Origin of the sequence: Gottfriedia acidiceleris (assembly GCF_023115465.1) — a bacterium.
GTDB lineage: Bacteria > Bacillota > Bacilli > Bacillales > Bacillaceae_G > Gottfriedia > Gottfriedia acidiceleris_B.
On record NZ_CP096034.1, the window covers coordinates 3,978,427 to 4,036,097 of the forward strand.

At 32.5% G+C, this 57,671-nt stretch carries 54 protein-coding genes (2 of these 54 only partly in view); 18 read left to right on the plus strand and 36 right to left on the minus strand.

Annotation, left to right across the window (positions count from 1 at the left end; all coding sequences use genetic code 11):
- The 8 genes from MY490_RS18795 to MY490_RS18830 all read right to left on the minus strand — a co-directional run.
- Positions 1-360: the start of a glycoside hydrolase family 65 protein gene (locus MY490_RS18795; RefSeq protein ID WP_248267040.1), read on the minus strand. Its footprint begins 1,863 nt before the window's first position; the window shows 360 of its 2,223 coding nt (coding positions 1-360); the start codon lies at positions 358-360; its stop codon lies off the left edge, out of view.
- A complete protein-coding gene (locus MY490_RS18800) occupies positions 357-1,391 on the minus strand; it encodes a Gfo/Idh/MocA family protein (RefSeq protein WP_248269425.1) in 1,035 nt (344 codons plus the stop codon). The genes MY490_RS18795 and MY490_RS18800 overlap by 4 nt, the downstream gene beginning before the upstream one ends.
- Positions 1,392-1,407: 16 nt before the next feature.
- The gene (locus tag MY490_RS18805; RefSeq protein ID WP_248267041.1) at positions 1,408-2,202 is read right to left on the minus strand and encodes a sugar phosphate isomerase/epimerase family protein; all 795 of its coding nucleotides are present in this window, start codon (positions 2,200-2,202) and stop codon (positions 1,408-1,410) included.
- Between the two features lie 81 nt (positions 2,203-2,283).
- Positions 2,284-3,345: a zinc-dependent alcohol dehydrogenase gene (locus MY490_RS18810; RefSeq protein WP_248267042.1), complete on the minus strand. Its 1,062-nt coding sequence runs from the start codon at positions 3,343-3,345 to the stop codon at positions 2,284-2,286.
- 33 nt (positions 3,346-3,378) lie between these two features.
- Positions 3,379-4,233 carry a carbohydrate ABC transporter permease gene (locus tag MY490_RS18815; RefSeq protein WP_248267043.1) on the minus strand — a complete coding sequence of 285 codons (855 nt, stop codon included), beginning with the start codon at positions 4,231-4,233 and terminating at the stop codon, positions 3,379-3,381.
- Positions 4,217-5,101 (minus strand): carbohydrate ABC transporter permease, encoded by an 885-nt coding sequence (locus MY490_RS18820; protein WP_248267044.1) that lies wholly within the window; start codon positions 5,099-5,101, stop codon positions 4,217-4,219. Before MY490_RS18820 ends, MY490_RS18815 begins: the two co-directional genes overlap by 17 nt.
- Before the next feature lie 147 nt (positions 5,102-5,248).
- Complete coding sequence (locus tag MY490_RS18825; protein ID WP_248267045.1) at positions 5,249-6,538, minus strand: ABC transporter substrate-binding protein; 1,290 nt, start codon at positions 6,536-6,538, stop codon at positions 5,249-5,251.
- Positions 6,539-6,549: 11 nt separating this feature from the next.
- Complete coding sequence (locus MY490_RS18830) at positions 6,550-8,232, minus strand: alpha-amylase family glycosyl hydrolase (protein ID WP_248267046.1); 1,683 nt, start codon at positions 8,230-8,232, stop codon at positions 6,550-6,552.
- A 397-nt stretch (positions 8,233-8,629) separates the two neighbouring features.
- On the opposite strand from MY490_RS18830, the gene MY490_RS18835 reads away from it, so the two are divergent.
- Both MY490_RS18835 and pgmB read left to right on the plus strand, forming a co-directional pair.
- The gene (locus MY490_RS18835) at positions 8,630-9,652 is read left to right on the plus strand and encodes a LacI family DNA-binding transcriptional regulator (protein ID WP_248267047.1); all 1,023 of its coding nucleotides are present in this window, start codon (positions 8,630-8,632) and stop codon (positions 9,650-9,652) included.
- Positions 9,653-9,671: 19 nt separating this feature from the next.
- The gene (gene pgmB, locus MY490_RS18840) at positions 9,672-10,343 is read left to right on the plus strand and encodes a beta-phosphoglucomutase (RefSeq protein ID WP_248267048.1); all 672 of its coding nucleotides are present in this window, start codon (positions 9,672-9,674) and stop codon (positions 10,341-10,343) included.
- A 77-nt stretch (positions 10,344-10,420) separates the two neighbouring features.
- Here the strand turns inward: pgmB and bioB are convergent, their stop codons facing one another.
- From bioB to MY490_RS18855, 3 genes are read right to left on the minus strand one after another with little or no spacing between them, the layout of a single operon-like run.
- Positions 10,421-11,416 carry a biotin synthase BioB gene (gene bioB, locus MY490_RS18845; RefSeq protein WP_248267049.1) on the minus strand — a complete coding sequence of 332 codons (996 nt, stop codon included), beginning with the start codon at positions 11,414-11,416 and terminating at the stop codon, positions 10,421-10,423.
- A gap of 16 nt (positions 11,417-11,432) precedes the next feature.
- A complete protein-coding gene (gene bioD / locus MY490_RS18850) occupies positions 11,433-12,119 on the minus strand; it encodes a dethiobiotin synthase (RefSeq protein WP_248267050.1) in 687 nt (228 codons plus the stop codon).
- Between the two features lies 1 nt (position 12,120).
- A complete protein-coding gene (locus MY490_RS18855) occupies positions 12,121-12,693 on the minus strand; it encodes a biotin transporter BioY (protein ID WP_248267051.1) in 573 nt (190 codons plus the stop codon).
- Positions 12,694-12,832: 139 nt separating this feature from the next.
- Here MY490_RS18855 and bioA point away from each other — a divergent pair, with 139 nt between their 5' ends.
- Positions 12,833-14,191 carry an adenosylmethionine--8-amino-7-oxononanoate transaminase gene (gene bioA / locus MY490_RS18860; protein WP_248267052.1) on the plus strand — a complete coding sequence of 453 codons (1,359 nt, stop codon included), beginning with the start codon at positions 12,833-12,835 and terminating at the stop codon, positions 14,189-14,191.
- A gap of 87 nt (positions 14,192-14,278) precedes the next feature.
- Here the strand turns inward: bioA and MY490_RS18865 are convergent, their stop codons facing one another.
- Entirely contained in the window at positions 14,279-15,514 is a 1,236-nt protein-coding gene (locus MY490_RS18865; RefSeq protein ID WP_248267053.1) for a helix-turn-helix domain-containing protein, read from the minus strand.
- Between the two features lie 258 nt (positions 15,515-15,772).
- On the opposite strand from MY490_RS18865, the gene MY490_RS18870 reads away from it, so the two are divergent.
- Entirely contained in the window at positions 15,773-16,684 is a 912-nt protein-coding gene (locus MY490_RS18870; protein ID WP_248267054.1) for a LysR family transcriptional regulator, read from the plus strand.
- A gap of 74 nt (positions 16,685-16,758) precedes the next feature.
- Here the strand turns inward: MY490_RS18870 and MY490_RS18875 are convergent, their stop codons facing one another.
- From MY490_RS18875 to MY490_RS18885, 3 genes are read right to left on the minus strand one after another with little or no spacing between them, the layout of a single operon-like run.
- A complete protein-coding gene (locus MY490_RS18875; RefSeq protein WP_248267055.1) occupies positions 16,759-18,063 on the minus strand; it encodes a VTT domain-containing protein in 1,305 nt (434 codons plus the stop codon).
- Positions 18,064-18,096: 33 nt separating this feature from the next.
- The gene (locus MY490_RS18880; RefSeq protein ID WP_248267056.1) at positions 18,097-19,461 is read right to left on the minus strand and encodes a sensor histidine kinase; all 1,365 of its coding nucleotides are present in this window, start codon (positions 19,459-19,461) and stop codon (positions 18,097-18,099) included.
- Between the two features lies 1 nt (position 19,462).
- Positions 19,463-20,161 (minus strand): response regulator transcription factor, encoded by a 699-nt coding sequence (locus MY490_RS18885; protein ID WP_248267057.1) that lies wholly within the window; start codon positions 20,159-20,161, stop codon positions 19,463-19,465.
- A gap of 245 nt (positions 20,162-20,406) precedes the next feature.
- Between MY490_RS18885 and MY490_RS18890 the strand changes: the two genes are divergently transcribed.
- A complete protein-coding gene (locus tag MY490_RS18890; RefSeq protein ID WP_248267058.1) occupies positions 20,407-23,523 on the plus strand; it encodes an efflux RND transporter permease subunit in 3,117 nt (1,038 codons plus the stop codon).
- A 654-nt stretch (positions 23,524-24,177) separates the two neighbouring features.
- Here MY490_RS18890 and MY490_RS18895 read toward each other — a convergent pair.
- A complete protein-coding gene (locus MY490_RS18895) occupies positions 24,178-24,507 on the minus strand; it encodes a hypothetical protein (protein ID WP_248267059.1) in 330 nt (109 codons plus the stop codon).
- A 236-nt stretch (positions 24,508-24,743) separates the two neighbouring features.
- Between MY490_RS18895 and MY490_RS18900 the strand changes: the two genes are divergently transcribed.
- Positions 24,744-25,511, plus strand: coding sequence for a TSUP family transporter (locus tag MY490_RS18900; RefSeq protein ID WP_248267060.1), 768 nt, complete (start codon positions 24,744-24,746; stop codon positions 25,509-25,511).
- A gap of 99 nt (positions 25,512-25,610) precedes the next feature.
- Here MY490_RS18900 and MY490_RS18905 read toward each other — a convergent pair whose 3' ends face one another.
- The 4 genes from MY490_RS18905 to MY490_RS18920 all read right to left on the minus strand — a co-directional run bounded on the left by MY490_RS18905 (position 25,611) and on the right by MY490_RS18920 (position 29,281).
- Complete coding sequence (locus MY490_RS18905; protein WP_248267061.1) at positions 25,611-26,786, minus strand: thiolase family protein; 1,176 nt, start codon at positions 26,784-26,786, stop codon at positions 25,611-25,613.
- 44 nt (positions 26,787-26,830) lie between these two features.
- A complete protein-coding gene (locus MY490_RS18910; RefSeq protein ID WP_248267062.1) occupies positions 26,831-27,613 on the minus strand; it encodes an SDR family NAD(P)-dependent oxidoreductase in 783 nt (260 codons plus the stop codon).
- Positions 27,614-27,824: 211 nt separating this feature from the next.
- Entirely contained in the window at positions 27,825-28,301 is a 477-nt protein-coding gene (locus tag MY490_RS18915) for a 2,4'-dihydroxyacetophenone dioxygenase family protein (RefSeq protein WP_248267063.1), read from the minus strand.
- Positions 28,302-28,492: 191 nt separating this feature from the next.
- The gene (locus tag MY490_RS18920; protein WP_248267064.1) at positions 28,493-29,281 is read right to left on the minus strand and encodes an SDR family NAD(P)-dependent oxidoreductase; all 789 of its coding nucleotides are present in this window, start codon (positions 29,279-29,281) and stop codon (positions 28,493-28,495) included.
- 143 nt (positions 29,282-29,424) lie between these two features.
- Here MY490_RS18920 and MY490_RS18925 point away from each other — a divergent pair, with 143 nt between their 5' ends.
- Positions 29,425-30,330: a LysR family transcriptional regulator gene (locus MY490_RS18925; protein WP_248267065.1), complete on the plus strand. Its 906-nt coding sequence runs from the start codon at positions 29,425-29,427 to the stop codon at positions 30,328-30,330.
- 74 nt (positions 30,331-30,404) lie between these two features.
- On the opposite strand, the gene MY490_RS18930 is transcribed toward MY490_RS18925, so the two are convergent.
- Together MY490_RS18930 and MY490_RS18935 are read right to left on the minus strand one after the other, a co-directional pair.
- The gene (locus MY490_RS18930) at positions 30,405-30,581 is read right to left on the minus strand and encodes a hypothetical protein (protein WP_248267066.1); all 177 of its coding nucleotides are present in this window, start codon (positions 30,579-30,581) and stop codon (positions 30,405-30,407) included.
- A gap of 29 nt (positions 30,582-30,610) precedes the next feature.
- Positions 30,611-31,909 (minus strand): MFS transporter, encoded by a 1,299-nt coding sequence (locus MY490_RS18935; RefSeq protein ID WP_248267067.1) that lies wholly within the window; start codon positions 31,907-31,909, stop codon positions 30,611-30,613.
- 444 nt (positions 31,910-32,353) lie between these two features.
- On the opposite strand from MY490_RS18935, the gene MY490_RS18940 reads away from it, so the two are divergent.
- Positions 32,354-33,127 (plus strand): SDR family NAD(P)-dependent oxidoreductase, encoded by a 774-nt coding sequence (locus MY490_RS18940; RefSeq protein ID WP_248267068.1) that lies wholly within the window; start codon positions 32,354-32,356, stop codon positions 33,125-33,127.
- A 140-nt stretch (positions 33,128-33,267) separates the two neighbouring features.
- Here the strand turns inward: MY490_RS18940 and MY490_RS18945 are convergent, their stop codons facing one another.
- The 5 genes from MY490_RS18945 to MY490_RS18965 form a co-directional block, all read right to left on the minus strand.
- Positions 33,268-34,197: an alpha/beta hydrolase gene (locus MY490_RS18945; protein ID WP_248267069.1), complete on the minus strand. Its 930-nt coding sequence runs from the start codon at positions 34,195-34,197 to the stop codon at positions 33,268-33,270.
- 165 nt (positions 34,198-34,362) lie between these two features.
- Positions 34,363-35,361, minus strand: a complete 999-nt coding sequence (locus MY490_RS18950) for a TauD/TfdA family dioxygenase (protein WP_248267070.1) — start codon at positions 35,359-35,361, stop codon at positions 34,363-34,365.
- 98 nt (positions 35,362-35,459) lie between these two features.
- A complete protein-coding gene (locus tag MY490_RS18955; protein ID WP_248267071.1) occupies positions 35,460-36,749 on the minus strand; it encodes an MFS transporter in 1,290 nt (429 codons plus the stop codon).
- Positions 36,750-36,835: 86 nt separating this feature from the next.
- A complete protein-coding gene (locus MY490_RS18960) occupies positions 36,836-37,891 on the minus strand; it encodes a TauD/TfdA family dioxygenase (protein WP_248267072.1) in 1,056 nt (351 codons plus the stop codon).
- Between the two features lie 37 nt (positions 37,892-37,928).
- A complete protein-coding gene (locus tag MY490_RS18965) occupies positions 37,929-39,443 on the minus strand; it encodes a long-chain-fatty-acid--CoA ligase (RefSeq protein ID WP_248267073.1) in 1,515 nt (504 codons plus the stop codon).
- A 435-nt stretch (positions 39,444-39,878) separates the two neighbouring features.
- On the opposite strand from MY490_RS18965, the gene MY490_RS18970 reads away from it, so the two are divergent.
- The gene (locus MY490_RS18970) at positions 39,879-40,847 is read left to right on the plus strand and encodes a YeiH family protein (RefSeq protein WP_248269426.1); all 969 of its coding nucleotides are present in this window, start codon (positions 39,879-39,881) and stop codon (positions 40,845-40,847) included.
- 87 nt (positions 40,848-40,934) lie between these two features.
- Here MY490_RS18970 and MY490_RS18975 read toward each other — a convergent pair whose 3' ends face one another.
- Together MY490_RS18975 and MY490_RS18980 are read right to left on the minus strand one after the other, a co-directional pair.
- Complete coding sequence (locus MY490_RS18975; protein WP_248267074.1) at positions 40,935-41,474, minus strand: DUF2179 domain-containing protein; 540 nt, start codon at positions 41,472-41,474, stop codon at positions 40,935-40,937.
- Between the two features lie 435 nt (positions 41,475-41,909).
- Positions 41,910-42,533, minus strand: a complete 624-nt coding sequence (locus tag MY490_RS18980; RefSeq protein ID WP_248267075.1) for a TetR/AcrR family transcriptional regulator — start codon at positions 42,531-42,533, stop codon at positions 41,910-41,912.
- Positions 42,534-42,651: 118 nt separating this feature from the next.
- Here MY490_RS18980 and MY490_RS18985 point away from each other — a divergent pair, with 118 nt between their 5' ends.
- Positions 42,652-44,892, plus strand: a complete 2,241-nt coding sequence (locus MY490_RS18985) for an MMPL family transporter (protein WP_248267076.1) — start codon at positions 42,652-42,654, stop codon at positions 44,890-44,892.
- Positions 44,893-44,969: 77 nt separating this feature from the next.
- Here the strand turns inward: MY490_RS18985 and MY490_RS18990 are convergent, their stop codons facing one another.
- From MY490_RS18990 to MY490_RS19000, 3 genes are all read right to left on the minus strand, one after another.
- Entirely contained in the window at positions 44,970-45,272 is a 303-nt protein-coding gene (locus MY490_RS18990; protein WP_248267077.1) for a transposase, read from the minus strand.
- Positions 45,273-45,411: 139 nt separating this feature from the next.
- A complete protein-coding gene (locus tag MY490_RS18995) occupies positions 45,412-45,945 on the minus strand; it encodes a spermidine/spermine N(1)-acetyltransferase (protein WP_248267078.1) in 534 nt (177 codons plus the stop codon).
- 26 nt (positions 45,946-45,971) lie between these two features.
- The gene (locus MY490_RS19000; protein WP_248267079.1) at positions 45,972-46,424 is read right to left on the minus strand and encodes a MarR family winged helix-turn-helix transcriptional regulator; all 453 of its coding nucleotides are present in this window, start codon (positions 46,422-46,424) and stop codon (positions 45,972-45,974) included.
- Between the two features lie 123 nt (positions 46,425-46,547).
- Here MY490_RS19000 and MY490_RS19005 point away from each other — a divergent pair, with 123 nt between their 5' ends.
- The 3 genes from MY490_RS19005 (at position 46,548) to MY490_RS19015 (ending at position 47,849) form a co-directional block, all read left to right on the plus strand.
- The gene (locus tag MY490_RS19005) at positions 46,548-46,985 is read left to right on the plus strand and encodes a GNAT family N-acetyltransferase (protein WP_248267080.1); all 438 of its coding nucleotides are present in this window, start codon (positions 46,548-46,550) and stop codon (positions 46,983-46,985) included.
- Positions 46,986-47,002: 17 nt separating this feature from the next.
- On the plus strand, positions 47,003-47,647 hold the full coding sequence (locus tag MY490_RS19010; RefSeq protein WP_248269427.1) for a YczE/YyaS/YitT family protein: 645 nt from the start codon (positions 47,003-47,005) through the stop codon (positions 47,645-47,647).
- Between the two features lie 67 nt (positions 47,648-47,714).
- Positions 47,715-47,849, plus strand: coding sequence for a hypothetical protein (locus tag MY490_RS19015; protein WP_056467807.1), 135 nt, complete (start codon positions 47,715-47,717; stop codon positions 47,847-47,849).
- Between the two features lie 71 nt (positions 47,850-47,920).
- On the opposite strand, the gene MY490_RS19020 is transcribed toward MY490_RS19015, so the two are convergent.
- Positions 47,921-48,733, minus strand: a complete 813-nt coding sequence (locus tag MY490_RS19020; protein ID WP_432707021.1) for a putative protein N(5)-glutamine methyltransferase — start codon at positions 48,731-48,733, stop codon at positions 47,921-47,923.
- Positions 48,734-49,126: 393 nt separating this feature from the next.
- Positions 49,127-50,368: a cation:proton antiporter gene (locus tag MY490_RS19025; protein ID WP_248267081.1), complete on the minus strand. Its 1,242-nt coding sequence runs from the start codon at positions 50,366-50,368 to the stop codon at positions 49,127-49,129.
- A 389-nt stretch (positions 50,369-50,757) separates the two neighbouring features.
- Here MY490_RS19025 and MY490_RS19030 point away from each other — a divergent pair, with 389 nt between their 5' ends.
- From MY490_RS19030 to MY490_RS19045, 4 genes are all read left to right on the plus strand, one after another.
- The gene (locus tag MY490_RS19030; protein ID WP_248267082.1) at positions 50,758-51,471 is read left to right on the plus strand and encodes a DUF421 domain-containing protein; all 714 of its coding nucleotides are present in this window, start codon (positions 50,758-50,760) and stop codon (positions 51,469-51,471) included.
- Between the two features lie 704 nt (positions 51,472-52,175).
- On the plus strand, positions 52,176-53,642 hold the full coding sequence (locus tag MY490_RS19035; protein ID WP_248267083.1) for a spore germination protein: 1,467 nt from the start codon (positions 52,176-52,178) through the stop codon (positions 53,640-53,642).
- On the plus strand, positions 53,632-54,744 hold the full coding sequence (locus MY490_RS19040; protein WP_248267084.1) for a GerAB/ArcD/ProY family transporter: 1,113 nt from the start codon (positions 53,632-53,634) through the stop codon (positions 54,742-54,744). Before MY490_RS19035 ends, MY490_RS19040 begins: the two co-directional genes overlap by 11 nt.
- Positions 54,741-55,835, plus strand: a complete 1,095-nt coding sequence (locus tag MY490_RS19045; RefSeq protein ID WP_248267085.1) for a Ger(x)C family spore germination protein — start codon at positions 54,741-54,743, stop codon at positions 55,833-55,835. The genes MY490_RS19040 and MY490_RS19045 overlap by 4 nt, the downstream gene beginning before the upstream one ends.
- Positions 55,836-56,537: 702 nt before the next feature.
- Here the strand turns inward: MY490_RS19045 and MY490_RS19050 are convergent.
- Positions 56,538-56,711, minus strand: a complete 174-nt coding sequence (locus tag MY490_RS19050; protein WP_248267086.1) for a hypothetical protein — start codon at positions 56,709-56,711, stop codon at positions 56,538-56,540.
- Between the two features lie 114 nt (positions 56,712-56,825).
- Positions 56,826-57,293 carry a GNAT family N-acetyltransferase gene (locus MY490_RS19055; RefSeq protein ID WP_248267087.1) on the minus strand — a complete coding sequence of 156 codons (468 nt, stop codon included), beginning with the start codon at positions 57,291-57,293 and terminating at the stop codon, positions 56,826-56,828.
- A 348-nt stretch (positions 57,294-57,641) separates the two neighbouring features.
- On the opposite strand from MY490_RS19055, the gene MY490_RS19060 reads away from it, so the two are divergent.
- A protein-coding gene (locus MY490_RS19060) for a hypothetical protein (protein WP_248267088.1) crosses the window boundary here: on the plus strand, positions 57,642-57,671 show its start. It continues 183 nt past the right edge of the window; only the first 30 of its 213 coding nucleotides appear in the window; its start codon is at positions 57,642-57,644; the stop codon falls past the right edge of the window.

Genomic DNA, 57,671 nt, shown 5'->3' on the forward strand with positions numbered 1-57,671 from the left:
TAAACAAAAGCGATTACCTTCTTTGTTTTTCCAGATAACTTCTTTCGTTAGTTCTCCATTTTGCATATTTAAAGTACGGTTATAAGATCGTACTTCTCCTGTTAAAACTGAAAATATTTCATTATTTATTTCGATTTTTATGCCAACTAAATCTGGCAAATTGACTAACTCTGTAATATCATTTGATGTAAATTTATTATAAATACCTGCCACATACATACCACGAGTTTGTTCAGAATAATATTCATCATGGCTAGCACGTAAACCTAAATACCCATTTCCAAGAGCCATGATCGTTGCATATTTATTTATATATTGTAAATCAAATTGTTTTTCATTAATTACATTTACTTCATTCATAAAGATATACTCTCACCTTTTTCAGCTGATTGATAGATTGCTTCAACAAGTCGTTGAATAGCATAACCTTGTTCTCCATCTGCTACCATAACGTTGTGTCCTAAGCAACGATTAACAAAGGCTGCCATACTTTTAGTATGACGGTCAGGGTCAGCTTCATCTCTCTTTAATAAGGTTACAAGTTCTCCTTTTTCATCAGTGTAGATTTCTGCTGGAAACATTGTTGCACCAGCTTGATCTCCACATATTTCTACATTCATCTCTGATTTTTCTTTTATATTTAGTGCAAAGGACGTTTCTAGTTGAATTAAACATCCATTCTCTAACTCAATGTATGCAAATAACGAATCCTCTACTTCAAATTTTGTAGGATCCCATGTACCAAAAGCGCCTTCACTTTTCTTGTTGCCGATCTTTTGATACATTTTTGCCGTTACTTTTTTAACTTTTGGGTAATTCAAAACGTACAAGGCTGTATCAAGCATATGGATTCCTAAATCGATTAAAGGTCCCCCGCCTTGAATTTTTTTATTTGTAAAACTTCCCCAACCAGGGATACCATTTCTTCTTAGCGCTTTCACTTTTGCAAAATAAATATCACCAAGCAAACCTTGATCGATTTTTTCTTTTAATATAGTGACATCATCTGCAAAACGATGATGAAAATCGTAAGCAAGTATACGATTCTTTGTAGCTGCTGTTTCGTACATTTTTCTTGCATCTTCTGCTAAAATCGCAGGTGGTTTTTCACAAAAGACATCACAATTATTTTCTAATGCCTGCATAACATTTTCATAATGATATAAGTTTGGTGTGCAAACGCTAACAATATCTGGTTTTTCAATTTCATACATTGTTGCTGCATCAGTATAATATCTAGGGATATTATTACGAATCGCGAACTTTTTTAGCTCTATTTCGTCTATACCGACTACAGCAACAACTTCTATTTCTTCTCTTGTCTTATAGTAAGCAACATGAACTTTTTCAGCTATTTGCCCTCCGCCTATAATAGCTACTTTCTTCTTAATCACAATGCTACTCCTTTCAGCTTAGGGCTTCTTTTATGTGCTTTAAAGCATTAATGTATTCTTCTTCTAAATTATTTCCACGAACACGACATTCAAATGTTACATAGCCATCATATCCATCACTTTTTAATTGATCAAAATGCTTTTTAAAATCTAATGCTCCACTCCCTGGTTGAAAGCGGTGATTATCAGCAATATGTATATGTTCAACTAAATCACGATTTTTGTGAAGAGCTTCAGAAATACCGTCTTCTTCAATATTCATGTGATAAAAATCTGCAATAATTTTTACATTTTGCAATTGATTATCTTCAATATATTTACGAGCATCCGATAATGTATTAATCATATGATCTTGATATCGATTTAAAGGTTCTAAAAAGATGGTAGTACCTGTTTCTCCAGCAACTTTATCTAGAAAAATAAGTGAGTCAGTAATTGCTTTTCGATCACCTTCTAAACTTCTTGGTGATGACATAGGTGGCAATCTGAACGTAAACATTCCCCATGCTGCTGGGACAACGATCCCTTTTCCTCCAACCTCTTTTAATGCCTTTAATATCGCTTCAATTTCTGATAAGCCTTTTAGTCGACGCTCTTCAATGAAATCTCCAATCCAACCATTATATCCACCACAAGCAGTTGTTACAGGTAAGCCAGATTCAGCAATCGCTTCTTTAACTTCTTCTAAATGATCAACTAAGAATTTTCCATCAATTTCAAAGCCTTCAAATCCAATTTCTTTTAAATATTTAAATTTGTCCTTAATATTTTCAGGGAAAAAAGCTTGATTTTGTGTTCCAACTTTCATTGATATTCACTCCTGTATAGGTGGGAGTGTAAAACACTCCCACCGATTTTTTAATATTTTTTTACAAAAATAAAAATGAAATTATTTATTAAATTCTACACCCATTTTTATACTTAATTCTGGTTTCTGATCGACAAACTCCATATAAGATTCAGCAACCTCTTTAAATGAAACAACTGGGTCAATTAAATCATCACAATTTAAATATCCATTCATTAATAATTCCCAACAAGTATCTTCAATTCGTTTACGTGACCAGCGTGGATAATCTGGATTTGGTTCACTGCTCGCACGCGAAAAGACAATTTTTGCATTATTAAAATGAGCCTCTCGGCCTAGATTAAATCCTTCTGGGAAAGGTTTTGCAAATGCCACATAAGAAATTGTTCCTCCGTATGCAATCCCTCTTAAAGCTGCTTGCAGAGCACTAGAAACTCCACTAGTCTCTATGATTGAATCAGCACCTAGTTTATTTGTTAATTTTTTAATTTCGTGACCTAAATCAGTTGTATTTATTGGATCAAAGCAATAATCTGCTCCATTTTTTATAGCAATATCACGTCGATGACTGATTGGATCTACCCCAATTACGATGCTTGCTCCAGCTTTTTTCGCTAATTGGATCGCAATTTGTCCAATTGCACCTAAACCAACAACTACTACATAATCTCCAGCCCTTACATTTGCATCACGAACTCCACTCATTGCAAATTGTGCTGGGTCATAGCAAACTGCATTTTTCCACGAAGACCCTTCAGGCATTTTGCGTAATTTATAGTTATTTACCCCATTAGCGATAAATGTTTCCATAATTGGACCGTAAGTACAAACTTGGTCTCCTATTTTATACTCAGAAACTTCATCACCAATTTCAATAATGCTACCAACAACCATATTACCTAATTGGAATTCTCCAAATACGATTCCACGTGTAGCACCTTCCTGACGTGGCATAAACATTTTCCATTCTTCATTGAACTCTTCATCAATAAAGGGACTAATACCTCTAAAATCTACCACTTCAGTACCATGCTTTGGCGATGCAAATTCTACTTTTATTTTTACTTCATTCGGTTTTACGGGACGATCTTCATACTCTACTAATGCTGCAACTCTTGGTTCAACTGCTACTAATTTTTTCATACCATTTCATCCTTTCAGTAAAAAATTCTTTCGTTAACCTTTTACTCCACCTTCAGTTAAGTTCCCTTTGATAAAATGTTCAGATAATGCATACATAACAACAACTGGTATAGCAGTTACTAATGATGCTGCCATCATACGACCCCATACATAATCTGGCGTACTAAATAACGTATTTAATCCAATTGGTAACGTAAAGTTTTCTGAACTTGATAAGAAAATCGATGCAAATAAATAATCATTCCACGCAATCATAAATGCATATACGAAAACTGATACAATTCCCGAAATTGACAATGGGATGATAATATAGAGAATAATTTTTATTCGACTAAGACCATCAATCATTGCCGCTTCCTCTAGATCCTCTGGAATCGTATCGAAATAACTCTTTAACATAAAGATTGCTGTTGGTAAAGTTTGAACAATCATCGTTATGATTAGTGCCATTCTTGTATCATATAAACCGAAGCCAGAAATAATTTTAAATAAAGGAACAACTAGTAATATCCCTGAAAACATGTAAACTGTGTAAAAACTAGCATTTATTGTTACTCTTCCTTTAAACTTTAGTTTTGATAAAGCGTATGCTCCTAAAATTCCAAGTACAACAGATAGAGCTGCAGCAATTAAAGCTACGATTAAACTATTTTTAAAATAGTTTAAGTAAGGAAAAATTACAGGATTAAAAATATCGATATAATGCTGGAATGTCCATTCATGTGGCAATAATGTTGGATTAGTGGAAATTGCTTCTTTTGAACTTTTTAAGGATGTCATTAGCATGATAAAAAAAGGAAATAACATGATCCCTAATAAAAGAATTAATACAACGTAGAAACCAGTTTTTTTAATCATTTTGTTACTTTTACTACTTGCTGCTGCCATTTAAGTTCACCTTCTTTCTTGATACGATAATAACAATGAATAATATGATGAATAAGATTACTGAAATTGACGAAGCTTTACCTAAATTATTGAAAGCAAACGCTGTTTCATATAAATAAATACCTAAAATATTTACTTTGTTTGTTAATAAGAAAACATCTGTAAACATGTAGAACATCCAAATAAATCGTAAAGTTACAACTGTTAGTAAAACAGGCATAATCGCTGGTAAAGTTACGACTTGAAACTTTTGCCAAAGTGAAGCCCCATCGATATCAGCTGCTTCGTATAGTGATTTATCAATCGTTTGCAAGATTGCTAAAAACGAAATAAACGCATAAGGAAAATACTTCCAAATTGCAAAAACAACTACAACGATGAAGCTACTAACTGGATTGTCAAACCATAGTGGCGCACTTTTAAATAAATGAAAAACATCCGTTCCTAAGTAATTAATAATCCCATATGAGTTATTGAACATATACTTCCAAGCAAAAACTAATGAAATTGAAGGTGTTACATAAGATAGGATAATTAATGAACGAGCTGTTTTTCTAAACTTAAATGGTCGATTAAAAAATAACGCAACCGCAAGTCCAACTACTGTACTACCTATTACAGTTAGTATTGTATATAAAATAGTAATTCCTAAAGATTTATAAAACTCAATGTCTTTGATAACATCAATATAATGAGATAAACCAACAAACTTAGCTGGTAACCTAGGGTTAATCGGCTGATCAAAGAAGCTTATTTTAATATTAGATAACATCGGATATGCAACTAATAATAATAATAAGAAAATACTTGGTAAAAGTAGTATTAACGCTAGTTTTATATCGGATTTTTTTCGGGCAATCGTTTTCATGCTACCTCCTAAAAAATAATCTATACCTTCTCCTGGTAGATTGGTATTAAAAGAAAAGTTGTTCAAAAAGCAACAAAGCTCGCTTTTTCAAGCATTCGTTCTTCTTAAACAACTTTCAAAAATTAAGAAATCAAATAATTAAAGTAATTATTTTAAAACACCTTTTAGTTTTTCTTCTGCATCTTTAATTGCAGAATCTACACTTTTTCCGCCAACAGTCACTTCATTAATTAACTTAGCAACTGCTCCTGAACTTGTAACATCACCCATTTTTAAGAAGTTCTTGTTATTAACAAGACCAAAAACTTGAATGTTATCAAACGCATTTGCGATTTCAGTCGAAAGCTCACCAAATGAATTGACAACTTTATTATCTTTATATTCTTTACTTTCTGTTACATCTTTATTTACTGGTTGAGATCCACCTGGAGACATTAATACTAACTTCGTATTATTTTCAGGTTTTGCCATAAACTCTACTAATTTTTCTGCTGCAGCTTTTTGGTCATCATCTAAACCAGAAGAAATCGTGTAAGCAGATACTGTTCCATAAACTGCTTTTGTTTTTTCAGTTGGAATTACAAATCCAATATTGTTAGTTGTACCTTCTTCATATACTGAAGGAAGTATATAAGTTGAATAAACCGCCATTGGAGCAGATCCATTCATGAAAGCATCTTTTACTTCAGTTACATCATTTGAACCTGGCATTGTATATTTTGATAATTCTTTATAGTAATTTAGTGCTTGTTTCATTTCTGGTGTATTTAAAGTTAAATCACCTTTGCTATCAAACATATTTGCATTGTTTGATAGTGCGAATTGTGAGAAGGCTTGTTCAGCGAAACCGCCTTCAGCCGTTGGAATTGCAATACCGTATTTTTTATTTCCACTGTTCGTAAACGCCTTTGCAATCTTTAAAACATCATCCCAGTTTTTAGGTTCCGCGAATCCTTTGTCCGCAAGCATTTGCTTGTTATACCAAATTCCCTGTACCCAACCGCTAATTGGAACACCTGTATAATTTTTGCCGTCCTCAGTTTTTAAAAGCTTTAACGCACCTTCATAATACTTATCTTCACCAACTTTAGAGATAACTGATTTAACTGCATCTTTATCAATTAATTCGTCTTTGTCCATAACTTTTGCATAGTCTTGTCCAACTTCAATAACTGCTGGAAGTTTACCAGAGCTTGCTAACGTTACAACTTTTGTATTGTAAGAATCTTCCTCAACTGGAACTTGCTTTACTGTAATATTAGGATTTGCTTTTTCAAATTTTGAAATTAAGTCTGTAATAACTGCTAATCTTTCTTGTTCAACTTCAGAATGCATAAATTCAATCGTTACTTTACCATTCTCTTTTTTACCGCCACCACAAGCTGTTAAACCTACAGCTAACATTAAAACCAAGAACATACTTAAAAGTTTCTTCATTGCTCTTCCTCCTAATTTACTGGTTTCAACCAAATGTATTGATATGGATCTAAAGAAATATATTCATTAAATTCTTCTACTTCTTCAGTTAAAATATTCATATATTTTCCATTTAAATCACAATTAACTTCTTCATTTGATAGATTGTGAAGAATGATAATGCTTTCATCTTCATTCATTCGTTTAATAGCAAATACTTTCTCATTAACCTCAAGTATTTCCATTTCTATGTCTGGATTAAATAATTTTTCACCCTTACGCACTTGAATTATTTTTGTTAGTTCAGTGAAAACTTTATTTCTTAATGATCCAACCTCATTTAATTCTTTTTCAATTTCAACAAGTGAATATTTTTGGCGATTAATCGAACGATTCATACCCGTTCTTTCTACACCTGCATAATCGTTTCTAGAGCCAAGCATGCTTTGAATATAAATTGCTGGTACTCCTTGGAATGTTAATAAAATTGAATGTGCCAATAAGAATTTCTTTACTCTTAGATCATCGCTCGAAGATTGTTTATTTAACGCATCTAAGTAAGTTACATTAATTTCATATGGACTTTCAGTACCATCCGAGTTTTTCTTATAATTCACTAATGCACCTTCTGCTTTTAAATCTTCTACTAATGAAAGTATTTCATCTTCAGGGATAATTCCACGTATTGGATTCAAACCAATTCCATCATGAGAAGCCAAGAAGTTAAAGAAAGTTGTATCTTGTCCAGAACCTTCAAGATTTTTTGCCCAATTTGTTAATACACTCCCGTTCCCTTTATGTAGTGAGTATAAAACTAATGGAGGCAGTGGAAATTGGTAAACCATATGTGCTTCATCATGTCCGTTGCCGAAATATGAGATATTATCTAAATGAGGCACATTTGTTTCAGTAATCATTACTGTACCTTTTGCTGCTTCATCTAATAAATCGCGGAATAGTTTAACGATTTCATGTGTTTTTTCAAGATGGATACAAGAAGTACCAACTTCTTTCCACATATATCCTACAGCATCAAGTCTTACATATTCTGCTCCTTGTTCAAGGTAAAATAGTAAAACATCAACCATTTCTAATAAAACTTGTGGATTACTAAAGTTTAAATCAATTTGATCGTCACTAAACGTTGTCCATATATATTTTTCCTCACCATTCGCTAATTTAAACTTTGATAGCAATGGAAGTGCTCTAGGTCTAGTTACTGAGCTTAAATCAATTGAAGGATCCATTTCAATAAAGTAATCATTATATTTTGGATCATTATTCAAATAGCCTTGGAACCACTCACTCTTACTAGAGATATGATTACATACATAATCAAACATTATTCTTGCTGATTTTGATAAGCTCTCGATATGTGACCAATCGCCTAATTCTGGATTTACTTTTTTATAGTCAACTACTGAAAAACCATCATCAGATGTATAAGGATAAAAAGGTAATATATGAACAAGTTCAAATTTATTTGCTAAATGTTCATCAAACATTTTTTTAAATGTCTCCAATGTTGGTATTCCCACTTCTTGAAACTGATCGCCATAAGTTATTAAAACAACATCTGACTCGTTCCAATTTTGTTTTCTTTTCTTAGTAATTTTTATTTTAGCTTCTTCAATGCGATTTACGATTGCACTATAAAGTTGATCAATGTCTTTGTTTTCATAAATATAGGCTAATCTTTCTTTAATTTTACTCATAAGATTCCTCCTTGTGGTATCGCTCCCACAGAGTTTTAAAAAAATTAGTACTGAATTTGGTACCGCTCCCACAACAAATGATATTATAGTAAGCGTTTACTGTCAATTTAAAAACTTCATGCAAATATGACATTTTTTTGACAAGTTATTTCATTTACTTATAACATTATTTACCTTTAGGGCATTAATAATCTATAGTCTTGACAAAAACAATGTAAAACTCGATACTATCAGTTATAATTAGGAAATTTTGGTGTATCTGTTCCTATGTGTATTAATCACAAACACTATTTTAGTATAATTGTATGACACTTAATTTATTCTTGAAATATTTAAAAAAAGTAAAAATGTAAACGATTTTATGAAATAATTTTAGAAAACGAAGAGGAGAATACAAATGGGCCCTACAATTTACGATATCGCTCGCGTGGCTAACGTTTCAAAGTCCACTGTATCTCGAGTACTTAATAATAAAAATAATATTTCAGAAGAAAGTCGTATTCGTGTAATGAAAGCAATTGAAGAGTTAAATTACCAACCTAATAAATTAGCTAGAGCTCTTACATCATCAGGCTTTGATGCAATTTTGGTAATGTCACGTTCTACGAAAACAACTGCTGGCAACACGTTTTTCTCTGAAATTATTCACTCTATTTCAACTAGATCAGAAGAAGAAAATTTTGATGTAATAATACAGACATCGAAAAATAGTAAAGATGAGTTGGATAAATGTATCGAGAAAATTCGAGGCAAAATGATTAAAGGAATCCTTATGTTGAGTTCGCCTACAAACGAAGATTTTTTCAAAGAATTAGATAAATATGAAATTCCTGTTGTCGTGATTGGACGAGTAGAAGGAAACTACCAACATATCTATTCAGTAGATACTGATAATTTTAATGATAGCTATCAATTAGTCCAACACTTAATCAATCAAGGACATACTGACATTGCGTGTCTTCATTCTTCAATCGATTACCACGTATCGATTGACAGATTGGAAGGATATAAAAAATGTCTTATTGATAACGGAATTCCTCTTCGCTCAGATCGAATTATTGATAGTGGATATACAATGGAAAAGGCATATGAAGTATCAGAATCACTTTTAAAATCTAAAGATTTACCTACTGCAATTTTCGCAATAGATGATCTAAAGGTTATCGGACTTTATAATACAACTGCAAAGTTAGGAATATCAATTCCGAAAGATATATCAATTATTGGATATAATAATGGGATTTTTTCCCCATTGTTTTCACCTCCATTAACTGGGATTGAAATTCCAGTAATGAAGCTTGGTGAAATAGCAACAGACATGCTCTTTAAACGTATAAAAAATGAACCTAAAAAGCCGGAACACATTATTGTTCCTACAAAACTGGTCGAACGAAACTCGGTTGCAAAATTAATTGATTGAAGTTATGGGAGGTACTATTTTGAAAAAACAAGTTGAAGCGATTATTTTTGATTTAGATGGAGTTATTACTGATACAGCTGAATTTCATTATTTGGCGTGGAAAAAACTAGGTGAAGACTTAGGTATTCCATTTGATCGTGAGTTTAATGAAACGCTTAAAGGAGTAAGTCGCACAGATTCTTTAGAAAGAATCTTAACATTAGGAAGCCGACAAAATGATTTCTCTGAAGTTGAAAAAAACGAGTTAGCAACGAAAAAGAATGCTCATTATGTTGAACTAATCCGAAATATTTCTGAAAAAGACTTATTACCTGGAGTTGAATCATTTTTAATTCAGATTAAACAAGCAGGCATTAAAATTGCAATGGCATCTGCTTCAAAAAATGCTTTAATGGTAGCAAAAGCTTTAGGAGTTATTAAGTATTTTGACCATATCGTTGACGCTGCAACTGTCATAAATTCAAAACCTGATCCAGAGGTCTTTTTAAAAGCTGCTGAAGCAGTTTCTGCTAATCCTGAAAACTGTATTGGTGTAGAGGATGCTGCTGCAGGAGTTGACGCAATTAACTCAGCAAATATGTTCTCTGTTGCAATTGGGGATGCAACTATTTTAAAGCATGCAAACCTAGTTTTACCCTCCACAGAGGAACTAGACCTTAATAGAATTATTGATAAGTATTTAGCTTCTTAAATTATACAAGAAAAACAATTCATCTATATTATCACAAAAAAAACGAAAATCTTATTTTTAAGATTTTCGTTTTTTTATTATGAGAATATCTCTTCTTGTTTTCCAACCAACTCAATCTCAAACCCTAAATCTTCTAGCATTGCATGGTCACTATTTGTTTCCTGCCCCTCCGTTGTCAAATAATCACCTATGAAAATACTATTTGCAGCATACAGTCCTAGTGGTTGTAAACTACGCAGATTTACTTCTCGTCCTCCGGAAATTCGAATTTCTTTTGTTGGATTTATAAAGCGGAAAAGTGCTAATACTTTTAAACAATAACGAGGATTTAATTCGTTTACTCCCTCTAGTTTCGTTCCATTAATAGCATGTAAAAAGTTTACCGGAATGGAATCTGCATCCAACTTATGTAATGACCTTGCGATCGAAATCACATCATGTTTTGTTTCCTTCATCCCAATAATGGCTCCCGAACACGGAGATATACCTGACTGTTTAACTTTCTCAACCGTATCGATTCGATCCTGATATGTATGAGTTGTCGTAATATAATTATGGTGCTCAGCTGATGTATTTAAATTATGATTATATCGATCAACACCTGCTTCTTTAAGTTCATTTGCTTGATGATCTTTAATAATCCCTAAGCAAGCACATACTTTCATACCATATAATTCTTTAATTTCCTTAACTGCATCCGTTACTACATTTACATCTCGATTCGTTGGTCCGCGCCCACTTGCAACAATGCAATATGTACCTGCTTTTAATTCAAAAGCACGCTTTGCCCCATCAAGAATTTCTTCTTTAGATAGAAAAGGATATTTCTCAATAGGTGCACTAGATATTGAAGACTGAGAACAATAGCCGCAATCCTCAGGACAATAGCCACTTTTAGCATTAATAATCATATTAAGTTTAACTTTTTTTCCATAATAATATTTCCTAATCATAAATGCACCGTGTAAAAGTGAAAGTAAATCATCATCTTCACATGACAATATGCTTAAAGCTTCCTCATCTGAAATTACTTTACCTAGAATAACCTCTTGCGCTAATTTCGTCCAATTCATATGATCACTCACCATTTCATTGATTTTTCGTTAATAATTGCTGGAATTCTAAAATAGATGTTTCTGTAAAGAAATCCGTGTGCTCCGGTATGACTCCAAGAATGTCATGACCTGTTAATTTTTCTAGCATAATTAAATTATCCTTTTCCATTTCTCCCATAACTGATGGTACTTTATTAATTAATAATCCCAATAGATTAATTTTGTGTGATTTTAAATATTCAGTTGTTAATACGGTATGATTAATTGTTCCTAGCTTTAATGATGTCACAAGGATTACTGGTAAGTTTAAAAGTTTTATTAAATCAATCGTTCCAAAATTTTCTTTTAGCGGAACTGCAACTCCACCCGCTCCTTCAACAAAAACAACGTCATGCTTATTTTCTAATTGCTTATATTTTTCTAAAATAACTTGTTCATCAATAAAAACATCTTCTAGTTTACTAGATAAATGTGGTGAAACAGGTGTTTCAAATGTGTATGTACTGTAGTAAAGATGTTCTTCTGTTAGTGCTAGCTTCTCTTTATAAAAGGCTACGTCTTCCCCTATAATCTTATTGTTAATATTGACTACTCCACTTTGAATTGGCTTATAAGGAATTGCATCGATTCCTTTGTTCCGTAAACAATCCACCATTTGAGTAGTTACATAAGTTTTTCCAATATTCGTATCGATACCAGTAACAAAATATCCTTTTCCCATCTTAAGCAGCCACCTTTTTTTCATTTTCTCTAGCATTTTTAAAATGGGAATGTAGGCGCACCGCCAATACTCCCCCCAAAACAGCTAGTAATAAATCTTGCCCAATACTATATACGAGTCCCATCATTAGAACGTCTTTAAATGAAACGGAACTATCTAACCAAGTGTTTAATGAGATATATACATATGTAATGCCTAGAATATAAACAATAATTAACCCTATCACATTAGCAAAAATGAAATTCTTAAGTTTTGGTTCCCTCGTTTTTTCAACGATTGATCCAATTACAAACGCAGCCATAATGAATCCGATTAGGTACCCAAATGTTGGTTTTAATACATATTCAGGTCCACCACCTGAAGCAAATACTGGTATTCCGATTAATCCAATTCCAACATACAGTAGTTGGCTCATCATTCCTTTTTTACTTCCTAAAAGGCAGCCCGCTAAAAATACGAAAAGAATTTGAAGCGTAAAAGGAATCACAGGTAAAGGAATTTTTATAAAGGCTCCAATCGATGTTAGTGAGGCAAATAATGATATTACTGTTAATGATAAAGTTCTATTTTGCATTGTATCCCCCCTATTAGTTTATTAGTTTGGCAAATTAGCAAAATTTGACAAACTAACAAAATTAAATTAACATGCAATTGAAATATATGTCAACCAAACTATAAAATTAGGTTAACATATAAAACAGGGGGGAACATATATGATTCATGAACTATATCAAGATTTATCTAAAAAAAATAAACAGTATCTTTGGCACCCTTTTACTCAAATGAAGGATTATCTAAACGAAGATCCACTAATTATTTCACATGGTAAAGATCGAAAACTATATGATGTATTAGGTAATGAATATTACGATGGTGTATCCTCTATTTGGTTAAATGTTCATGGTCATAATATTCAAGAATTAAATGAAGCAATTCATGAACAATTAGAGAAGGTTGCCCATTCAACTCTTTTAGGAATGGCCAATATTCCTGCGATTCTTTTAGCAGAAAGACTAGTCGAAATTTCTCCTAACGGCTTAGAGAAAGTTTTTTATTCAGACTCGGGAGCAACCTCAGTTGAAATTGCGATTAAAATGGCTTATCAATATTGGCGAAACTTAGGTAAATCCAATAAAAATACTTTTGTTACGATGAAAGAAGCATATCATGGAGATACAATCGGAGCAGTGTCCGTAGGAGCAATTGACTTATATCATCAAGCATATAATGAGTTACTGTTTCCAAGCATAAAGGTTTCTTATCCACATCTTTATCGTTCGAAATATGTGGGAACTGAAGAGGAAATAATTAATTCCTATTTAAAAGAGGTTGAAAATTTATTCATCGAAAAGGCTAATTCAATTGCGGCATTAATTATTGAACCAATTGTTCAAGGAGCTAGTGGAATTATTGTCATGCCAAAAGGGTATTTAAAAGCAATACAGGAATTATGCATAAAGTATGATGTATTGTTAATTGCTGATGAAGTTGCAACAGGATTTGGTCGAACCGGAAAAATGTTTGCTTGTGAACTAGAAGGAGTTACGCCTGATATTTTAACTTGTGGAAAAGGGTTAACTGGTGGCTATTTACCAGTAGCAGCAACTTTAACGACAAACAGAATTTATGAAGCATTTTTAGGCACATACGAAGAACAAAAAACTTTCTTTCATGGTCACAGCTATACAGGTAATCCCCTTGGATGCGCGGTTGCATTAGCGAATCTAGATTTATTTAATAAATCGAAATTATTGCAACACGTCGAAAAAATCTCATCTTATGTCCAAGAGAAACTGGTGCAATTTAATGAGTTAAAACATGTTGGAGATATACGTCAAAGTGGCTTGATGATTGGAATTGAACTAGTAAAATCAAAGGATACGAAAGAAGCTTTCCATTGGAACGAACGAATTGGTGTGAAAGTAACCAAAAGAGCAAAAGAGCTTGGACTACTCACCCGTCCCCTTAGTAATGTTATTGTATTTATGCCTCCATTAGCTTCAAAGGAATCGGAGCTTGATGAAATGATTGATATTCTTTATATTGCTATTTCTGAAATTACGGAATTGTAAGTTAGCCATCTAATCAAATTTTTAGGAAACAATAAAACCATGAACTAGAGAACAAATCTACTATGTTCATGGTTTCGTTTAATCAATTCACTTGAATTGAAGTTCTAATTCAATCGCCTTGTCAAACTGCTTGCACTGAATATAATATTCATATAATTTTTTTCCATATTGCTCATAATAATTAATATTATTTGTTGATTTAAATTGAGGAACTGCCACTTCTCTCAAAAATTTATAATATCTTTTTTTATTGCTTTCACAGCTCAGCTTTAAGAGCATAAATAATGTAAGGTGGATTGAACTTTGGTGCTTTTTTGCTAGTTTACTTCCAAAATCAATCAACTCTAAAAGTTCAGTCTTATCAAGCAAGCTTCCTTCTAAACATGCCTCTACATAATTATAATAACGTCTCAAATAATAAATTTTGCTATTTTTTGTTAAGTGCAAGGATTGTTCAAAACAGTTAGATGCTTCTTCAAAATCTCTTCTTTTAAAATATTTAACACCTAAATTATTAAGTAGAATTCCTTTTTGTATTTGCGCACCCACGCTATCGCAACTACTAATTAAACTATGATACTTATTGATTAACTCATCAAAATCAACGTCCTGTTCATCATCGTATTGAAATAACAGTAGTGATTGAGCATTAATTGCCTGAACGTAGTTATGGGTCTTAGTAAAATAATTTAGAGCTTTTCTTGCATAAATATATGATAATAATTTAGATCCTGCAAAATAGTATGCGAGTGCAAGATGGTAAAAATACTCTTCATTTCTATATGTATCATTAATTTGATTCAATACTCTTACAGCATTTCTCATATCATCACATACTGAAATTCTATAAATGCTAATGTAATAGATTCCTTTCACATGTAAAAGAAAATTCTTTTCGTATTCACTAAGATGTTCATATTCTTTTTCAATTTTTCCTATTGTTTTTTTAGCTTTTTTAAACATCTTCTTATAAAGATAAAATCTTGCCAACAATAATAAATATTGATAGGCATATTTTGTTGACAAAATAAAAGGTATATTCTTAAGTTGGTTATAGATGTCATCAATACATTGGGATTTTTGCTTTATAATGGCTAAGTTTAAATCATTCAATTTCTTTTCAATTAAATGATAGGATTCTTGCTTTTCATTCAAATCTATACCTAACCGTTCAGAAAATGAGGCTATTATATCAGGAGAAAGTATAACTTTTCCATTTTCAAATTTACTCAAATATGATTTAGAGCAAATTCCTTCACATAGCATTTCTTGACTAAATCCTCTTTTCTCACGGTAAAACTTAATTATTTTCCCGACTACCATCATTTCCCTCCTTCATTTTAATTACAGAACCTGCGTAATTTTTATGTATTGAACTTCTTATTTTCTATTTGTTTAAGTCGATATCGTAATCAATATTTCTTTGTAAATAATTACTAGTCTTTTTAATCACAAGATAAGCCTCCACTTTTTCTTTTTACAGATTATTGAGTTAATTATAATGGTAGACTATTATAAAATATATTTAGTGTTTTTTATAATCCATTATTAAAAATTCTTAATATAGAAAGATGTGGCACAATGCATATTGAAAGGCTTAAATACATTTATGAAGTTTCTCTAACAAATTCTATCTCAATAGCTTCTCAAAATTTACATGTCACACAATCGGCAATTAGTCAGGCAATCTCAAGTGTTGAAGATGAATTAGGAGTTAAAATTTTCAATCGCGATCGACAAGGAACAAACCTTACATTTGAAGGAAAGCAATTAATTGAAACAATAAAAGAACTGTTACAAAATTATCAAAAATTAATAGAACAATCTGTGAGTCTCCACAATGAACCTAGTGAGGTATTAAAGATTGCTACAATCCCTGGACATATGGCTACTATCCTAAAAACCTTTTCTAAACTAAAAAAAGATCATCCAAATATCTCTCTAAGCGTAGTAGAAAAAGGGTCAAATGAGATTGTAGAGGGTGTAATAAAACAAAAATATGACTTTGGTTTCATTCAATTTAGAGATTATTTAATAAAAGATCTAAAAAAAATTCAGGCAGAAGTTTTACTGAGTAGCCCTATTCATATTTGCGTTAGTAAGTCCTCACATTTAGCATTTAAAAATTCGGTAACAATTAACGATTTAAAAGATGAAAGCTTTGTACTTTATAATGATGACTATCTAAATTCTTTAACGGAGTATTTAAAAGATTTTCCAATGAAAGTATTATTTGTAACTGATAATTTAGAGGTTATAAGGGGTGCAGTTATTGAAAACTTGGCAATCACATTTGATACAAGTATTTCCTTAAAAAATGAAGCGTCCATTTTAAATGGACAGACTGTTTCAATTCCCTTAATTGGTGTAGAACCTTCGACGATACCGATTGGATGGATCCGTTCAAATTGCTCATTCTCATCTAATTTATATGAAAAGTTTATAAATCTTTTAAAGATTGAATTGGAATGGCTAGATAATAAAATGAGGTAGCTAATTACTAAAAAAAATCAAGAAACCGTGGTAGTTTACTAACACGGTTTCTTGATTTTGAATGTTTATTTGGTTTACGTTTTTAACAATTTTTCCTCTCGCATATTCTCTTTTAACAGCGATACAAATCTAAACAATTCCAGTGAAAATATGATTCCACTTAACCAAACCGAACTGAATACAAACCCAGCAGCAATGTCACTAGGCAATAAGTGGTGCAAGTAGACACTACTAATCGAAAATAATACAACAACAAAGATAAAACAAAAGAACATGATCAAATTAAGCATATAAGCTTTGTTGTGCCGAATTAACATAATAATGAAATAACCTAATACAGTTAAAATCAACATAGACTCTTCATTTGGAAAGTTTTTACTTACATTACTAGCCAACATAAAGTTGAATATCCAAGGAATTCCTTTAGATAGGATAAGAATCCCTGCTAAACTAGCGATAAAAAAGAGCAATTCAAGCCATTTATTTTTGTTATTTATCAGTATCACTAAAATTGTAGCAAGTGAAATCGTCACTAAAACCTTCCAATTCGATAATGAATAGATAAAATTCATACTTCCATGCCAATTTTGATTAAATAAATTAAAAACAATGGTCTTGAATATGGAATTGAATTTATCGAATTCATTGCTAATAGTGTCTTGAATTAACCCGACCATTAAGATAAAAAACGTTACGAAAAAAATTAAACAGATTAAGATGATCAATTTTATTTTCATAAAACTTTTAAATCTCCTGAAACTTGATTCAAAAATTAATAGTAAAGACTCTTTAATTATTTCCTTATTTGTTTTAATAACAAAGAAAGTGAGCACGATAAATCCTAATAATATGCTACCTAATACTAACCACTTTTTAATTTCAACTTGATAGATATCCCATTTAGGCCCCATAGCCTGTCCTAACCAAATAAACGTTCCAATCCAAAGAAATACACCTATATATGAAAAAATAGCAAAGGATCGATATGGTAATTTAATGATTCCAGAAATAATGCTTGCAAAATGTCTAATCCCCGGAATAAAGAACGATACTAGTAATAATACCTTCCCATATTTTTCATACCATTTTGACATCTTTTCGATTTTTTCTGGTCCCATATGGATATAGTGTCCAAACTTACGAAAAAATGGTGTACCAAGTTTATATCCTAACCAGTAGGAAATGGTTACTCCAACTACTCCTCCGAGCCCGGCAGAAATAATGGATAATACAATATTCATCTTCCCATGAAAACATAAAACACCTACATAACTCATCAATGCTTCATTCGGTATAGGAACTATAATCAATTCCAACATTAATGATAAAAATAGGATAATATAGCCATATTCATTTAATAAATGGATGATTTCGTTCATATTAAACCCTCAATTTTCAATACTCTGTACTGATTATTTTCTCTTAATCTCATCTAGTGGAAATACTACTTCTACTTCCGTTCCTACATTTTCAACACTTTTTATATTAATCTTCCCATTATGCAAGCTAATTATATTTTTAGCAATTGAAAGTCCAAGTCCAGTGCCACCACTAACTTCACGGCTACGCGCTTTATCAATTCGATAAAATCGTTCGAAAATATTTTCTAATTCTTCCTCTCGAATCCCAATCCCATAATCTTTTATTGAAAGAATAGCGGATTCACTACTACAACTAATGTTGATCTCAATTTTGTCTGAACTGTACTTTATTGCATTATCTAAGAAGATAATAATAACTTGTTTAATTTTAAGTTCATGACCTTTAATAAATATTTTCTGTTTTTGAGCGTGTAAAGTAATTTCTCGTTTATACACTTTTTGGAGCTGAACTAAAGTAGAATTACATAAAGCAACTAGTTCAACTGGATTCATTTCGATATTCTTTAAATTCTCCGATTCGGCTAAAGCTAATAAAGTCTTTGTTAAATCTTGCATACGGTTGGCTTCGGAATAAATCGTCTCAATTGCTTCCGCCGCCATTTCCTCATTTTTAAAACCACGTCTTCTTAATAAATTAGCAAAGCTACTTATAACTGTAATTGGAGTTTTTAACTCGTGAGATGCATCTGATACAAACTGCTTCTGTTTTTCGATGCTGTCTTGTAGCCTGCTGATCATTCGATTAAATGTGCTTGCCATTTTGTGTAATTCATCTTTCGTTTCATTTTTTATTAAGATTTTTTTTGGAACCCCACTTTTTTCAATATCTTCCATCGTAGTAATCATTGAAGTAATTGGATTCATAATAATGCGTGTTAACCATCTTCCACCCATCATTGATAAGATTGCTGAAACACCCGTAACGATTGCCATTATTGTTAGTAACAAATCTTTTCGACCTTCTAGTCCAACCAACAACTCCCCAATTTCGAGCGTTCCAATCACTTTTTGGTCCTGTAAAATTGGTACACGTACGACTATATTTTGATGCTCACTAAAAGGGATTAACTTCGTTTCTTCTTTTATAGTGAACTTAGGTTTTATACGATTCAGTAGTTTATCATTACTAACTTCTGTCACAATTTTTGAGTTTCGATCAATAATTCGAATATAAGAATGATTAGACATAAATGGATATAATACCTCTTCATTCATCTTTAATGTGATAGAAATATTTTGTTTTTTTAAGATTTCATGAGCCTTTTGACTCACAACATGTTCTTCCATATTTACAGTCGTTTTCATAAACAAATAAAAAACTAACCCGTTAATTAAAACCAGAATGATTAAGATCCATGAAGTAATTAGCAAATTTATTTTAGTCGTTATTTTCATGTTAACCCTTCCTCATTGTGTACCCCACACCTCTTATCGTTCGAATTAAAGGAACGTCAAAGTCCTCTTCAATTTTCTTTCTTAAATGTCTAATGTACACATCAACAACATTTGTTTCGCCTTCATACTCATAACCCCAAACGGTTGTTATGATGCCTTCTCTTGTCAAAATTTTATTTTGATTTGTTAATAGATAAACTAATAAATCATACTCTTTTGGTGTTAATGAAATGACTTTATCATCCCTCTTTACTTCCCTAGCTTCCAAATTAACAACTAAATCCTCAATCGTTAAAATGGGATCTTCGTCTTCGCTTTTCTTAAATTCATGAACAAGATTACTTGATCGTAAACATGAACGTATTCTTGCTAATACTTCTTCGATTTCAAAAGGTTTCGTAATATAATCATTTGCACCATAATCGAGTCCGATAATCTTATCATGTGTAGCATCTCTAGCAGTTAATAAAATTACGGGCACAAATTGATTTGTTTTTCTTATTCTTCTTAATACTTCGATTCCACTCAATTCAGGTAACATAACATCTAATAAAATTAGATCGACATTATTGCTTAAAGCCGACTCTAAACCAGATTTTCCATTATGTTCGACCAATACTTCATAACCCTCATATTCTATTTCTAATTTTAAAACTCGAGCTATATTCACTTCATCCTCGATAATTAAGATTTTCTTCATTTAACCCACCTATTTCTATTAATAGTTTTAGTGTCTCGAAAAACTCTATTCTATTTTTAAGACTGATTGTAGTCTTAGAAGTTCCTTGTATACATGCCATTATAGAACGTTTAATTCGTATTTTTTTCATTTTAATCTAATTTTAATTGATTATTCATTAAAGTTTCAGTTAGGAAATTTACAATGACATGGAGTTGATTATGAAATAATTTTCAATATTACATAAAACTCTAAGGAGGTATAAGATGAAAAAAATTATAGAAGGGACCATGCAAAGAGCAATTTTAATGATTGTTTGCGTCGTTATGATCGTAACTTGGGGTGCTATTTCAGCTTACCAAATGCAACGCGATTATTTACCAGGTATAAACAATTCAACGCTTACAGTAAGCATGCGACTACCTATGTACCAGGCCGATCAAGTAAAACAAATTATTACCAATAATCTTGAAAGTGCTGTAAGAACAACAGAGGGATTACAAGATATTGAAACAAGCTCCTATGATGGTGGAGTTTTTATGAGTCTGTATTTTCCAATGAATACAGATATGAAACAAGCTGAAATTGATGTAAATAAAGCTTTAGAAAATGCGGATATCCCTCCGACAATTACTTCTAAACCTCTAGTTACTAGACTTACAACTAGTTCATTTCCAATATTAACTTACAGTTTAACTAGTGATAAATTAGATGATAATACTTTAAAATCAGTAACACAAATGGATATTGTGCAACACCTTCAAACAGTTCCAGGTGTATCCGATGTATCAGTATTTGGTGGTGCAAAAGACGGGTACGTATTAACCGTTAGAACGAAGGATCTAGCAAAATATAAACTTACTTTAGATGACTTAAATAAAGCATTAGCTGTATCAGTTCCGTCCTTACCTGAAGGAACGATCTTACAAAATCAATTGTCTATTCCAGTTAAATTTGATGGATGGAATTTAAATGTTAAACAGTTAAATGATGTAAAAATTAAAAATTCAGATGGTGATCAAATTCCACTTTCAGCATTCGCAACTGTTACTCACGCTTTAAATGATGTAAAAACGATTGCAAGAACAGATGGAAAAACAAGTGTTCAATTAAATATTATTAAAACACAAAGTGCTAACATTACAGACGTAGCAAAAAATGTAAAGGAAAGAATTCAAAGCTTACAACAAGTAAAAGACGGTACTGTAAAATTAACAACACAATTAGATCGTGAAAAAGAATTAAATGATTCATTAAACGGTTTAATTCGTGAAGGTTTACTTGGATGTCTTTTCTCAATGATTTGCGTATTTTTCTTCTTCCGCAATGTAAAATCAACATTAGTCATTGCAATTTCATTACCAATTTCTTTATTAGCAACAACAGCTATCCTAAAATCAATGGGGATTACTCTTAATATTTTAACCGTCTCAGGTTTAATCGTTGCAATGGGTCGTATTGTTGATGATTCCATCGTTATCCTTGATAATATGTACCGCAAAAGAGAGCAAAATCCTGATAAATCATTATTATTTTCATTGAGTTCAGCAGTTTATGAAATGACACCAGCAATTTTAGCGTCTACACTTACGACAATTGCAGTTTATATTCCAATTGCCTTTGTAGGAGGAGCTATTAGTGCTTCATATAGTGGTTTTGCATGGTCTGTTGTTATCTCTCTAATTATATCGTTCTTTGTAGCAATTCTTGTTATACCAGCACTTGCGCTAATGGGTTGGAAAAACAATACAAATAAAACAAATGCTGTTTCTTTAGAACCAATGATGAAACCGATCTTATTATCATCATTAAAGAAGAAAAAACTTACAATTATCATTTCAGCTCTACTGTTTATTTTCGCAGTAGCATTTGGTTCGTTTTTACCAGTCTCATTCTTACCAAGTGCTAAAACTGGACAAGTGGCAATTAAACTTGAATTACCTCAAGGAAGTACATTAATGCAGGTAGATTCTGAAGTTCAAAAGGTAGAAAATCAGTTAAAAACTAATCCTAAAATAAAATCTTATCTAGCTAATTTTGGATCAACAAATACGCCACAAAGTGATGATGTATTTGACCAAGGCGGTGGTTTCCTACAAAAACCTAATGTAGCGAATCTTTCTGTTGTTTTAAAGAACGACAAAGACTCAGACCAAGTCATTAAAGAGCTTGGGAACCAACTTCCACAATTATCTAAAAATGTAGCTTATACTGTTTCAAGTCAAAGTATTGCTGGTGATGATTCTTTATTGAAAGTCATATTTACTGGCTCTGATCAAGCTACACTAGATAAAATTGCAGATCAAATGAGATCAAAACTTGTTAAAATTGATGGACTAAGTGTTGATGGAAAAGTCGATTTAACATCTGGACTTCCGAAATATAAAATTACATTTAACCAACCAGCAATTGAACAAAATGGAATTCAATTAGCAGATATAACGAAAGTAATTAACCGTTATATGTCACAATCTAAAGATGCTACATTTGTAGTTGACCATATAAGTCTGCCAGTTGATATGTATCTCGATCAAATTAGTAGTGGAAATACTCAAGTTCAATTAAATGCATCACCAGAAGATGTAATCAATTCGCTTAAAAATGAAACTTTCCTAACAAGTAGTAATAAAACCGTCAAACTCGAACAAATTGCATCTATAACGAAAGATAATGCTCCTTCAACGATTAATGAACGCAATGGAGAGCCTTACTCAATCGTTACAGGTCAAATTACTTCAAATGATATTAGTAAAGTTTCAAAACAAGTTGATGACGTCATTAGTAAACAAGCTCTTCCTAAGGGAGTAACTTACTCTATGGGAGGTATTACTCAACAAGTTAAAGAAATGATTTTTGATATGTCAATTGCCGTAGCCTTCTCTATACTTTTAGTTATGGTTATTACTTCATCATTATTTAAAGGATGGAGAGCCCCTGTTTCAGTATTATTAAGTATCCCACTAGCATTAAGTGGTGTTGTTATCTCTCTAGTATTAGTAGGTGGAGAGTGGAATTTAGCAGCACTAATTGGGGTCTTAATGTTAACTGGAATTGTCGTAACAAATGGTATTGTTCTAGTTGATAAAATTGAGCGTAATCGTAAAAACGGTATGAATACCGAAGAAGCCGTTATTTCTGGTAGTCTTTCAAGGATTAGACCAATCTTAATTACAGCAGCTACAACAATTTTAACACTATTACCACTAGCATTTTCACACCAAGGTGATACTGTCATTTCACAGACATTAGGAATTGTGGTTATAGGTGGGATGATCACCTCTACTTTAAATAGCTTTTTAGTAATACCAATTATTTATCAATGGTTGCATAAAAAACAATCAAATAAGAATGTAATTTCAACTGAGGAAGTTAATTCACTATAATTTTTTAAAGGTAACTCTTGTATTTGAGAGTTACCTTTTCTATTTTAGAAAAAATATTTCTTAGGCTAAAATCTTTTACAAGTTTTCATCTAAATAAATAAAAAATGTATAGTCAAAACACTGACAAGCTATCTACATTGAACATATTGATAGTTAGAAGACCTAAATAAGATTAAATTTAATGGGTGATATATAATGAAGAAATGTAACTGTGACTGTGAGCCATGTAGATGCGAACCTAAACCTCCGTGCCCACCAATAAAGCCACATCTACCACCGAAGCCACCAAGTCCGCCGCCTAAGCCACCGTGTCCACCGCCTAAGCCGCCATGTCCGCCGCCTAAGCCACCGTGTCCACCATGTCAACCGTGCCCGCCATGTCCTCCATGTAAATGTTGTTGTTGCGAACATAAGCAGGGCGATTGTCATGAACACAAGAATTGTGATTGCTGCGAACACAAGAAATGCGATTGCTGTACAGATGTAATTGCTAAGATATTAAGTGCTGTACAAATTAGTCCATCATCATCTCATTGCGATAAAAAAATTACTTTAAATATCAACATTAACTATAAATAAGAATTTCACCTGAATCTAACTCAAACGAAAACAAAAAAAATAGAGTGAAGAAACCTAGTGTTTCTCACTCTATTTTTATTTATTAAGATCGCTTTCCATTGTTATTGAATTACCTTTTATTTCTTCTAATGAATTAAGATAAATCTCGATTTCATTCATTTTTAGTTGAATATCTTTAATTGCATCTTCTAATATTTTGTTTAAATCATTTTGTACTTGCTTAATAACTTCATCATTTTCTAGACCATTAAATCGGATAATACGTTTAACTTTTAGTTCTTCAAGTGCCATCTTCATTTCGATTGTTGTAACAACTTCTTTTATCAAACGATTGATGTTTTTTTCAAAGTATTTTTCTTTAGCTTGTCCTATTTCTTTAATAGATATTGGTTGTTTGAAATTCAATCCGTACACACCTCTTAATTAAATTATCACATACCAATATATGCAAAATTATAGAAAACGGTACAAGTTAAATGAAAATCTCACCTTTTATATTTCAGTAATTACTTTAGCCCTATAAGGAAATATGTTTTTATTTTGTTATAATAAAAATAATTCCTATATTACTAAATTAATGATTTACTTTGTTTTATATTTTAACTACTATCAAATTAGTAATTAAAAGAAAGGTAGATTTGATGATATTCCATATTGATCCGACGTTATTATTAACTTTAATTGTATTTGGATTTTTAGCTGCATTTATTGATTCTGTAGTTGGAGGCGGTGGGCTAATTACTTTGCCAGTATTATTATTTACTGGTCTATCTCCAGCTGCTGCTGTCGCAACGAACAAATTAGCTGGATCAATCGGCTCTTTAACGAGCACAATCATGTTCTATCGTTCTGGAAAGCTTGATTTAAAATCTGTCTATAAATTATTCCCACTCACCTTTATTGGTTCCATTTTGGGAGCATGGACGGTTCATTTAATTGAACCTACAGTTCTTAAGCCTCTTATGCTCGTTATGCTTGCAGCAGTTGCAATATATACTATTTTTAAGAAAGATTGGGGAGATACGACTACCAATAAAAACCTCTCAGTTACTAGTATTATTTTGTTTATGCTTTTAATTTTTGGTATTGGTTTCTATGATGGATTCATTGGTCCTGGAACTGGTTCATTCCTAATATTTGCTTTTTTAATGATGGGGTTTGATTTTTTAAAAGCTGCAGGTAACGCAAAGTTTTTAAATTTTGGTAGTAATATAGCTGCATTATTAATGTTTATGTACTTGGGACAAATTCATTATGCCTATGGGCTAGCAATGGGACTTGCACAAATAGCAGGTGCAATTTGTGGTTCAAAATTCGCTATTAAAAAGGGCAGTGGCTACGTTCGAATCCTTTTTATTACAGTCACCTTTATCTTATTAGCAAAAAATACTTTTGATTATCTTCATTAAGATAATCATGAACGCTCAAACCGGATTAGATTGTTGTAAAAAATGGTAAGCAAATGATTGTAGAATTTGCTTACCATTTTCTTTTTAGTTAGATTTATATTATACAGCTTCTATGATAATTGAAACTCCTTGCCCGCCACCTACACATAAAGTTGCTAAACCAATTTGTTTCTTTTGACGTATTAATTCATGTAATAAAGTAACTACAATTCTTGTACCTGAACAACCGATTGGATGTCCTAATGCAATAGCTCCTCCATTTACATTAATAATTTCTTCTGATATATTTAATTCTTTATTTACTGCTAGTACTTGTGCAGCGAATGCTTCATTTATCTCTGCCAATTCTATATCCTGTATCGTTAGATTTGCTCGTTGCAGTGCTTTTTGTGTTGCTGGAACTGGTCCAATTCCCATAATCGAAGGAGCAACAGCAGCGCTTGCTACCGAACGAATTTTGGCAAGCGGTTTTAAACCATATTCTCGAACTGCTTGTTCAGATGCAACAATGACTGCAGCAGCACCATCATTTAATGATGAAGCGTTTCCAGCTGTCACTGTTCCATTCTCTTTAAAAGCTGCTTTAAGAGTTTGTAGTTTCTCTAGACTAGTATTTTTTATGTTCTCATCTTCTTTAAATAAAATGGGACCTTTTTTAGTTTTTATTGTAACTGGAACAATTTCATTTTCAAATTTGCCCTGCTCCCTAGCTCTAATCGCTTTTTGCTGACTTTCTAAAGCAAAAATGTCTTGCTCCTCGCGCGATATACGATAGTCTTCAACTAAATTTTCAGCTGTAACTCCCATATGATAACCTTCTATTGCACAGTGAAGCCCGTCATGAAAAATTGCATCTACTGTCCTTAAATCTCCCATTTTTTGTCCCCATCTTGCATTCATGACTAAATGTGGGACATTACTCATACTTTCCGTCCCTCCAGCAATTACAACATTGGAATCACCAGCTAGTATTTGATGATAGGCTAATGTAATTGCTCGCAGTCCGGATGCACATTGTTTATCTATTGTAATGGCTGGAATCGAGACAGGTAAACCAGCATTAATTGCGGCTTGTCTTGCTGGATTTCCTTTTAGTCCTGATTTTAGTACATTACCGATTACTACTTCATCAACACATTCTGCGGATATGCCAGATCGTTGCCATACCTCTTTAACAACTGTTGATGCTAGTTGTACTGCACCTACATCTTTTAATGAGCCTCCGAAACACCCAATTGGAGTTCTGAGCGCTTCAACTAAATATACATTCTGCATTCACGATCCCTCTCTTCGTTATATCTTTATCTCAAATGTGGTCCTTACACTTTTTCCTCGATCATCTTTCGGATATAAGTAGTTACCCACTTCCTTGGCAGTATTCCAACAGATTTTGCCATCAGTTTATTTTTAAAGCCTGGAATGATCACAGTTTTGTTTTTCATTAAGCCTTCATAACCACACTTGGCAACTGCTTTAGGGTCCATTAGGTTTTTTATGAAAATTTTTGTTCCTGTTGAAGCAAGTCCCTCAGTAAGTGGTGTCTTTGTTGACGGGGGACATAGTACACTAACTTGAACCCCGGTACTTTTTAGTTCTTCGGCTATCGCTTCTGTAAACGATAAAACATATGATTTACTTGCCCCATACATCGACATCCGTGGAGTTGGTTGAAAAGCTGCCGTTGAAGCAATATTTAAAATTTTACCGTGATTTCGCTTAATCATTTCATCCGCTATAAGTCTAGTTAAATAAGTTAAGGAAATCATATTCAGCTGTAAACATTCTATTTCTTTCTTAATATCTAATTCTGTCATTAACCCTAATCCGCCCGCTCCGGCGTTATTAATCAATATATCTATATTGATTCCTTCCCTTTTTAGGTATGTATACAAGCTCTCTACGGTTTCATGATTACTTAGATCACCGACAAATGTATTGACTTCTATTCCGTATTCCTTTTTTAAAAAACCAGCTTGTTTTTCCAACAATAACTCATCTCTAGCAACTAAAACTAAATTATAGCGATGTCCTGCGAAGATCTTTGCAAATTCCAATCCAATACCTTTTGTAGCGCCTGTAATTAACACTGTTTCAGCTGGCATTTTTAGAAGAACCTCCTCATTTTTAAATATTCTAAATTTTAAAAATAATATATAACTAATTATACTCATAAGTAATAGTTAAATAAAATTAAAGAATTTAATTTACAAGTAAGTCTTGCTTATATTCAAAAATCTTAAGATTGTTATTCATAAGAAAAGAGAATCCTTTCGTCACTGGACGTTTTTAGATTCTCTCTTCGTACACTATTTTTTAAAATTTAGTCACATCAACAGGTTCGATACCTTCAGCTGCACAATATTCATAGTATCTATTTAGAAATGTTTCCCAATTATCTCTAGCAAGAATTTCGCCATTCTCACCGATGTAATCCAATGTTCCTTCTACAATATTAAAGGTAATAACATCTTCGTCACCAACAGCTGTAGGTGTATGTTTCGATCCAGCAGGCTCATAAACAACGTCACCTGGTTTAGATATCCAAGACTCTTCTAGATATCTCCACGTTCCTTGAACGGTATATACAATAACTGTTCCAGGATGGAAATGTGCAGGAAGCTGCATTTTCGCAGGTACATATAATAATGTAAGAGTTTGTCCTGTTACAGGGTTTGCTTTAAGTAATTTAAACTTTGAATCTCCAAAATAAGGAATCCAAGGCAACTCATCTACATTAATATTTCCAGCATGGTGTACTACTACTTCTTTTACATCCTTTACATTACTCACTTATATCCCCTCTTCCAACTTATGTTTTTTTAAATTCGTCTAGAGTAGTTCCTTACCTCGGTAAGCTAACTAAAAACTATTTAGAATTTGTTATTATCAGTATATTTATAATTTTCTGTAAAGTAAAATTAGTATTTTTAACTTGTATTTAAGTTTGGCTAATGTACATTGCTAAGTTACTTTGAAGAAAATTACTTAGCACCAAGACCACCATCAAGAACTAATATTTGTCCTGTACAATAGTCAGATGCTGCTGAAGCAAAGTAAAGGGTTGCACCTACCAAATCAAGATCACTACCTAATCTTCTAAGTGGAACTTGAGTAGCAATGAATGGACCTGCTTTATGTACAAGAGTTCCCGGTATTTCTGGGTTATTCATTCCTGTAGTGAAAACTCCTGGAGCTATTGAGTTTACATTAACGCCGTGGCGCCCCCATTTCACTGCTAAGTCCTTCGTTAAAGTCATAACGGCTCCCTTACTCGTTGTATATCCGACAGAATCCACAGCTTCAGGATCAACACCTTTAAATCCTATACTAGAAGAAATGTTGATGATTTTTCCATATTCGTTTTTAATCATATGTTTACCAACTGCCTGACACATTAAAAAAGTTCCTGTCACATTCGTATCAAGCATAGATTGCCATTGTTCTAAAGGCATTTCTATTGCTGGCGTTTCAAAAACAGTTCCACTACTATTTACTAAAATTTCGATGCTTCCAAATTGAGAAACAGCTTTTTCCAATCCCTTTTCAATTGATTCAGGACTAGTTACATCTAATGATATAGCTAAAGCTCGTCTGCCTAACGCCTCTATTTCTTTCACGACTTCTTCGCAAACTTCTAAACGCCTAGAACAAACTACTACATTTGCCCCCGCTTCTGCTAAAGCTATTGCCATTACACGTCCTAATCCACTTCCTCCTCCCGTAACGATCGCTGTCTTTCCTGTTAAATCAAATAATTGTGTTAATGTCATTCTACTATCCCTCCTAAAATTAAGAATATTCTAATTTTTTAAAATCTTATTGATATTGATTATACATATAAATTATAATGAAAAAAAATTAAAGATTTTAATGTGTAAGTTAGTATCACTAATATTCAAAAAAGGGGACAACCATGAATATTGAACAATTAATCTATATTGTTGAAGTCGCAAAATACAGTTCCTTGTCAGTAGCTGCACAAAATTTACATGTAACACAGTCAACTATTAGCCAGTCCATAACTAACTTAGAAAAAGAGCTTGAAATTAAAGTATTTAAACGTTCCAGAGGACATGGTGCTGTTCCAACTGATGAGGGAAGAGTCATTTTAAAACTTGCTTATGAGGTTCAAAAAAAAATTGAAGAAATAAAAGAGTCAGCTAAATTATTTAACTCTAACGAGATCGGTGAACTAAAAATCTCTTCTTTACCTGGTTTAATGACATTTCTCGTTAAAGCAATCTCTATATTTAGTCATGATTATCCTCATGTAAATCTTGAGGTTACTGAAAAAAGTGGTACATCAGTGATTGATGATGTTAGACAGCATAAGACTGATTTTGGGCTAATTACCTATTCAAGTGATTTAGGGGTAAATATGGAAGGGATCGCTTTTGAAGCACTCCTTGATGGAAAGCAAAAGGTATACGTTTCAAAGCATTCTCCTTTAGCCATTCTTGGTTCTGTAACCCCAGAAGACATTTTCGATCAAACCCTCGTCATCTATAAAGGCGAATTAATGCAATATTTTATCCAAGATTTTTTTAACAAATATAAACCTTTGAAAATTCTATTTACAACAAATAATATGGCTGGACTTCTCCAAGCCATCAATGAAAATTTGGCGATTACATTTGCTCCTGATTTTGTCATGCAAAATTATCCATCCGTCATTAATGGTGATATTATTCCCATCGATTTAGTGAACCATAGTACTGTTAACATTTCTTTAGGATTAGTTCGATCAGAAGATAAACATTTATCTACATATGCTAACAAATATATTCATTTTCTAAAATCGGAAATTATAAATAATTAAAAAAAGAGAAGCAACTGCGTTCAAAGTGGACGCAGTTGCTTCTCCTTTTATTCGAATCTATTAGTCATCTCGAACTAATATTTCTCAGTTTTGACCTCTGTTTTCATATCGATGTGGTCATCAGTATAAGTTTCAGTTATTTTATCCTGGCAACTCCAGCAGTTACTACGATTTCTCTCCATAATGGATAATTCTTCATGACATTCTACACAACAATCAATTCCATCAAAGACTTTTTTATTTTTACACATTATCTTTCCTCCTCGATTAATTCATACTTTTATATAATCACTTGTTCCTCTACTTTGATCGTAGTGCTTGGTTGCTTAGCAGGACGCACGGCGATCCAAAAAATTAATCCGAAAACAAACATGACTAAAGACGTCACCAAAAATCCGTAACCATATCCTATTGACTCAGTTCCTGCATTTTCAATAAAATTACCAAATATAACAGGAGCAATAATACTCGTTGAACTTGATAAAGCAACATATGTCCCTTGAGCTTTTCCAATGTTTTTAGGTGAAAAGAACTCCATTAACATTGCTGGCGCTAGTGAAAGAATGACAATTGCAAAACCTGGTGCAAGGATGAAAAACAAGATGGAAATTGCACTTGAATTTGCGATACTTCCAATATATAAACAAATAGCGGAGATCATCATTGAAATTCCTGAAAGATTTATTCTTGCTTTACGAATATCCTGAGTTTTGCGGTAAATGCGGTCTGAAATTAGGGCAAATGAAATTTGGCATATTGCTGCAAAGAGAAAAGGTAAAGACACTGCCATTTTTAATGTTTTACCGTCAAAATGTTGAACTTTAGAAAAGTATGCTGGAAACCAAACCGCTTGGACAGACAATAACCAATATGCACAGCCTGCGCAAATAGCGGTGAAAATAAAGTTCTTAGAAAAAATATGCGGTAGAAAACGCTTCCACGAAACCTTATTTGGGATCACTGTATTTTTATCCTCTTGCTCATATGTAGAGATTCCTTTATCTTTTGGGCTCTCTTTGCCAAAAATCACCCATAAAAGTAGAACAATACATCCGACTGCTCCCATTGCTATAAAAGCGGCTCTCCAACTATATTGATTGATTAGTGAGATTAATAGCGGAGAAGCAATTGCAGGTCCAATTGTAGCTCCAAAGAGCACTGCACCAAAACCAATACCATGTCTGTGTTTAGGAAACCATTTTCCAATTATTGAAGTTGAAATAGAAATAGCTGGTCCTTCCCCTGCTCCCAATAGCATTCTTGAAAGCATAAGTAGAGATAAACTAGATACAAAAGGTGTTGTAAATTGAACGATTAACCATATTAACATAATCCAAGTAAACATCTTCTTCGTGTTTTTAGAATCAGCCATGCCACCAAGAATGAAAGAAGAGATCGTAAAGAACCAAAAAAACGAGCTTCCAACTAATCCCCATTGAGATGGACTTAAATGTAATTCTTTCATTAACGGAACCGAAACTAAACCTATGATGATTTTATCAACTTGATTGACCATACCAGAAGCAACTAGAATTAATAAAATAATCCAAGAATATTTTGGTGTATTCAAAAAAATCACCCTTTCTTTCCTCCTAATTATTGAACATCTCCAAAAAGCAACCTGTTTTCTAACTAAAACGTTCATAACAAATTAACAATTTTACTGTTTTGATAAAGCGCTTACAAATTGCTGGATCACCTTCTCTACCCTTTCCCCCTTTTTTTACATAGAGTCATTTCATAACTTTAATTACATATCATTATTCTTTATTTTTATTATATTCATAATTTTCAGTTAAATAAAATTAAACATATTTACTTGTATGTAAATACTACTAATATATGAAATATGTACCAATGTACATGGGAAATTTTAACACCACATTATATTAGCACAATTAAATTACAAATTAAAATCTTTAATTTTATATAAATATTATTTATAGGTAGAATATATATAGAAATACGTAGTAATCATCCAACTTTTTTGTATTACTAGTGAATTAGAACTGGAGGCTGAACAATGGACTTAAAGTTATCGGGAAAAAAGGCACTGATTGTAGGGGGTAGCCGTGGTATTGGTAAAGCTGTTGCACGCCAACTAGCACTTGAAGGTGTAGATTGTACGATTTGTTCAAGAAATGAATCCACATTAAACATTGCCGCAGAGGAACTGGCACAAGAAACTAGTCGAAATATTTATCCAATCGTGGCAGATACTACCGATCCAGATTCAATCTTAAATCTAGTAGAAAAATCAGCGGAAGTAATGGGAAGCATAGATATATTGATCAACAGTGGAGCCCGTGTTGGTGGACATGAACCAGAGGACTTTAATAGTATTAAAGAAGAACTTATTATAAAGGATTTTGAAGAAAAATATATGGGGTATTTTCGTAGTATTAGAGCTGTTGCGCCATATATGATTGAAAACAAGTGGGGAAGAATTATTAATATTAGTGGATTAGCTGCTAGGATTGGCGGCAATTACTTTAGCTCTGGTCCTCGTAACGCTTCTGTCGTCCATTTAACAAAATCTGCATCAATGGAATTAGGAAAGCATGGAATTAATGTCAATGCTATTTATCCGGGAATTGTTGATACTGAAACGTTTAGAGTTAAAGTGACTAATGAGGAAGCAATTCAACAAGTAAAATCACTAAATTCTCTCGGTCGCTTGATTACTCCAGAGGAGATTGCTTACGTCGTTACTTTCCTAGCATCTCCTTTATCAGCATCAATTACTGGAGAAGTAATACCGGTAACTGGCGGCATCGGAAATACCGTTTATTTCTAATATACTTATTTGAAATATTTTTACTGTCACATAGTTTATAAGTTAATAGTTGAAAGAAATAGAGCCTCACAATTTTTGAGGCTCTTTAAGTGTGTAGACAAATTCCAAAACTTGATTCTCTGACTAATTGTAAACATTAGTCAACAGTATGAACGTAAAAAATTATCAATTTTGGAAACCGTCGATTCGATATTGTTCGAAAAAATTGACATATGTGCAAAATAGCCGTGAATCATTCCAGGTTCACAAGCATATTCAACTTGTACTCCAAACTTTTTCAACCGATTGGCATAGGCTGCTCCTTCATCTCGTAGTACATCATTTTCTGCCGTAATAATTAATGCTTTCGGAAGGCCACTTAAGTCTTTTGCTATTAAAGGAGAAGCGTACTCATCTGTCTTATCCTCTTCATTTCTTAAATAATGAGTTCGGAACCAAATTAGCTGTTCACGATCTAAACCAAAACCTTTTGCAAACATTTGATGTGATTCTGTATTAAACTCAAGATTTGTTGGGGGATAGATTAAAACTTGACCAACAATGCTAGGACCCTTTCTGTCTCTAGCAATCATTGTTACGACTGTAGCAAGATTTCCACCTACACTATCTCCACCAACGATCAATCTAGTGACATCCCCATTAAAGGAAATACCATGTTCATAGACCCATTCCAAAGCTGAATATGCATCTTCCACTGCTGTCGGAAACTTATACTCCGGTGCAAGGCGATAGTTTACGGATACAACTATGCTCTGTGTTCTATTAGCAATTATGCGACAGCTTGCGTCCGTCGATTCAATATCTCCAAGTACCCATCCCCCACCATGGTAATATATGAATATTGGAAAGGGGCCTGAACCTTCTGGTATGTATACTCGACATTTAATTTCCTCATCATTGCTTACCGGAATCATAAAGTCCTCTACTTTTGATAGTGTTTCTAAATTTATAAGAGGACGTGGTGACTTTGATAACATTTCTCTTACAGTTTTAGGGTCTAGTTCATGAATAGGTGGCATCCGCTTTAATGCATTTAAAAACTTCTCTGCTTGCGAATCTAACTTTAACAAACTATCAACCTCTCTCACTTTATATAATTCTCCCATGACCTAAACTTTTAACCCGACCATTAGTCAATTTAAAAGTTAAATGGTGATCTTATTCACGTTATACTTGAATAAAATCACCATTTACTAAAATTTTGAAATCACAACAAACTAAATTCCCACAAGTTCTTAGCTATTTATGGGTGCACCACCAATATAAAACTCAAAACCTGGAGCAATTTTACGACCATTTGGCATCATCAGCCATAATCTTAATAAATGACGTTTTTTATCCTCTTCCTCGAAATCTTCAAAATGAGTACGTGAATGAAAAACAGTATAATTATTAACGAATTGCATATCTCCTGGTTCCATCATCATATCGATATGGAAGTTTTTATCATGAGTAAGGGAATCAATAAAATCAAATGCTTCAATTTCCTCATCCGACAAAAGGATACCAGTTTTCGTTTGTGCTGATTGGACATATTGGCGAATATATCTGCAGCTTAATTTACCATCGAAATAGCTAAAGATTGGTGATTGAACAACAGGTGATTGACCTGGCGTTTCCTCTCCGCGAAGGTCATGGGCAAATGAGCGATAGAGAATTTCAAGATATTCTGGGTGTTTTTCCAGAATTTCATTATAGATAGACATTGCACTTGCGATACTACTTAAACCACCAGATTTTGCTTTACGAAGACATAGTAATCCAACCACATCAGCAAGATCTGTATGATAATCAAGATGTACATTTGTTTGGTAACCACGTACTTTTGAATTATCGTTAAAGTCCTTACCTACATTTTTAATATGACCTAGTAGTTCGCCATTTTTACTTTGGATGATTGGCAGTCCTAAATGGAGTCCAAGCCCCCAGTAAATGATACTTGCTTCTTCATCGGAATAACGCTCCATCGGCAATCCACGGATTAGGAGAAAACCTCTTCCATTCTCTAATTCGTCAATAAAGTACTTAATTTCGTCAGCTAGATCAGGAATTGGAAAATCTTCCTTTTTAAAATCAGGTGCTTTTAATCCCCTTTGTTTAACACATAATACAGCCTTCTCAAGTGCTGCAATTGTTGTATCGGTTAAAAAATATATCCATGATTCATCTTTAGCAAGATCAATACCTTTCCATGCAGATCTCCCTTGAATTTTTTCATTTAAAATGATTGACATTAAAACCCCTCCTTCGAAATTGAAGATTACTAATTTAATAGCCAAATATTTAAAACTATTATTTCAACTCATATTTCTAATTACATGTAGATCTTTCTTTACCTACTCATTTGCTCCCCTGACTCGTTTATTACGTTTCTTTGATTTGCGGGATGTACACCAATCCAAAATACGATACCTAAAATCAGCATTCCTAATGAAGAAAAGCCAAACGCGTAATTATAACCAATTGCTTCAGTTAGTGCATGTTGGATAAGGTATCCGAAGACTAGTGGAGCAATAATACTAGATATACTTGCAAAGGCAATGAATGCTCCCTGTGCTTTTCCAATGTTTTCGGGAGAAAAGAACTCCATTAATATAGCGGGAGCAAGCGAAAGAATTACATACGCAAAACCAGGTGCAAGTGTAAAAAAAACAATAGACATAGTAACTGAATTTACGGTTATCGCTAGATATAGACAAATAGCCGATAACATCATCATGAAACCCGCAAGATTAATTCGGGCTTTACGAATATCACCTGTTTTACGGTAAAGACGATCAGATAGCATAGAAAATCCAATTTGGCAAAAAGCTGCAAAAAGAAAAGGCAATGATACCGCTAGTTTTAAAGTTTGAGAGTCAAACTGTTGGATTTTTGTAAAGTAAGATGGGAACCATACTGCCTGAATGGACAGTAACCAATATGCACAACCACCGCACAAAACAGTTAATATAAAGTTTTTAGTAAATAGATGCGGAAAAAACTGTCGGATTGATACTTTAGGAAGGCTAGAATTGTGCTCCGTTTGATGAACGGCTGTTAGTCCAATTTCTGTTGGACTTTCTTTACCAAAAATTAACCATAAAACTAATACGCTCAGTCCCAGAACACCCATCACTAAAAATGCCGATTTCCATCCATGTTTATCAATTAATGATATTAATAATGGAGAAGCAATTGCCGAACCCCCGGTCGTTCCTAAAAGAACCGCACCAAAACCTATACCATGTCTATGCTTTGGAAACCATTTCCCCATGATTGCTGTAGAAAGAGCTGGGGCTGGACCTTCACCTAATCCTAAAAACATTCTTGTTATCAAAAGCAAAGTTAGGCTAGAAGCAAAAGGAGTTGCAAACTGAACAATTAGCCAAACCAATGAAAGCCATGTCAACATTTTTTTCGTATTTTTCGAATCAGCCATTCCTCCAAGTATCAGTGAGGAGAATGTAAAAAACCAAAAAAATGAACTTCCTACAACTCCCCATTTTGTTGGACTTAAATGTAATTCTTTCATTAAAGGAACGGAAACCAAACCAATGATAATTTTATCGACTTGGTTGATCATACCAGTAAGAACTAGAAATAATAAGATTACCCAAGCGTACTTTGGAGTTCTTGACATACAAATATATCCTCACTTTTCACTATTTAAGGAACACCCTTTCCAAAAAGGAAAAGGTGTTCACACCCATTCTTACAGAAGTAAAATTACTTTAAAGTTTCAACAATACCGCCCGCGGTTTTATTACGAGCAGGTACACCGCCACGACCCGGTTTTCCAGTATTTTCGTCAAAAAACATTGCGAAATCCGGAGAAATTTCACGACCATTTGGCATCGTGAGCCATAATCTTAATAAATGACGTTTTTGATCTAATACTTCATAATCTTCGTATTGAGTTCGTGAATGAAGAACCGTATAATTATTTACAAATTGCATATCGCCTGGCTCGAGCATCATATTAAAATGTAAATTTTCATCATGAAGAAGAGAGTCCAGTAAGTCTAATGCTTCGATTTCAACTTTTGATAACTGGATACCTGTTTTCGCTTGTGCTGATTCGATAAATAAACGAACATATCGGCAACTTAGTTTTCCATCATAGTAACTAAAAATTGGTGAAGTAAATATTGGTGATTCTCCTGGTCCTTCTTCTCCTCGGCGGTCAAAGTTAAACGGACGACAAAGTATTCCTAAATATTCAGGGTTCTTCTCTAGAATCTCATTGTAAACTGCCATCGAGCTTATAATGCTACTCTCCCCTCCTGATTTCCCTTTTCGAAGACTTAACAAACCTACTACATCAGAACCATCAGCGTGAAAAGGAAGATGCAGTTTCGTTTGGTAACCACGAACGTTTGAATTTTCTAAACTAAGTCCTTGATCTCTAACGTGCCCTAATAGCTCACCATTAGCATTTTGCGAAACTGGAGTACCCATATGAAGGCCAAGGCCCCAATAAATGATGCTTGCTTCTTCATCTGTATATCTTTCAATCGGTAAACCTCGAATTAATAGAAATCCTCTTCCATTCTCAAGTTCTTCAACAAAGTAATCAATTTCATTTAAAAGATTTGGCACTTGGAAGTCTTCTTTGTTAAAATTTGGTGCTTTTAACCCCTTTTGTTTAATACGGGCTAGTGCATTTTCAAGCTCAACAATTGTTTCCTTGGATAAGTAATAAATCCAAGAATCATCTTTTGCTAAGTCTGTTCCTTTCCAAGCTACTGGCCCTTTAACCTTTTCCTTTAAAATTGTTGACATCATGAATCCTCCCTTTATGAATGAATGATTTATTTGTTTACTTTACTTCAGTCAATTCTCTTAACTCTCTACGCAAAATCTTCCCAGTTGAATTCTTTGGTAGCTCTTTACAAAATTCTACATATTTAGGAAGCTTGTATTTAACTAGCTTATCTTTACAAAATTGAATGATGTCGTTATCTGTAAACTGTTCATCATTAACTACGACGTATGCTTTTACACTTTCTCCGTATTCTTTATTAGGTACACCAACTACTGCTGCTTCTATAACTGCAGGATGTTGATAGAGTACTTCTTCCACTTCACGAGGATAAACATTGTAACCTCCAACAATAATCATGTCCTTCTTTCGGTCAACAATGTAGATATATCCATCTTCGTCCATTGTTGCGAGATCACCGGTGTAAAACCACCCGTTTTTAAAAGCGTCCAATGTAGCTTCTTGCATCCCTAAATATCCCTTCATTACATTTGGTCCTTGAACAACTAATTCTCCAACCTCACCTATTGGCAATTCTTCTCCAAATTTATCTACTACTTTGCTTTGAACAGTGGGAATATTTCTACCGATTGAACCTGGTTTCCTAATTCCTTTTAACGGATTAATTGCAACAAGTGGCGCTGTTTCCGAAAGTCCATATCCCTCTAATATAGGTACGTTGAACTTACTTTCAAATTTTTGCAGAAGCTCTACTGGAATCGAAGCACCACCTGAAATACAAATACGAATGGATTTAAAATGCTCTGACGAAGCTTCGGGTAATTGATTGATAAAATTGTACATCGTAGGTACTCCTGCAAATACAGTGGCATTGCTTTTTTGAATTGTATTGACAACATCGTCAGGACTGAATTTAGGCTGAATTAAAACTGTTGAGCCACAAGCAATCGGTGCGTTCAAACAAACTGTCATACAGAAAACATGAAACATTGGCAGAACAGCAACTACTCGGTCGTTTTCATCCAGTTCAAGCAATTTCGAAATGGAATCTGCATTCGATGCCAAATTTCGATGTGTTAACATTGCACCCTTTGGTTTACCTGTAGTACCCGAAGTGTACAGAATAACGGCTAGATCTTCTTGATCAACGAATGGACTTGCACTTACACTTGTACTTGATTTCATAAGGTGCTCCCATGTCCATTCCTGTTTCTTTGCTTCTGTATAAATGACTACATTTAGATTAATTAACTGTTTCTTAACTTCTGATAATATTGGCTCAACAGATATATGAGCAATAACCGCTTTTACTTGACTATTTTCCAATATGTAGCTGATTTCATCTTGGGTAAACAAAGGATTAATTGGAACAACAAATGCACCTAATTGCAAAATTCCATAGTATGCAATAAGAAACTCTGGGCTATTTCCTATTAAAAGGGCAACTCCATCTCCTTTGCTGATTCCTTGTGCAGACATTCCTACAGCAAATTGATTTACAAGCTGATTTAATTTCCTATATGTAACACATTGGTCACCATACATGTAAGCGATACTATCCGGGAAATTAATTGCGCTTCTATTTAAGTTTTCGTATAAGTTATTACTCATTAAGTGAATCCCCCCCTTTCAACCGCTTAAAAAGCGTTCATAAATTAACTATTTTGAATATTTAAAATATTACTACACTAAGTATACTCATAAATAAAAATGAAATAAAATTAAAGATTTTAATTTGTATGTAAGTCTAACTAATATTAAGATTGTTGTTCAATAATAAGGTCCAATTCAGCTAGCACTAAACTAAAAAAAACAGAGCCCAAACTTAAAAAGGCTCTGTTTTTTTAGTTAGTTTATAGCTTCTTTTTCTAATTATCGTATTTACTTATCATAACTATAATAATAATTTATTTTCCTTATGATAATTGATTCGATACGATAACTAATATAGAACGCCCTAAGGAGATGAACAAGATGGAACAAAAGGCAATAATTAATACAAAACCAGAGCAACAAAAACAGCCTACTAAACAGTTAAATGTGGCAATGATCTATGGGATAGCTTTTACATTCATCATAGCTGTTGTAGGTTTTCTATTGGCAAAGTTACCAGGGTTCGATCATGTTGGACCACTTGCATGTGCCATTTTGCTTGCTTTAGTTTATAGACAATTTTTTGGTTATCCTGAAAAACTGCGCGCGGGAATTCAATTTTCTTCAAAAAGACTTTTAAGATTTGCCATCATACTGTACGGATTAAAATTAAACATGGTTGTCATTTTTAGTGATGGTTTGCCTTTATTACTGAGAGGCATGGGAACTATCATATTTTCGATTTTCGTTCTTATGGCTATAGCAAAATGGCTTAAAGCAGATCTTAATCTATCTCTATTATTAAGTATTGGGACCGGTATTTGTGGAGCTGCTGCCATTGCAGCGATATCGCCTATTATTAAAGCAAAAGATGATGACACTGCTATGGCCGTTGGGATCATCGCATTAGTAGGCACAATCTTTTCCATCATCTATACTTTAATTTATCCTTTATTACCAATTAGTCCAACTGAATATGGAGCATGGGTCGGAATAAGCCTTCATGAGATTGCACATGTAGCTTTAGCAGCTGCACCTGCAGGTCAGGATGCGCTTGCTCACGCATTACTAGCCAAACTTGCCCGAGTATTTCTATTGATTCCTGTTTGTTTTATCCTTTTATTTTGGATGAAACGAAAAGGAAAATTAAACGGAGAAGCAAAACTGGAGTTCCCATGGTTCTTAATCGGCTTTGTTATTATGAGCTTTGTTGGAAGCTACATCCTTGGTCAAAAAATTCCGGTATCAAATAAAACGATGTCAGAAATTGCTGTTTTTACTTCATTTATTTTAACAATGTCTATGACTGGTTTAGGATTAAATATTAATTTAAAAGAATTACGTACTAAATCGATTCGTCCGCTTATCGCAATCGTCATTACATCAATACTCTTATCTTTGGTAACATTTTTTAGTATATAGCTCTGCAAAGGTAGGTAAAGTTAAATTAATAAAAAAAATCAGAGAAACTTTATTCCAGTTTCTCTGATTTTTTACTATATAAGGAGTCTATAATATATTCGATTTCTTCTGTTTTGCTTTCTTCATTGAATTTAATAAAAATCCACCCTTAAACCTTCTCGCTTCATACGAAATAATAAAGGCACTTGGTTCATACTGCTCTATAAGATCCATGAGTTCAGGTTCTCTATTACGTTTTGTCAATATATCCAAATGATAACGCTCGCTATCCCTTCCTTCGCCTTGGAACACTGTCACACCGAATCCTTCCTCACGAAGTCGGTTAATTAGCAATTTATTTTTATTCGTTAAATTAACTACTAAAGTCGTGTATCCGATCGCTAAGCGATTTTCAACGTAACTCCCAAGTAGAATGCCAATTCCAAATCCAACTGCATAAACAATCATTGATAATGTACTTTGATCTCCAGAAAAAACAAGCGATAATCCAAATACATAAATAATTGCTTCCAAAAAACCAAAAAGCGCAGCAGATCCACTCAACCCTTTGACTAGGAAAATAGTTCTCAATGTTAAGACAGGTACATAAATCAATTGCAATAATAATATTAGTAAAATATCTTTCAAATGTAGACACCTCAAAGTTTAAATTTTTGGACTGCAGATTTAGGTATATAATTTGGTTCATCCTAAGCCTTGCTTTTAAACTTTTTTAAAGGAATCAAAGTGAAAGCCTAGTAGAAATTTATTTTAATAATACAGCTGAATTGATGCGTAAACAAAAGTGATTTTTTTGTATTATTTACCAGTTGTAGTACTTAATTCAACCTGCTCAGTTAAATTCCTGCTTAACTTTTAGAACATTAAAAGATTACCGTAAAAAATACACCCGAACTCCAATTCTAAAACATATACTCATGAACAAATGAGTAAGGTTTTAGAATTTTCTTGCTCTTTTACTTACTTATGAGCCTTTTATGAGTAAGGTATTTTCATCATCTTAATTTACATGTTTTATTTAAAACGCAAAAAAGAAGATCTACTCAAAAAGTAAATCTTCTTTTATTTATTGTGCATTATTCCATTCCAAAAGAAGTCTATTATGTGTTCAGCCATTTCATCTATTGTAGAGAAAATTGAATTTTGATCTGTATCCCTAAAATTTCCAACTGATAAAATTGCTAAGAACAATTGGGTATAGAATTTTGGATTACCTTTAGGTATTTCTCCATTCTCTATTGCCGTTTCCATTGCTTTTTCGATCACATTATACATCATTTCTTCCGCTTTATTCATCTGTTGTAATTGCTCATCTGATAAAGAGACTTTCGCTTCTTTCGTAAAAGCTTTTAAATCAATTTCAAAAGTTGCTCTTAAATGGACTTTTACCATTTCGTTGAGATTTTCTTTTAACGATTTATCTTTAGATAAAATCTCAGCAATTCGATCACTTATTCGAAGCATCATTTGAACCATTGCATCCGTAAAGAGATCTGCTTTTGTTGGATAATAATAATAAACCGTTGCTTTGGTCACTCCACACTTCATAGCTACGTCATCCATGGAAACTAATTGATATCCGTTTTGAAGGAACAATTGGACTGCATTTTCAACAATTGTTGTTTTTGTAGGCTTTTTTTTCGAATCCTGTGGTGGTCTTCCAAGAGGCCGTTTAATTTGTTCCAATATGATTCTCTCCTAACCTTTTTAATCCCCTTCATTATAGCATAATAAAAGTTCTTGATTAATTAACCGACTAGTATATATAATTAAGTTAATAAATTTTACGTGAGGTGAATTCCATATGAAACAGCACCCCTTTCATTCTTGGGGCAAATTTGTAAGTAGTAAACGTACAAGATGGATAACATTGTTGGTATGGGTTTTATTAACGGTTGTATTATCATTTACTTTTCCATCTGTAAATGAAGTAGAAAACAATACTGCAGATAACTTACCTAAGCAATCCATGTCTCAAAAAGCGGATCAGCTAATAAAAAAAGAATTTCCAACTGATTCTGGAAATCCTTTATTAATTGTTTGGAACCGTAAAGAGGGATTAAATGAGGAAGATTACAAAGTCATTCAAACTGTTTATAAAGAACTTAGAAATAATCCATTAAAAAATCAATTAACATCACCGTCATATGATTTAATGCCTATCCAGGCAATTAAACGAAGTTCTTCAGAGGATGGTTCAACAATCATTACAGCCGTTCTTTTTGATAAAAAAGCAGATGATCAAGTCCTACAAAAAAATATCAACTTATTAGAAAAACAAATCAAAAATCATACTGGTGATGACCCAGTAAAACGAAAATTAACAGAATCTGGTCTAAAAGTCCGCTTTTCTGGCCCGGTTGGTATTCAAACAGACGCTGTAAGTTTATTTTCACAAGCTGATGTTAAACTGTTATTATCAACTGTATCACTTGTATTAGTTTTCTTAATCCTTTTATATCGTTCGCCAATTATGGCAATTGTCCCGTTAATAGTCGTTGGTTTCGCATATGGAATTGTAAATCCATTATTAGGTTTTTTAGGTGATAACGGTATTATAACCGTGGATTCCCAAGCCGTTTCGATTATGACAGTTTTATTATTTGGTGCAGGTACTGATTATTGTTTATTTTTAATATCTAGATATCGTGAATATTTACTTTTGGAAGAAAATAAATATAAAGCACTTCAGCTCGCGATTAGAGAATCAAGTGGAGCCATCTCAATGAGTGCTTTAACGGTCGTTATTGGATTAGGTACACTCTTATTAGCTCAATATGGTGCTTTCCATCGTTTCGCAGTACCATTTAGTTTGGCAGTCCTTATTATGGGTATTGCTTCAATCACAATTCTACCTGCCCTACTTTCTATATTTGGTAGAGTTTCATTTTTCCCTTTCATTCCAAGAACAGAGGAAATGGAAGCATTAAGAGCTAAGAAAAAAGGGAAATCAATTAAGAAATCAAAAATCAAAGTAACATTTAATCAAAAAATAGGAAAAGTAGTTACTCATAAACCTTGGACAATTATTCTAGTCTCGATTTTTCTCTTAGGAGGGCTAGCTTTATTTGTACCTCGAGTACAATACACATACGATTTACTTCAATCATTTCCTAAAGATATGCCTTCAAGAGAAGGTTTTGATTTAATATCTGACCATTATTCATCAGGTTTATTAGCACCAGTTAAAGTTATAATCGATACAGAAAATAAAAATATCCCTGTAAAAAAAGAATTAGAATCACTTTCATTCGTCAAAGATGTGTCTGATCCGATTACAGGTAAAAATAATAAAAAATTACAATTATATGAAATTTCTTTAGTCGATAATCCATATTCTATTAAAGGATTAGAGAGAATACCTCAACTAGAAAAGAAAATAAAGAAACTATTGAACGAATATGATATCCAACAAGTAAATAAGCATTACTGGATTGGTGGAGAAACAGTAACGAATTTAGATACAAAAAATATAACTGAGCGTGATGAATCCGTGATTATTCCGGTAATGATCGGGTTAATTGCATTATTACTGTTAGCTTATTTACGTTCCTTTACAGCGATGATTTACTTAATCCTAACCGTCATATTATCTTATCTTTCAGCATTAGGTGCAGGCTGGCTAATTCTTCACTACGGATTTGGGGCTAGCGCTATACAGGGATCGATTCCATTATATTCCTTTGTATTTTTAGTAGCATTAGGTGAAGATTACAATATATTCATGGTTTCCGAAATATGGAAAAATAAGAAGAAACAAACTCATCGCGAAGCAGTATCAAATGGCGTCGCAAAAACCGGGGCTGTTATTTCATCAGCAGGATTAATCTTAGCTGGTACATTCCTAGTGTTAGCAACACTACCTATTCAAGTATTAGTTCAATTTGGAATTGTTACTTGTATTGGAGTATTAATTGATACATTCATCGTTCGTCCACTTTTAGTTCCAGCAATTACTACCGTATTAGGTAGATTTGCATATTGGCCAGGTGAACTTTCGAGAAAAGAGTATGATTCAAAACTAGAAAAGCAAATAGAAAAATAAAGATAAAATAACACCACAATGCATGTTAAAGAGAAATAATGCGTTGTGGTGTTTTTCATTGTAACAATTTTTATACATTACTTGTTAGTTTGATTAAGCTGTTTCATCATCAGATTCATCAATTGATATAGGCCATATATACCTAAGTAAGAACCAGCAATTAAAAAATAAATATTAAGAAATACAGCATGAATATTGGTCATAAAAACAACATCATGTTTTATAATCTCATAAATTGCGATTGCTGAAATTCCCCCAAATACTTCATAAGAAATGATTGCGATCAAATTAAAGATTGTGTTAAATATTCGATTAAACCTAGATAACCCAATCATAATAATAGGAAAAAAAATTATTGAACAAAATATTAAAGTTTTCAAGTGGTTTACTTACTCCATTTTATTATTAAATTATGTTAATCTTATTCTTTACTAATTTATATTAACTATCCAAATTGACCGCTCTTTTCATTCTCCTCATAAAAATTCACAAATTAATACCAAAAAAGCTGCTGACTAATCAAGCTTTTTTGGATAACCCAAGTGTTTTAGTCATAATAAAGTCTATTTGTTCTTCATCACCCATATAAAATGAGTGTGACCCATTTTGAACAAATCCCATTTTTTTATAAAATGCGATTGCATTTTCGTTTTTTTCCCATACGCCTAGCCAGATTTTCTTTTTATTAAGTTCCTCCGCAATTTCTATGGCTTTATAAAACAGAAATTTTCCAAGACCGTGTTTTTGAAACTCCTTCTTTATATATATCCTCTCGATTTCAAGTGACTCATCACCCATTTCTTCAGATTGGGCATCATCTATATTAACCTTTAAATATCCAGCGATGGTTTGATTAAAATAAATGAAAAAGAATTGCGAAGACTGATTTAACAATTCTTCTTCGATTTGATTTAAATTAAACGCTTTTTCTAAATAAGCATTCATATTTTCTAGTGTATTTTGATGCTTAAATGTCTCATTAAACGTTTCATAACCGATTTGTTGAAGTTTGTGCGAATCCTTAGAACCACACTTGGTTATATTGATCGTCATATTATTCCGTCTCTCCTCTGATCTAATCAATAATTTCTCTTGTTTCCCTTTTTTACAAATTCCCATTCTTTTTCTACATTTTTTCTAACCTTTTGAAGTAGAGTAAAAATGGTTTCAACTTCTATCTCGGACAATCCCTCTAGAGCAACGATATTAGAATAATCGTTTTCTCTTTTTATAAATGGATAAACAGTTTCCCCTTTTTCAGTTGCAAAGAGTTTTTTTATTTTTTTGTTCTCTTTATCCTCTTTCTTTTCAATAAATCCATTCATTTCAAGTTTTTTTATAGCACGCGCTGCTGTAGTTCGATCTACTTTTATCATCTCAGCCAATTTTTCTTGAATGATCCCTGGATTTTCAGCAATTCGCACTAGATATAAATACTGCCCTTTTGTAAGGTCATGCTCTTTAAATTCAATATTACTAATCGAATCTAGAGCCCTTGCGATCATTCCAATTTCACGAAGAATTTCCTTCATAATTAACTCCTTAGTTTTAATTTTGTTGTAAATGCAATAAAAATGATCTATATTGAATTTAACCTTTTTTTGTTGCATTTGCAATAAAACAAAAAATTATATTAAAAGGGACTGATAAAAATAATGAATACAAAAAAAATCAAGAATGAAGAAGAACTAAAAATAGCATTTGCAATAAGAAACGATATATTTGTGAAGGAACAAGGTGTACCTCTAGAAGATGAATTTGATCAATACGACAAATTAAATGGCAATTGCGAACACATATTAGTTCATTACAATGAACAACCAGTCGGAACAGGAAGAATTAGGTTTATTGATGGAGTAGGTAAATTGGAAAGAATCTGTATCCTGGAGTCTTTCCGAAAATTTGGTCTTGGCAAAAACATTATTAATGCTTTAGAAGAAATTGCGGAAGAACAAGGAGCTTCGCAAGTAAAATTGCATGGTCAAACACATGCGGAAGGTTTTTATAAAAAACTTGGTTATCGAACTTCTTCCGATGTCTTTATAGAAGACGGTATCCCTCATATTCTAATGCTAAAAAACCTAACTAAATGATAAAACGATTAATCAATCTGAAATATGTTTTTTACGTTTTAGGAATATTAATATTAACCTTAGGAATTTCAATCAATATACTATCTAACCTTGGAACTTCACCTTTTGATGCACTCTTAGTGGGGTTATCGAATAATGTGGGGCTGACTGTCGGAAGTTGGGAAATCATCATTGCTTTACTACTAATTTGTATAAATTCTTTTTTAAAAAGACAAAGACCAGAATTATTAGGATTAGTAACTGCCTTTATTACGGGTATCGGAATTGATATGTGGCTTTATTTATTAAACAATTTAGTAACGCCTGAAATTTGGTTTAGCAAAACAGCCTATTATAGTTTCGGATTAGTTATTTCAGGACTCGGAACTGCAACCTATTTACACACAAACTTTGCACCGATTCCAGTAGATCGATTAACTTTAATCTTACAAGAATTAACTAGAACAACTATCTTTTTTTCGAAAACAGTAATTTATCTTATTTTCTTAATAGCTGCATTCATTTCAAATGGGCCAATCGGCATTGGGACGATACTAACCGTTTGTTTTGGAGGGTTAATCCTTAATTTCTTTATGCCACTTTCAAAAAAATTTTTAGACCGAGTACTTTCTCAACATAGTGCATCTTCTAACGTTGAAAAAGAGAAAAATCTTTCTATATAGAATGTACTAAATACTTTTACTCATAAATCTACTGTCTTCGGAAACACTATCCTTGGAGGTGAAGCACATGAGTAAAAAATCATCTGGAAGAGGACAAAAAGCTCCAAGTGTTAATCCACAAGGATACGGAAAAGACGTTGAATTTTCAACTGAGCCTCAAAGTGAACTACAGAATTTAGCAAAAAAGTCGAACAAGAAATAAGCTTTGATACTAAAAACAACCAGAGTAACCCATAATGGGGCTACACTGGTTGTTTTTAATTAATTAATTAATCATGGCGTTTTTGTGCCAATTACGACTGTGGCGTCCAATTCATTATTGTGTGCTAACCCGGCTATTAGTCCACATTGAGTAAAGATTTCAACTGTTTGAGAAGCCTGAATTTTGCTAGTCTCTATTAATAAATGCCCGCCTGAAGTTAACCAGAGAGACGCATTTTCTGCCACTTTTCGATGAATATCATTTCCATCCTTACCACCATCAAGTGCCACTTTTGGCTCATAAAGCCTTGCCTCCTGAGGGAGTGACTTTATTGCCTCAGTTGGAACATATGGTGCGTTCGCTACTATAATATCAACATTCCCAAGTAATTGAGGTGGCAATGGATTATAAAGATCACCTTCATATACAAGACCTCCTAGTTTAGAAACATTGTACTGGGCACACTGAACTGCAGTAGGATCAATATCGACCGCATACAACGAAACCAACCCTACTGCCTTGGAAATTGCTACACCTACTGCACCAGAACCACAACAAAGATCAACTACTTTGACACCAGGTACAGACAATTCAATAGCCTTTTGAGCAAGAAACTCTGTCCGACGGCGAGGAACAAAAACACCTGGGACTACTGCAATCCTATTGCCATAAAACTCCCCCCAACCTAGGATGTATTCTAATGGTGAGCCAGATACTCGAAGATTTACCATTGTTAAAAGTTCTTCCAAAGTATCCGCTTCAGAAATGAGAAGCAGAGCCTCTTCTTCTGCAAAAACGCAACCGGCGTTCCAAAGTTGCTCAGTTATACTATTTTTAATTTGTTCACTACTATTAATTTCATTTTGTTTTACTATAATAATCACCCAATTTTTATAAAGGTTATTATTGGGAGTTCGTTATATAATCTAAAATACCTTCTTCTACTTGGATACTAGTAGTTGGATACGGTTTTGTTACCGTATTCGTATACATTTATTTTAAAAATACAAAATACTTAGCGATAGTATTATTTTTGTAAATGATAAAAATAAAAAAAGCGAATATTACACTGTCATAAATATTTGGATCCTCATTTCGTAGCCATTATAATTGATGCTTTCCTCTCCCTCGTCATATAGATAGATCAATCGTATTACGCATAAACAATATAAAAAGACTTAACCGTTGTATTCCTGTGAAAAAACAGTTAACAACGTTTGAGTCTTTTTAGAAAGATCTATTTTAGTTTATTATTTATCAAAAAATCTTTTTGTCCATTACTGTCTGACTTTTTCTTTATTTTTTATATACATTATTACTCGTGGAATACTTAAACCTTGTATCAGTAATGAAAACACTACATTTGTATATACAATTAGCAAGATGTTTTCTCTATATGGAAAATCAGCCGGTAAAGTTAGTGCCAGTGCAATTGACAATGCACCTTTTAACCCGCCCCAGTTAATCAGAAACTTTTCATTATTTGTAAAGGTTTTTATTTTTAGTAGGCTAATATTTACTGCAATTGTTCTAGCAATTAAAACAATCAAAATCGTTATTAAAGAAACTTTCCAATTTGAAAATACATCTAATCGATAAACTACTAAACCAATTAGTAGGAATAAAATCGTATTTCCTACAAACGATACAATGTCCCAAAAACTTGCGATGTAATCTTCAGTAACAGCACTCATTCCAATTTTCTTGCCATAATTGCCAAACACAATGCCTCCAATTACAACTGCAATTACACCACTTCCATGAAAATGCTCCGATAATAGATAACTTCCATAAAAAAGTAAAAAAGACACCATTGTTTCAAGCGGATAATTATCTACGAAACTAATCATGTATGAAGCTAAGAATCCTAAAATTAACCCTATAACTGCTCCGATCAGAACAACCTTGAGAAATAATAAAATACCAGCTCCTATACCTGATAATCCCATGTTAATGTAACTTAATAGGAATACGGTCGATATTTTAAAAAACACAACTGCTATTCCATCATTAAACAGGCTTTCTCCTTCTAAACTAGCTGCAATACTTTTCTTTACATTGTAGATCTTAAACATTCCCATAACTGAAATAGGATCAGTTGCACACATAAGAGAAGCAATCGTAAAAGATACTACTACTGGTAACTTACAAATATATACTAAAGCAACAGCAACAAGTACAAATGTTAAGAATGTACCTAAAAGAGCTAACCTTAGAATTTCATGTTTATATTTTTTAATTTCTTTATATTCAAACTTCATCGAAGCCTCTCCAAGAAGCGAAGGTAAAAAAAGACCAAGAACGATTAATGAAAACGTCTCACTTTTGGTAAATAGGTCGGCAATTTTATCTAAAAAATCAATATTCATAAGGCCAATTACTAAACCAATAATGACTAGAAATATTGTATAAGGTTTATTAAATTTATTTGCAGCCAACCAAGATATCACACCAATTAAGAGTAATATTAAGAATTCTCCTATAATCACGTTTGAAACTTCTAACAATCCGTGTTCCATTTAAAACTCTCCTTAGTAGAAATAACCATGCTAAAATTCTCTTCCAAAAATCATTTTGAAATGGAATTTACTTATTTTTTGAACAATTTAAATGTTTATAGTTAAGCTATCTACTTTTAAAAGGTTAATAACATTTTTACCAAATAAGGTAATTTTATGTAGAAGTAAAAAGGGTAATTAAGATTAATTACTTAAATACCGGCTTCTTTAATTAACGGTTATACTAATTAGAATACGAACTATTTATTAGCGAAAGATTAGTTTAAATACCGTTGACCCGTTTATTATTGGTACTGTTCTAAAGGAACTTTATTAAAGAATTTACTTTTACGTATTATCTACATCTTTTACGTAAAAATATAGTAAGAATAAAATCAAAGGTGAAGGTAATGATTGGAACAATTGATGTCATAATTCGAACTCTTTCAGCATTTATTTTACTTATCTGTATTACCCACATATTAGGAAAACAAACAATTTCAAAGATGACTTACCATGACTATATTACTTCTATAACAATAGGTTCTATTGCAGGTAATTTAGCGTTTAATACGTCTATAAGATTTAGTAACTTCATAACTGCATTAATCATTCTTTGTACTTTTTTATTCCTTGCTACTTTAGTTTCATTAAAAAATAAAAAAGCAAGAGCCATCTTCAATGGAGAACCTACTGTTGTTATACAAGATGGAAAGATTCTTGAAAAAAACATAGAAAAACTAAAAGTTACAATGGATTCATTCAATCAAGCTCTAAGAAGAAGAGATATATTTGATATAGATGAGGTAGAATTCGCAGTTTTTGAACCTGATGGACATTTATCTATATTAAAGAAACCGTTATATCGTTTTGTAACTAGAGAAGATTTGGGAATTTCTAGTCGTTCCAAATCTGATTTCCCAATTGAAATCATTATGGATGGTCAAATTATTGATAAAAACATCACTCAAAACAATTTAACAAAGGCTTGGATCTTCACTGAAATTGAGCAGCGAAGCTTGAAATTAGCTGATGTTTCATATTGTGTTCGCGGAACGAATGGTCAACTGTATTTTGATTTATACAAAGATCAGATTAACTCACCTGTTGATATAGAAGAATAGGTTAAAAAATCGGTAACCTCTTTAGAGATTACCGATTTCAGAGTGTTGAAATATAAAATCGTCAATAGGGAAAACGGACTTTAAGTGAACATTTCATAATTATAAAATTAGCATTTTTTGAATGATCTTTTAATGGTTATAAATGTTAATATGTCTGAGCAATTTCATTATTTTAATAACAATAGAAATGATTTTTTTAGAAGTTAAATATATTATAAGCTTTTTTTAGAAAACAAATTCGATTGTTTAGTTTAATAAATGTTCAATATTAATTGATCTACAATCTGATTAAAGTTAGATTACTCTAAGGAAAGGCTATTTGATTAGGGTTTATCGTAGACATTTTTAGGTGAATAAGTTGATTGGAATGGAGGGATGCTCGACTCCTATGGGATAAGCGGGAAGGCTGAGACCCCACAGGCTTGCCGAGGAGGCTCAGGTCTCGCCCCATGGAAAGCGAGCATCCTGTAATGGAAATCAACATCACTCTACTCCTTTCACGAAAATTTGATAATTAATTGACAAGATAGTTTTTCAACAGCATGAAATCGGTAACCTCTTTAGAGATTACCGATTTTTTAAATTCAATATTTATTTAATTTAAGGTAGCCCTTTTCTTATTTATAATCATTCAATTACTTATTCTGGTCAATGAATATGTTTTTCTATTTTACAAACAATACACGATAGGAGGTGGAATATTATTGAAAACGGAACAAACAATTACAATTTCTAAAGACATTAATTGTAATCTAGAAAAATTAAAAGAAGAGTTTTCGAATGTTTTTGATTTTAAAACAAGAAAGATAACTTTCAATGATAGACCACTATGTATTGCTTTTATTGATACCATTTCAAATAAAGATATTATTAATGAAAAAATTATTAAGGTACTATTAAATATAAAACATGGAAATATCATAACTGATCTTCCGGTTTCAACTATTTCGGCAACTAATTGTTTAAACGAAATACAAGAGGCTCTTACGAATGGAAATACGGTATTGTTAGTTGATGGTTCAAATGAAGCCTTTATTATAGATACAGTATTATTCGAAGTGAGATCGACAAGTGAGCCTACAAATGAAAAAGTTGTTTCAGGTTCTCATGACGGTTTTGTTGAGAGCCTTAATAAAAATATTAATTTTCTAAGAAGTAGAATTAGAAGCACTGATTTAAAAATAGAAGTTTTACCGATTGGAGATCCTAGTACCAATGTTGGAATTTTATATTTAGATAATATCGTAAATAAAGATATTCTAGAAATTGTTAAAGTCCGTATTAACTCTATTCAACTTGAAAATAACTTAACAACTGGTAAGCTAGAAGAATTTATTGAGGATAGTTCACTTTCACCATTTCCACAAATTCTAGAAACGGAGCGTCCTGACCGAGTTATTTCTAATTTATTTGACGGGAAAATCTGCGTAATTGTTGAAGGAAGTCCAACGGTTTCAATTATGCCAGCTTCTTTTTTTACGTTTTTCCAAACTCCCGATGACTATAATGGTCGAGTTTTAATTGGTACTTTTCTAAGACTCATTAGACTATTTTGTTTTTTTCTGTGCATTACTTTACCAGCAGTTTATATAGCAATCGTTTCATTTAGCTATGAAATTCTCCCATATGAACTAGTATCTACCATTCAAAACAGCATTGAATACGTACCGTTTTCTCCATTTGTTGAAGCTTTAATCATGCAGTTGGTCTTGGAATTATTAAGAGAAGCATCAATTCGACTACCTAGTCCGATTGCACAAACAATTGGTATTGTAGGAGGCCTCGTTATTGGCACTGCAATTGTTGAAGCAAATTTAGTATCAAATACAATGACTGTAGTTCTTGCAATTACAGCAGTTGCTTCATTTGTTATTCCTACACATGAAATGAGCTTTTCACTTCGCCTATTAAGTTTTCCAATGATTATTTTGGCATCAATCTATGGATTTGTAGGTATTATATTCGGTCTAATGCTTATTTTTATTCATATTGTTAAGCTCGAGTCGTTTGGTACTCCCTATTTTTCACCACTTGCACCAATTCGAATAAAAGATTTAAAAGATGCCTTAATTAGAGTACCAAATTGGAAAATGAAGACACGGCCTACAAATGCATTGCCTATTGATATGCAACAAACCAAAGAAACGAAAGGGTGGAAAAATGATAATTAAGCAAAATGAGACTATTTCATCCTTTCAATTATTTTTTTATATGGTAATTGTCCAATTAAATGTTGCAACATTAACGTTACCAATGTATTTATATAAAGAAAGTGGGCATGATGGATGGATTTCTTTATTATTTTCTTGTCTATATTCTGTATGTACTATATTCCTATATTCATTTCTACTTAAACGGTTCCCTAATTTAACAATTTATGAAATTTGTACGTTTTTTTTCGGAAAATGGATCGGTGGAATACTTAAAATCTGTTATATTTTATATTTTATTTTTATAGCTTATTTAATTAATCAATCTTATCTATTTATTTTTAGCAAATGGGTATTTCCAAATTCACCAGCTTGGAGCATTTTACTCCTTTTATTGATCATTGGGATTTATTTAGGGAAAGAAAATATTCGAACAATGACACGTTTTTTCCAATTATCTTTTTGGACATTTTTAATCATTTTTATTTTTAGTATAGAAGCATTTCAACAGGTGGATTGGAAGTTGTTATTACCAGTTGCTCAAGTTAATTTTGCCCATATTTTGAAAGGAAGTTATACGTCTTATTATTTCCTACATGGTGTTGAGTGTCTATTAGTTGTCTATCCATTTGTTAAAGGTCCACATAGAAAAAAAATAAAAAGCTCTATTTTTTCTATACTCATTATTACACTGATTAATCTATTCACTGTTGTTCTGTGTTTCATATTTTTTAGTAAAAAAGAATTACAGTTAATTCCGGAACCAACAATTTATATCTTTAAAACTTTAACATTTTTCAAAGAACTAGAGCGACTTGATTTACTATTTCTTTCAGTTTGGTTTGTCATCATTGCCTCTTCTTATGTGACTTATTTAAATTTGGCTAATATCGGTCTTTCCCATCTAATAAAAAGGAATAGTATTAGTACATTTTCTACTATTACGATTTGCATAATTGTATTTCTAATTGGAAATTTAGTACCTTCTTCAAATGGATTATTCGATAAGCTAATAAAAACTTTATCTATTTCAAGTTTTATTTTTATCCTTTTGATTCCAACATTGATCTTATGTATCTCACTTCTCTTTAAGATTAAAAGTAAGGAAGTTAAATTGTCATGAAAAAATATCATTCTATTCCTTTTTTATTAATCTTTTTATTAACAGGATGCTGGGACCAGCACTCATTAAAAGACTCTGCACTAGTACTGGGCGTCGGATTTGACCAACTTCCAAAAAACAAGGTTAAAGGAACAGTAAGTATAAGAACTAGCATTTCGAAAGGTGACCAAACTGAAAATATCAATTATCAGGTAAGTGCTCCGGGGGTATCTATAAGAGATATACGAAACAATATTGATTATCAAATACCTGGTAATTTTTCATCTAATAAACTACTAGTTATGCTTTTAGGCGAGGATCTTGCAAAAAATAATTTGTATCCATACTTTGATAATTATTTCCGATTTATACGAAGCACGCTAACTTCCAGAGTTGCAATTGTAAAAGGAAAGGCATCTAGCATCATTGAAATGAAAACATATAAAGATATTTTTATTAGTGAATCACTTTCAGAAATGCTTGCAGCCGCTGAAAATATTTCTGTTATTCCAAAAGAAACGCAAGAAACTGTTTACAAAAAAATGGATGATCCGGGTACTGATTTAGTCCTACCTTATTTAGAAAAAACAGACGATGAAACAATTAAAATTAAAGGTGTAGCACTTTTAGAAAACAATCGATTTACTGGCAAAGTACTAACTAATAAGCAGTCAAAATTATTGTTATTACTGAAAGACAAAAAAAATAATACGATGAGTTTAACGGAACCATTGGGGAGAAATAATGAGATTGTTTCTTTTAAAGTAAAAAGTATAAAAAGAAACCTACAAATCAAAAACGGAAACCTCCCTAAAGTAAAAATTGATTTAAAAATAAAGATTAATTTAACTGAGTATACTGGTGAAGATCTAGCTAGTAATATCAAGAAAAGGGAAATAGAAAACAAAATTGCTAATAATATCGAAAAGGAACTAAAAGAAGTATTTAACATTCTTCAAGAAACAAATTGTGATGCATTAGGAATTGGTAGATATATAATGGCTTATCATCCGGATACATGGGAGAAGATAAATTGGGAAAAGGACTTTTCAAAAGTTCCCTTTGAGGTCAATACAAAAGTAATTATGTATACAAGTGGAATTATTTTATGACCGTTAAAAAACAAGTAAAGTGTAGCAATCATTTATATGACAAAACCAGAAAAGCCCTTTATCGGGCTTTTCTGGTTTCATGCTGTTGAAAAACTACCTTGTCAATTAATTATCAAATTTTCGTGAAAGGAGTAGAGTGATGTTGATTTCCATTACAGGATGCTCGCTTTCCATGGGGCGAGACCTGAGCCTCCTCGGCAAGCCTGTGGGGTCTCAGCCTTCCCGCTTATCCCATAGGAGTCGAGCATCCCTCCATTCCAACCAACTTATTCATCTAAAAATGTCTGCGATAAACCCTAATCAAATAGCCTTTCCTTAGAGTAATCTAACTTTAATCAGATTGTAGATCAATTAATATTGAACATTTATTAAACTAAACAATCGAATTTGTTTTCTAAAAAAAGCTTATAATATTTTTAACGTCTAAAAAAATCATTTCTATTGTTATTGAAATAATGAAATTGCTCAAACATATTAACAATTAAAATCATAAAAAAATCATTCAAAAAATGCTAATTTTATCATTATAGATGTTCATTTAAAGTCCGTTTTCCCTTTTGACGTCTTTATATTTCAACACTCTGAAAACCTGAAAAGCCCTTTATCGGGCTTTTCAGGTTTTCACAAAATTAGTTGCATAACATTCCGATAGGTAAGGTAAAAAAAAGCATACCCCGAATTTTGCATACTCCATTGTATTTATTAGTGCTTTAACATATATCCCCAAAGTAATAATGGTGTAATAAGAAAAGTGTAAAGTACTATTTGTAAAATAATTATTGGTTTTATTTCTTTAAAATCACTTACCCAAAGCTTAGAAACGATCGCATATAATACTAATTCTATTACTGGACCAAATACAATTAACCATTTCATTTTAAAAATTTTGCTCCTTTTAGAAATTCTAAGATGCATATATTACATTCTCACCCTAAAATTATATCACAAAAAAAGAAGAAATTATTTTACAAAAACAAAAAATCTGAAGTGTTAAATAAATTTAAAACACCCCAATCTCCCATCCATAAATACCTGTTTGTCTTTCGCCTCTTTGATATAGATCGTTGTTGGTAAATCGATAATATCCTTTAGACTTGCACCAACCTTCTCACAGGTTCTTCTTGATGGAATGTTATTGGGATTGCAAGAAATAATAAGCTTTTTCATGTCATGTGATACTGCTACTTCCCGAACTAAGAGACATGCTTTCGAAGCATAGTTTCTTCCTCTTGATTCTTCCTCCACTTTATATCCGATCTGTCCGCCATAAAAGGTTTTCTCATTATCTCCTACTCTTAATACAATTTCACCTAAAATTTTCTCTTTATTAGTTACAGAAACTATGCCAAACATATAAGCAGGTACAAACCCCTTTTTAACATCTGCTTGTAGATATTCAAGAGGTAATAGTTGAATTTCACCATCTGTTAGATTATCAAATTTAATAAAGTTAAACATATAAAGGTTCTCCCATGATTATACAAATTTTACATTTATTAATACTCTTATTAGACACAATATATAAGATTTCTTGTACAACTATCCTACCATTATGTTGAATAAGAATTCTGTCTTCACTATTGATTAAACTCTAAATATTTACGACAAAAAACCAGAAAAGCCTTCTAACAGGCTTTTTGGTTTCTCACTTTCTACTAATTTAATTCTCCATAACCATTCACTATTTCGCTGCTTTCTCATGCTCCTGCTTGAAAAAGCTCTTTATAAAATTTATTGTTTAAAAGAATTAACAGGACAAAAACTCTTTCGTGTCGAATTAATCTATATTAGAAGGGAGATGAGCAAATGCGTAAAGAAAGTCTATTAAAGAACCTT

What these genes read in the sequence shown, in the direction of transcription:
- MY490_RS18835 (WP_248267047.1), top strand. Translation starts at nt 8,630, where the DNA reads ATGGGCCCTACAATTTACGATATCGCTCGCGTGGCTAACGTTTCAAAG.
- MY490_RS18995 (WP_248267078.1), bottom strand. Translation starts at nt 45,945, where the DNA reads ATGACGATCAATATAACCAAGTGTGGTTCTAAGGATTCGCACAAACTT.
- MY490_RS18950 (WP_248267070.1), bottom strand. Translation starts at nt 35,361, where the DNA reads ATGTCAATCATTTTAAATGAAAAAATTCAAGGGAGATCTGCATGGAAA.
- MY490_RS18875 (WP_248267055.1), bottom strand. Translation starts at nt 18,063, where the DNA reads ATGAACGAAATCATCCATTTATTAAATGAATATGGCTATATTATCCTA.
- bioD (WP_248267050.1), bottom strand. Translation starts at nt 12,119, where the DNA reads ATGGGAAAAGGATATTTTGTTACTGGTATCGATACGAATATTGGAAAA.
- MY490_RS18815 (WP_248267043.1), bottom strand. Translation starts at nt 4,233, where the DNA reads ATGGCAGCAGCAAGTAGTAAAAGTAACAAAATGATTAAAAAAACTGGT.
- bioB (WP_248267049.1), bottom strand. Translation starts at nt 11,416, where the DNA reads ATGAATTGGACGAAATTAGCGCAAGAGGTTATTCTAGGTAAAGTAATT.
- MY490_RS19045 (WP_248267085.1), top strand. Translation starts at nt 54,741, where the DNA reads ATGAAAAAATATCATTCTATTCCTTTTTTATTAATCTTTTTATTAACA.
- MY490_RS18965 (WP_248267073.1), bottom strand. Translation starts at nt 39,443, where the DNA reads ATGAGTAATAACTTATACGAAAACTTAAATAGAAGCGCAATTAATTTC.
- MY490_RS18930 (WP_248267066.1), bottom strand. Translation starts at nt 30,581, where the DNA reads ATGTGTAAAAATAAAAAAGTCTTTGATGGAATTGATTGTTGTGTAGAA.
- MY490_RS18805 (WP_248267041.1), bottom strand. Translation starts at nt 2,202, where the DNA reads ATGAAAGTTGGAACACAAAATCAAGCTTTTTTCCCTGAAAATATTAAG.
- MY490_RS18910 (WP_248267062.1), bottom strand. Translation starts at nt 27,613, where the DNA reads ATGCCAGCTGAAACAGTGTTAATTACAGGCGCTACAAAAGGTATTGGA.
- MY490_RS18940 (WP_248267068.1), top strand. Translation starts at nt 32,354, where the DNA reads ATGGACTTAAAGTTATCGGGAAAAAAGGCACTGATTGTAGGGGGTAGC.
- MY490_RS18870 (WP_248267054.1), top strand. Translation starts at nt 15,773, where the DNA reads ATGCATATTGAAAGGCTTAAATACATTTATGAAGTTTCTCTAACAAAT.
- MY490_RS18960 (WP_248267072.1), bottom strand. Translation starts at nt 37,891, where the DNA reads ATGTCAACAATTTTAAAGGAAAAGGTTAAAGGGCCAGTAGCTTGGAAA.
- MY490_RS18920 (WP_248267064.1), bottom strand. Translation starts at nt 29,281, where the DNA reads ATGACATTAACACAATTATTTGATTTAACAGGAAAGACAGCGATCGTT.
- MY490_RS18865 (WP_248267053.1), bottom strand. Translation starts at nt 15,514, where the DNA reads ATGGTAGTCGGGAAAATAATTAAGTTTTACCGTGAGAAAAGAGGATTT.
- MY490_RS18985 (WP_248267076.1), top strand. Translation starts at nt 42,652, where the DNA reads ATGAAACAGCACCCCTTTCATTCTTGGGGCAAATTTGTAAGTAGTAAA.
- MY490_RS19040 (WP_248267084.1), top strand. Translation starts at nt 53,632, where the DNA reads ATGATAATTAAGCAAAATGAGACTATTTCATCCTTTCAATTATTTTTT.
- MY490_RS19015 (WP_056467807.1), top strand. Translation starts at nt 47,715, where the DNA reads ATGAGTAAAAAATCATCTGGAAGAGGACAAAAAGCTCCAAGTGTTAAT.
- MY490_RS18885 (WP_248267057.1), bottom strand. Translation starts at nt 20,161, where the DNA reads ATGAAGAAAATCTTAATTATCGAGGATGAAGTGAATATAGCTCGAGTT.
- MY490_RS18820 (WP_248267044.1), bottom strand. Translation starts at nt 5,101, where the DNA reads ATGAAAACGATTGCCCGAAAAAAATCCGATATAAAACTAGCGTTAATA.
- MY490_RS18955 (WP_248267071.1), bottom strand. Translation starts at nt 36,749, where the DNA reads ATGTCAAGAACTCCAAAGTACGCTTGGGTAATCTTATTATTTCTAGTT.
- bioA (WP_248267052.1), top strand. Translation starts at nt 12,833, where the DNA reads ATGATTCATGAACTATATCAAGATTTATCTAAAAAAAATAAACAGTAT.
- MY490_RS19055 (WP_248267087.1), bottom strand. Translation starts at nt 57,293, where the DNA reads ATGTTTAACTTTATTAAATTTGATAATCTAACAGATGGTGAAATTCAA.
- MY490_RS18830 (WP_248267046.1), bottom strand. Translation starts at nt 8,232, where the DNA reads ATGAGTAAAATTAAAGAAAGATTAGCCTATATTTATGAAAACAAAGAC.
- MY490_RS18880 (WP_248267056.1), bottom strand. Translation starts at nt 19,461, where the DNA reads ATGAAAATAACGACTAAAATAAATTTGCTAATTACTTCATGGATCTTA.
- MY490_RS19000 (WP_248267079.1), bottom strand. Translation starts at nt 46,424, where the DNA reads ATGAAGGAAATTCTTCGTGAAATTGGAATGATCGCAAGGGCTCTAGAT.
- MY490_RS18900 (WP_248267060.1), top strand. Translation starts at nt 24,744, where the DNA reads ATGATATTCCATATTGATCCGACGTTATTATTAACTTTAATTGTATTT.
- MY490_RS19030 (WP_248267082.1), top strand. Translation starts at nt 50,758, where the DNA reads ATGATTGGAACAATTGATGTCATAATTCGAACTCTTTCAGCATTTATT.
- MY490_RS18825 (WP_248267045.1), bottom strand. Translation starts at nt 6,538, where the DNA reads ATGAAGAAACTTTTAAGTATGTTCTTGGTTTTAATGTTAGCTGTAGGT.
- MY490_RS19050 (WP_248267086.1), bottom strand. Translation starts at nt 56,711, where the DNA reads ATGAAATGGTTAATTGTATTTGGTCCAGTAATAGAATTAGTATTATAT.
- MY490_RS18905 (WP_248267061.1), bottom strand. Translation starts at nt 26,786, where the DNA reads ATGCAGAATGTATATTTAGTTGAAGCGCTCAGAACTCCAATTGGGTGT.
- MY490_RS19005 (WP_248267080.1), top strand. Translation starts at nt 46,548, where the DNA reads ATGAATACAAAAAAAATCAAGAATGAAGAAGAACTAAAAATAGCATTT.
- MY490_RS18855 (WP_248267051.1), bottom strand. Translation starts at nt 12,693, where the DNA reads ATGCAAAATAGAACTTTATCATTAACAGTAATATCATTATTTGCCTCA.
- MY490_RS18890 (WP_248267058.1), top strand. Translation starts at nt 20,407, where the DNA reads ATGAAAAAAATTATAGAAGGGACCATGCAAAGAGCAATTTTAATGATT.
- MY490_RS19025 (WP_248267081.1), bottom strand. Translation starts at nt 50,368, where the DNA reads ATGGAACACGGATTGTTAGAAGTTTCAAACGTGATTATAGGAGAATTC.
- MY490_RS18810 (WP_248267042.1), bottom strand. Translation starts at nt 3,345, where the DNA reads ATGAAAAAATTAGTAGCAGTTGAACCAAGAGTTGCAGCATTAGTAGAG.
- MY490_RS18970 (WP_248269426.1), top strand. Translation starts at nt 39,879, where the DNA reads ATGATCTATGGGATAGCTTTTACATTCATCATAGCTGTTGTAGGTTTT.
- MY490_RS18925 (WP_248267065.1), top strand. Translation starts at nt 29,425, where the DNA reads ATGAATATTGAACAATTAATCTATATTGTTGAAGTCGCAAAATACAGT.